At 74.3% G+C, this 57671-nt stretch carries 45 protein-coding genes and 1 pseudogene (2 of these 46 running past the window's edge); 22 read left to right on the top strand and 24 right to left on the bottom strand.

Features of this window, described 5'->3' with window-relative positions; all coding sequences use genetic code 11:
• From ACZ52J_RS21450 to ACZ52J_RS21430, 5 genes are all read left to right on the top strand, one after another.
• Positions 1-3024, top strand: the 3' portion of a protein-coding gene (locus ACZ52J_RS21450; RefSeq protein ID WP_465620803.1) for a hypothetical protein. The gene continues 2136 nt to the left of window position 1, outside the view; 3024 of the gene's 5160 nt are visible here — the last part of the coding sequence; its start codon lies off the left edge, out of view; it ends in the stop codon at positions 3022-3024.
• Complete coding sequence (locus ACZ52J_RS21445; protein WP_465620801.1) at positions 3021-4169, top strand: ATP-binding protein; 1149 nt, start codon at positions 3021-3023, stop codon at positions 4167-4169. Before ACZ52J_RS21450 ends, ACZ52J_RS21445 begins: the two co-directional genes overlap by 4 nt.
• A 4-nt stretch (positions 4170-4173) precedes the next feature.
• Positions 4174-7869, top strand: a complete 3696-nt coding sequence (locus tag ACZ52J_RS21440) for a DUF5682 family protein (RefSeq protein WP_465620799.1) — start codon at positions 4174-4176, stop codon at positions 7867-7869.
• On the top strand, positions 7866-9818 hold the full coding sequence (locus ACZ52J_RS21435) for a hypothetical protein (RefSeq protein ID WP_465620798.1): 1953 nt from the start codon (positions 7866-7868) through the stop codon (positions 9816-9818). The genes ACZ52J_RS21440 and ACZ52J_RS21435 overlap by 4 nt, the downstream gene beginning before the upstream one ends.
• A gap of 103 nt (positions 9819-9921) precedes the next feature.
• Positions 9922-10374, top strand: a complete 453-nt coding sequence (locus tag ACZ52J_RS21430) for a MarR family winged helix-turn-helix transcriptional regulator (protein ID WP_360490339.1) — start codon at positions 9922-9924, stop codon at positions 10372-10374.
• A gap of 137 nt (positions 10375-10511) precedes the next feature.
• Here ACZ52J_RS21430 and ACZ52J_RS21425 read toward each other — a convergent pair whose 3' ends face one another.
• The 5 genes from ACZ52J_RS21425 to ACZ52J_RS21405 all read right to left on the bottom strand — a co-directional run bounded on the left by ACZ52J_RS21425 (position 10512) and on the right by ACZ52J_RS21405 (position 15844).
• The gene (locus ACZ52J_RS21425; RefSeq protein WP_360490337.1) at positions 10512-11087 is read right to left on the bottom strand and encodes a GTP-binding protein; all 576 of its coding nucleotides are present in this window, start codon (positions 11085-11087) and stop codon (positions 10512-10514) included.
• A 63-nt stretch (positions 11088-11150) separates the two neighbouring features.
• The gene (locus ACZ52J_RS21420; protein WP_350629240.1) at positions 11151-11534 is read right to left on the bottom strand and encodes a DUF742 domain-containing protein; all 384 of its coding nucleotides are present in this window, start codon (positions 11532-11534) and stop codon (positions 11151-11153) included.
• Positions 11531-11962: a roadblock/LC7 domain-containing protein gene (locus ACZ52J_RS21415; RefSeq protein ID WP_360490335.1), complete on the bottom strand. Its 432-nt coding sequence runs from the start codon at positions 11960-11962 to the stop codon at positions 11531-11533. Before ACZ52J_RS21415 ends, ACZ52J_RS21420 begins: the two co-directional genes overlap by 4 nt.
• Positions 11962-14064 (bottom strand): sensor histidine kinase, encoded by a 2103-nt coding sequence (locus ACZ52J_RS21410; protein ID WP_465620795.1) that lies wholly within the window; start codon positions 14062-14064, stop codon positions 11962-11964. Before ACZ52J_RS21410 ends, ACZ52J_RS21415 begins: the two co-directional genes overlap by 1 nt.
• A gap of 511 nt (positions 14065-14575) precedes the next feature.
• Complete coding sequence (locus tag ACZ52J_RS21405) at positions 14576-15844, bottom strand: acyl-CoA dehydrogenase family protein (RefSeq protein WP_396287660.1); 1269 nt, start codon at positions 15842-15844, stop codon at positions 14576-14578.
• A 423-nt stretch (positions 15845-16267) separates the two neighbouring features.
• On the opposite strand from ACZ52J_RS21405, the gene ACZ52J_RS21400 reads away from it, so the two are divergent.
• The 3 genes from ACZ52J_RS21400 (at position 16268) to ACZ52J_RS21390 (ending at position 21943) form a co-directional block, all read left to right on the top strand.
• Positions 16268-17344, top strand: coding sequence for a GAF domain-containing protein (locus tag ACZ52J_RS21400; protein ID WP_360490331.1), 1077 nt, complete (start codon positions 16268-16270; stop codon positions 17342-17344).
• 535 nt (positions 17345-17879) lie between these two features.
• Positions 17880-19466 carry a lipase maturation factor family protein gene (locus ACZ52J_RS21395; protein ID WP_465620899.1) on the top strand — a complete coding sequence of 529 codons (1587 nt, stop codon included), beginning with the start codon at positions 17880-17882 and terminating at the stop codon, positions 19464-19466.
• Between the two features lie 206 nt (positions 19467-19672).
• Positions 19673-21943, top strand: a complete 2271-nt coding sequence (locus tag ACZ52J_RS21390) for a hypothetical protein (protein ID WP_465620792.1) — start codon at positions 19673-19675, stop codon at positions 21941-21943.
• Between the two features lie 78 nt (positions 21944-22021).
• On the opposite strand, the gene ACZ52J_RS21385 is transcribed toward ACZ52J_RS21390, so the two are convergent.
• Both ACZ52J_RS21385 and ACZ52J_RS21380 read right to left on the bottom strand, forming a co-directional pair.
• Positions 22022-23071 (bottom strand): transglycosylase SLT domain-containing protein, encoded by a 1050-nt coding sequence (locus ACZ52J_RS21385; protein WP_465620790.1) that lies wholly within the window; start codon positions 23069-23071, stop codon positions 22022-22024.
• A gap of 55 nt (positions 23072-23126) precedes the next feature.
• Positions 23127-24011 carry a helical backbone metal receptor gene (locus tag ACZ52J_RS21380; RefSeq protein WP_465620789.1) on the bottom strand — a complete coding sequence of 295 codons (885 nt, stop codon included), beginning with the start codon at positions 24009-24011 and terminating at the stop codon, positions 23127-23129.
• Between the two features lie 300 nt (positions 24012-24311).
• Here ACZ52J_RS21380 and ACZ52J_RS21375 point away from each other — a divergent pair, with 300 nt between their 5' ends.
• The 3 genes from ACZ52J_RS21375 to ACZ52J_RS21365 all read left to right on the top strand — a co-directional run bounded on the left by ACZ52J_RS21375 (position 24312) and on the right by ACZ52J_RS21365 (position 27313).
• Positions 24312-25394, top strand: coding sequence for an ABC transporter substrate-binding protein (locus ACZ52J_RS21375; RefSeq protein WP_465620787.1), 1083 nt, complete (start codon positions 24312-24314; stop codon positions 25392-25394).
• A 102-nt stretch (positions 25395-25496) separates the two neighbouring features.
• Positions 25497-26516, top strand: coding sequence for a FecCD family ABC transporter permease (locus ACZ52J_RS21370; RefSeq protein ID WP_465620897.1), 1020 nt, complete (start codon positions 25497-25499; stop codon positions 26514-26516).
• Positions 26513-27313, top strand: a complete 801-nt coding sequence (locus ACZ52J_RS21365) for an ABC transporter ATP-binding protein (protein WP_465620785.1) — start codon at positions 26513-26515, stop codon at positions 27311-27313. Before ACZ52J_RS21370 ends, ACZ52J_RS21365 begins: the two co-directional genes overlap by 4 nt.
• 8 nt (positions 27314-27321) lie before the next feature.
• Here the strand turns inward: ACZ52J_RS21365 and ACZ52J_RS21360 are convergent, their stop codons facing one another.
• From ACZ52J_RS21360 to ACZ52J_RS21345, 4 genes are all read right to left on the bottom strand, one after another.
• Entirely contained in the window at positions 27322-28386 is a 1065-nt protein-coding gene (locus ACZ52J_RS21360) for an L-tyrosine/L-tryptophan isonitrile synthase family protein (protein WP_465620783.1), read from the bottom strand.
• An 87-nt stretch (positions 28387-28473) separates the two neighbouring features.
• Complete coding sequence (locus ACZ52J_RS21355; RefSeq protein WP_465620782.1) at positions 28474-29865, bottom strand: cytochrome P450 family protein; 1392 nt, start codon at positions 29863-29865, stop codon at positions 28474-28476.
• 33 nt (positions 29866-29898) lie between these two features.
• Complete coding sequence (locus ACZ52J_RS21350; protein WP_465620780.1) at positions 29899-31275, bottom strand: MFS transporter; 1377 nt, start codon at positions 31273-31275, stop codon at positions 29899-29901.
• 245 nt (positions 31276-31520) lie between these two features.
• The gene (locus ACZ52J_RS21345; protein WP_465620779.1) at positions 31521-32084 is read right to left on the bottom strand and encodes a sigma-70 family RNA polymerase sigma factor; all 564 of its coding nucleotides are present in this window, start codon (positions 32082-32084) and stop codon (positions 31521-31523) included.
• A gap of 55 nt (positions 32085-32139) precedes the next feature.
• On the opposite strand from ACZ52J_RS21345, the gene ACZ52J_RS21340 reads away from it, so the two are divergent.
• Positions 32140-32448, top strand: a complete 309-nt coding sequence (locus ACZ52J_RS21340; RefSeq protein ID WP_465620778.1) for a zf-HC2 domain-containing protein — start codon at positions 32140-32142, stop codon at positions 32446-32448.
• 279 nt (positions 32449-32727) lie between these two features.
• On the opposite strand, the gene ACZ52J_RS21335 is transcribed toward ACZ52J_RS21340, so the two are convergent.
• A complete protein-coding gene (locus tag ACZ52J_RS21335) occupies positions 32728-33636 on the bottom strand; it encodes a hypothetical protein (protein ID WP_465620776.1) in 909 nt (302 codons plus the stop codon).
• A 455-nt stretch (positions 33637-34091) separates the two neighbouring features.
• Between ACZ52J_RS21335 and ACZ52J_RS21330 the strand changes: the two genes are divergently transcribed.
• Positions 34092-35279, top strand: a complete 1188-nt coding sequence (locus ACZ52J_RS21330; RefSeq protein WP_465620895.1) for a cytochrome P450 — start codon at positions 34092-34094, stop codon at positions 35277-35279.
• A gap of 104 nt (positions 35280-35383) precedes the next feature.
• On the opposite strand, the gene ACZ52J_RS21325 is transcribed toward ACZ52J_RS21330, so the two are convergent.
• Positions 35384-36070, bottom strand: a complete 687-nt coding sequence (locus ACZ52J_RS21325) for an N-acyl homoserine lactonase family protein (protein ID WP_360490727.1) — start codon at positions 36068-36070, stop codon at positions 35384-35386.
• Between the two features lie 161 nt (positions 36071-36231).
• On the opposite strand from ACZ52J_RS21325, the gene ACZ52J_RS21320 reads away from it, so the two are divergent.
• Together ACZ52J_RS21320 and ACZ52J_RS21315 are read left to right on the top strand one after the other, a co-directional pair.
• Positions 36232-37707, top strand: a complete 1476-nt coding sequence (locus ACZ52J_RS21320) for a CoA transferase (RefSeq protein ID WP_465620774.1) — start codon at positions 36232-36234, stop codon at positions 37705-37707.
• A gap of 79 nt (positions 37708-37786) precedes the next feature.
• The gene (locus ACZ52J_RS21315) at positions 37787-38425 is read left to right on the top strand and encodes a DUF6461 domain-containing protein (RefSeq protein ID WP_465620772.1); all 639 of its coding nucleotides are present in this window, start codon (positions 37787-37789) and stop codon (positions 38423-38425) included.
• Between the two features lie 158 nt (positions 38426-38583).
• Here ACZ52J_RS21315 and ACZ52J_RS21310 read toward each other — a convergent pair whose 3' ends face one another.
• Positions 38584-39183, bottom strand: a complete 600-nt coding sequence (locus ACZ52J_RS21310; RefSeq protein ID WP_360490301.1) for an HdeD family acid-resistance protein — start codon at positions 39181-39183, stop codon at positions 38584-38586.
• 229 nt (positions 39184-39412) lie between these two features.
• On the opposite strand from ACZ52J_RS21310, the gene ACZ52J_RS21305 reads away from it, so the two are divergent.
• On the top strand, positions 39413-41284 hold the full coding sequence (locus tag ACZ52J_RS21305; protein ID WP_465620769.1) for an NAD-binding protein: 1872 nt from the start codon (positions 39413-39415) through the stop codon (positions 41282-41284).
• A 130-nt stretch (positions 41285-41414) separates the two neighbouring features.
• Here ACZ52J_RS21305 and ACZ52J_RS21300 read toward each other — a convergent pair whose 3' ends face one another.
• The 3 genes from ACZ52J_RS21300 to ACZ52J_RS21290 form a co-directional block, all read right to left on the bottom strand.
• Positions 41415-42200, bottom strand: coding sequence for an enoyl-CoA hydratase (locus ACZ52J_RS21300; protein ID WP_360490297.1), 786 nt, complete (start codon positions 42198-42200; stop codon positions 41415-41417).
• A 133-nt stretch (positions 42201-42333) separates the two neighbouring features.
• The gene (locus ACZ52J_RS21295; protein WP_465620767.1) at positions 42334-43413 is read right to left on the bottom strand and encodes an enoyl-CoA hydratase/isomerase family protein; all 1080 of its coding nucleotides are present in this window, start codon (positions 43411-43413) and stop codon (positions 42334-42336) included.
• Between the two features lie 193 nt (positions 43414-43606).
• A complete protein-coding gene (locus tag ACZ52J_RS21290; protein ID WP_465620765.1) occupies positions 43607-44077 on the bottom strand; it encodes a TetR/AcrR family transcriptional regulator in 471 nt (156 codons plus the stop codon).
• A 30-nt stretch (positions 44078-44107) separates the two neighbouring features.
• Here ACZ52J_RS21290 and ACZ52J_RS21285 point away from each other — a divergent pair.
• Positions 44108-44434: pseudogene (locus tag ACZ52J_RS21285) on the top strand (SDR family NAD(P)-dependent oxidoreductase); the annotation flags it as partial.
• A 160-nt stretch (positions 44435-44594) separates the two neighbouring features.
• Here the strand turns inward: ACZ52J_RS21285 and fahA are convergent.
• The 5 genes from fahA to ACZ52J_RS21260 form a co-directional block, all read right to left on the bottom strand.
• Positions 44595-45815, bottom strand: coding sequence for a fumarylacetoacetase (gene fahA / locus ACZ52J_RS21280; RefSeq protein ID WP_465620763.1), 1221 nt, complete (start codon positions 45813-45815; stop codon positions 44595-44597).
• Positions 45812-46765: a hypothetical protein gene (locus ACZ52J_RS21275; protein ID WP_465620761.1), complete on the bottom strand. Its 954-nt coding sequence runs from the start codon at positions 46763-46765 to the stop codon at positions 45812-45814. The genes fahA and ACZ52J_RS21275 overlap by 4 nt, the downstream gene beginning before the upstream one ends.
• Positions 46762-47964: a homogentisate 1,2-dioxygenase gene (locus ACZ52J_RS21270; RefSeq protein WP_360490289.1), complete on the bottom strand. Its 1203-nt coding sequence runs from the start codon at positions 47962-47964 to the stop codon at positions 46762-46764. The genes ACZ52J_RS21275 and ACZ52J_RS21270 overlap by 4 nt, the downstream gene beginning before the upstream one ends.
• Before the next feature lie 42 nt (positions 47965-48006).
• On the bottom strand, positions 48007-49221 hold the full coding sequence (gene hppD / locus ACZ52J_RS21265) for a 4-hydroxyphenylpyruvate dioxygenase (protein WP_360490287.1): 1215 nt from the start codon (positions 49219-49221) through the stop codon (positions 48007-48009).
• 230 nt (positions 49222-49451) lie between these two features.
• The gene (locus ACZ52J_RS21260) at positions 49452-50918 is read right to left on the bottom strand and encodes a phosphoribosyltransferase family protein (protein ID WP_465620759.1); all 1467 of its coding nucleotides are present in this window, start codon (positions 50916-50918) and stop codon (positions 49452-49454) included.
• Between the two features lie 379 nt (positions 50919-51297).
• Here ACZ52J_RS21260 and ACZ52J_RS21255 point away from each other — a divergent pair, with 379 nt between their 5' ends.
• From ACZ52J_RS21255 to ACZ52J_RS21240, 4 genes are read left to right on the top strand one after another with little or no spacing between them, the layout of a single operon-like run.
• Positions 51298-51720, top strand: coding sequence for a hypothetical protein (locus tag ACZ52J_RS21255; RefSeq protein ID WP_465620757.1), 423 nt, complete (start codon positions 51298-51300; stop codon positions 51718-51720).
• Positions 51717-52127, top strand: a complete 411-nt coding sequence (locus tag ACZ52J_RS21250; protein ID WP_465620755.1) for a hypothetical protein — start codon at positions 51717-51719, stop codon at positions 52125-52127. The genes ACZ52J_RS21255 and ACZ52J_RS21250 overlap by 4 nt, the downstream gene beginning before the upstream one ends.
• 31 nt (positions 52128-52158) lie before the next feature.
• Positions 52159-52824: a cupin domain-containing protein gene (locus tag ACZ52J_RS21245; RefSeq protein ID WP_465620753.1), complete on the top strand. Its 666-nt coding sequence runs from the start codon at positions 52159-52161 to the stop codon at positions 52822-52824.
• Between the two features lie 3 nt (positions 52825-52827).
• Positions 52828-53097 (top strand): hypothetical protein, encoded by a 270-nt coding sequence (locus ACZ52J_RS21240; RefSeq protein ID WP_465620751.1) that lies wholly within the window; start codon positions 52828-52830, stop codon positions 53095-53097.
• A gap of 100 nt (positions 53098-53197) precedes the next feature.
• Here ACZ52J_RS21240 and ACZ52J_RS21235 read toward each other — a convergent pair whose 3' ends face one another.
• On the bottom strand, positions 53198-55294 hold the full coding sequence (locus ACZ52J_RS21235; protein WP_465620749.1) for a sensor histidine kinase: 2097 nt from the start codon (positions 55292-55294) through the stop codon (positions 53198-53200).
• Positions 55295-55577: 283 nt separating this feature from the next.
• Here ACZ52J_RS21235 and ACZ52J_RS21230 point away from each other — a divergent pair, with 283 nt between their 5' ends.
• On the top strand, positions 55578-56270 hold the full coding sequence (locus tag ACZ52J_RS21230) for a response regulator transcription factor (RefSeq protein WP_360490274.1): 693 nt from the start codon (positions 55578-55580) through the stop codon (positions 56268-56270).
• Positions 56271-56414: 144 nt separating this feature from the next.
• On the opposite strand, the gene ACZ52J_RS21225 is transcribed toward ACZ52J_RS21230, so the two are convergent.
• Positions 56415-57671: the 3' portion of an acyl-CoA dehydrogenase family protein gene (locus ACZ52J_RS21225; RefSeq protein WP_465620748.1), read on the bottom strand. The gene runs 459 nt beyond the window's last position; the window shows 1257 of its 1716 coding nt (coding positions 460-1716); its start codon lies beyond the right edge, outside the window — the gene reads right to left on this strand; it ends in the stop codon at positions 56415-56417.

Below are 57671 nucleotides of genomic sequence, written 5' to 3'. Positions count from 1 at the left end.
CGGATGCCCAACGAACACCCCGTCCTCGGCGACGGCACCGGCTACTGGACGCTGCGCCACGGCGCCGACGGCCCCGTCCTGCGCGAACTCGACCCGGCCACCGGCACCCTGGGCCGCGCCGCCGAGCCGCCCGTGATCGCCGCCACCGCCGCGGCCGGCCGGCTCGCCGAAGGCAGTACCCGGCTGCTGCCGCTGCAGCCCGGCCTGGAGCAGACCCCGCTCGGCACCGACGGCACCGTGCTCGGCAGCTGGGTCCGCAGCGAGCCCGGCCGCGTCGTCACCACCTTCACGGCCGACGGGCAGCGCATCGTCCTGCCGCTGGACGGGCGGCGTGAGCCGGACATCGTCCCGGTCGGCCGGCTCGCCCTGCCCGGCGAGGGCCGCCCGGTGGTCAGCCGCCCGGGCGGCGAACACCTCTCCCTCAACCTGCCCGACCTCGCCGACCGCGCGGACCGCACTGCCGACCTGCGCAGCTGCCGGTCGGGCGAGCTCTCCGCCGCCGGCACCGTCCTCGTCCCGCCGTACGACCACTGGCACGCCCTGCGGCCCCGCGACGAGGCCGGATCCCGCGCCCTGCGCGGCCTGACCACGGAGCAGGCCGCCCACCTGATCGACCTCGCCTGGCCCGTCGACGCCGAGCCCGTCCCGGCGGACGAACAGCGCTGGCTGACCGTCCAGGGCGTCCGGCGCCCGCTCGCCCAGCGGGGCGAGGCCCGCACCACCCTGCCGGTCGAGGCGGTCGGCGCCGCCCTGCCCGGGATCGCCCACCCGCTGCTGCTCGCCGGCGTCGCCGGATTCGCCCGCGCCGCCGCCGACCTGCTGGACGGGGTCGCCCGGTTCGTCCCGCAGCCGGAGGCCGAGCGCCCCGGCAAGGCGGAGGCCGCCGAATGGCGGCCCGAGCACGGCCGGGACGACGAACTGCGCGACGCCGTCCGCGCCGTCCTGCCCGAGATCGGCGGCTTCGGCAACGGCTGGGGCACCTCCGACCGCTGCTGGGTGCTCAACAACCTGCGCACCGTCAGCGCCGTCCTCGCCGCCCCGCCCGCCGCACCCGCCCCGCCCGCCCCGCCTGCCGCGAACGGCGCGAGTGGCGAGGGCTGGACCACCCCGGCGAGCGTCACCCTGCACGGCGGCGACGCCAACCACGGCTGGCTGCACCTGCTCGGCCGGGTCGACGCCCTGGCCCACGCCGTGGCCGCCCCACTCACCAAGCCGGCCCACCGCTCCACGCTGGTCCTGCTGCTCGGCGAACTCACCAAGGGCCCGCTCGCCGACCGCGGCGCCACCCTGCGCGAGATCGTCCTCGCCGAGCCGGCGCAGCGCACCACGAGCGACCGGCCCACCAGCCACCGCCAGGGCGAGGTGCTACGGCACGGCGACCGCACCGTCGTCATCCTCGGCCACCGGCGCCAGTTCTCCGACGGCACGGTGCACTGGCTCGCCGTCGACCACGACCCGAGCGGGGAGTTCGGCCCCGTCGCGCACTTCACCACCGTCGAGGAGCGCGGCACCGAGGAACGGGTCTCCGCCGCCTGGACCGCCACGTTCCGGCAGGTCGCCGCCCTGGGCCGCAGCGTCCCCTGGGACGCCGCCCGCGCCACCGCCTTCTCCGAACTCACCGGCATCGGCACCACCCGCGCCACCCTGCTGCTCAGCCCGCCCCCGGGCCTGCTCCACTGGGGCAACGCCGAGGTGCCCGCCGAGTACGGCTTCAAGCCCGCCGAGGTCAGGGCCGCCCAGAGCTGGCTGCGCGGACACGACCACGCCGGCATCGCCGACGTGTGGAGCGCCCTGCTGCCCGCCGACCCGAAGACGCTGTGGACCGACGGCCCCGACCTCGCCGCCGGGGCCGAGGCCTGGATCCGCCGCTTCGGACGGCTCGTCACCCTCCCCGAGGAGGCCCAGGCCACCGTCCAGGGCGTGTCCATCGGCACCATCGAGGCGGTGCTCAACCCCGCCCACACCCCGTGGCTGACCCGCACCACCGGCTTCCGGCGCAACGACAACGACCAGGGCACCTCCCAGCTGGTCCCCGAGGACCCGTCCGCCGTGCCCGGATCCGGCGCGCTGGACTCCACCATCGACGCCATCCGCTGGCTCGCCTACCACCTGCCCGCCGACAGCCCGCTGCGCGCGCTGCTGCCCCGGGCCGCCGCCGCGCTGCGCGAGCGCCTGGCCGACCCCGAGCTGCTCCTCGACCTCGACCTCGTCCGCACCCCCAAGGGCACCTCGCTGGCCGCCGTCCTGCGCACCCATTTCGGCCTGCCCGCCGAGGGCGGCGCCGACCCGGACGGTCTGGTCCGCTGCGGCCCGGCGCTGGTCCTCACCCCGTACCACGAGGAGTACGAGCGGGTCTGGCTGCGCCCGGCCGCCCTGGCCGGCCCGGACGACCCGCTGCTCGAACTGCTCGACGGCCTCTCCAGCAGCTACTGGTTCGGCACCGAGCGGGCCGCCATCGCGGCCGTGCTGCGCGGCGAACCGGAGCGCCTGGCCGCCTCCGCCGCCGCCTGCTCCGCCGCCTGTGCTGATTCCGCCGCCTCCGCCGTGACGGCCGTCGGCGACGGCCCGGCCTGGCTGCAGAACCCGCAGCTGTCCGCCCCCGAGCTGGTCGCCGAGGTGTCCCGCACCCACGGCCTCGGCGAGGACGCAGCCGCGCTCTACCTCCAACTGCTCGCCCTGCCCGACCCGACCGACCGCAACGTCGCCCGCTGGACGGGCTGGAAGCCCGCCCGGCTGAAGCGGGCCCGCGCCGAACTCGCCGCCACCCACCTGGTGCTGGAGGCCAAGCGGTCCCGGGCCGGCCGCGGCCTCTTCCTGCCCGGCGGCTGGCAGGAGGCCAAGTCCCCGGCCCTGCCGGCCGAGACCTGGAAGGCCGCCCTGTACGAACTGCCCACCCACCGGCCCGTGCTGGCGCACCTGCCCGTCCCCGAGCTGTTCGCCCGGGCCTGGCAGCGCACCCTCGACGGCGACGCCCCCGGTTACGAAGAGCTCCAGACCAGCAAGCGCAGGAAGGCCCGCCGATGAGTACCACCACCTCCGTACCCATGCCCGCGGAGCGGCAGATCGTCCCGCCCGAGGAGAAGTACGCCGCCGAACTGGAGTTCCTCGCCGCACACGACAGCGGCCCGCGCCCGCCCGGCTGGCACCTCACCCCGCGCGCCGTCGTCACCTTCGTGATGGGCAGCGACGGCGAGAAGCTCAAGGCCGGGCGCAGGAGCCTGGTCATCGAGCCCAAGTTCGTCGGCGAGCGCGCCCTGGTCGAACGCTGCGTCGTCACCCTCGCCGGGGAGCGCGGCCTGCTGCTCGTCGGCGAGCCCGGCACCGCCAAGTCGATGCTCTCCGAACTGCTCGCCGCCGCCGTCTGCGGCACCAGCGCGCTCACCGTCCAGGGCACCGCCGGCACCACCGAGGACCAGCTCAAGTACGGCTGGAACTACGCCCTGCTGCTCGCCCAGGGCCCCAGCCGCGAGGCCCTCGTCCCCTCCCCGGTGCTCACCGCGATGACCACCGGGGCGGTCGCCCGGGTCGAGGAGGTGACCCGCTGCCTGCCCGAGGTGCAGGACGCCCTGGTCTCCCTGCTCTCCGAACGGCGCGTCGCCGTACCCGAGTTGGCGGGCACCCCGGACGGGCAGCTGCACGCCGCCGCCGGCTTCACCCTGATCGCCACCGCCAACCTGCGGGACAAGGGCGTCAGCGAGATGTCCGCGGCCCTCAAACGGCGGTTCAACTTCGAGACGGTCGGCCCGATCGGCAGCCTCGCCGCCGAGGTCGACCTGGTCCGCCGCCAGTCCACCGTCGCCGTCGCCCGGGCCGGCGCCGCCTACGCGGTCGACGACGCCGTCCTGGAAGCCCTGATCACCGCCTTCCGTGACTTGCGCACCGGCCGCTCCACCGAGGGCTGGGACGTCGAACGCCCGTCCACCGTGATGAGCACCGCCGAGGCGGTCTCCGTCGCCACCGCGCTCGGCGTCACCGCCGCCTACCTGCCCGACGGCGGCGACCTGCTCGGCCGCCTCCCCGGCCAGCTCCTCGGCGTGGTCCGCAAGGACGATCCCGCCGACGCGGCCCGCCTGCTCGGCTACTGGGACGGCCCGGTCCGCCGCCGCGCCGAACAGGGTGCCGCCACCTGGCGCACCCTGTGGGACCTCCGCTCGGCGCTGGAGGCCTGAGCCGATGAGCAGCGCGGTGACCCCCGTCCCGGACGACGCGGACCGTACGGTCCGGACCGAGGCCGACCGGCTGGCCGCCTCCGGCGCCGGCCGCCCCGGGCCCTACCTGATCGGCGTGCGCCACCACGCGCCGTCCCTCAGCGCGGTCGTCCCCGCGCTGCTCGACGCCGCCCGACCGGAGGCGGTGCTGGTCGAACTGCCCGCCGAGTTCCAGCCCTGGCTCGGCCCGCTCGCGGACGAGGCGACCGAAGCCCCGGTCGCCCTCGCCGCCGCCCCGGCCGGACCCGACGAGGCGGGCGGCCCCGCCTTCTACCCGTTCGCCGACTTCTCCCCGGAGCTCGCCGCCCTGCGGTGGGCCCGGCGCAACGGCGTGGAGGCCATCGCCTGCGACCTCCCGCTCGCCCACCGCACCACCCGGGCCGGCGAAGGACGGCGCATCGGCGGGGCGCCGGACGCCCCCGGCGTCGCCGACGCGCTGCGCCACCGCCTCACCGGCCGGGACACCGACGAGGACCTGTGGGACCGGCTGGTCGAGACCGCCGCCCCCGGCTCCACCCCGGAAGCCGTCCGGCGCGCCGCCCTGCTCGTCGGCTGGGCACTGCGCCACGACGCCGAGACCGGCCCCGGCGTCGACCCGTACGACCTGCGCCGCGAGGCCTGGATGCGCGCCCGCATCCGGGCCGCCTCGGCCGGCGGGCGCCGGATCGCCGCCGTGGTCGGCGCCTTCCACGCCTCCGCCCTGCTGGACGGCCCGATCGCCACCGAGGAGCCGCCGCACCCGGACGACCCCGGCCATGTCCTCTCCCTGATCCCGTACACCTACCCGCTGCTCGACGCCCGCTCCGGCTACCCGGCGGGCATCCGCGACCCGGAGTGGCAGCACACCGTCCTCGATGCCGGCGGCGACCCCGAACGGCTCGCCGAGGCGCTCACCACCACCGCCGTCCGGATCTGCGCCGCCCTGCGCAGCCAGGACCACCCCAGCGGCCCGGCCGACGCCCGCGAGATCGTCCGCCTGGCCGGCGACCTCGCCCGGCTGCGCGGCCACGCCGTCCCCGGCCGCGGTGAACTGGTCGAAGCCGTCCAGACCGTCCTCGCCCAGGGCGAACCCCTCGGCCGCGGCCGGGCCGTCGCCCGCGCCCTCGAACAGGTCCTGATCGGCACCCGCACCGGCCGCCCCAGCCCCGCCGCCCCGCGCAGCGGACTCGCCCCGGCCGTCGAGACCCTCCTCGCCGACCTCGGCCTCCCCGGCCCCGCCGACCCCGGCCCCCGCGACCTGCGCCTCGACCCGCTGCGCAGCCCTCTCGACCGCCGCCGCGAGATCCTCCTCCACCGCCTCACCGCCTGCGACGTCCCCTACGCCGACCCCGTCCCCACCACCGGCGCCGGCGGCACCGAAACCCTCGGCACCCGCTGGCGCCTCCACTGGACACCCGCCACCGCCGCCATGCTCACGGTCGCCGGCACCCGAGGCGTCACCCCCGCCCAGGCCGCCGAGGGCGCCCTGCGCACCCGCCTCACCGCCGACCCCACCCCGCGCGAGATCATCGACGGCCTCACCGCCGCCGCCTCCTGCGCCCTCCCCGCCCTCACCGACATCCGCCTCGCCCAACTCACCACCACCCTCCCTGCCTCAGCCACCCTCCCCGACCTCCTCGACGCCCTCTCCCTTCTCGACCGCCTCGCCGCCGGCCACTTCCCGGGCTGCCCCCAGAGCGGGGAGAACACGGCGCCCAGCGAGGAGGGGGCGCCAGCCGCGCCCGGTGGTCAGGACATTGCCTCACCTGCCTCATCTGCCTCGCCTACCTCAGGCGCTCCGGCGTCCGGCTCCTCCTCCCCCTTCTCTTCTTCTCCCTCCTCCTCCGCCGGGCCGTTGGCGGCCGCCGGGGAGGTCCTGACGGTTGCCGCCGTGCGGCAGTTGGAGGGGCTGGGCGGGTCGGACGATCCGCAGGACGCCCGGGCGCTGGTGGAGTTGGCGCGGCGCGCGGATCGGCTGGGTGGGGTGCGGCCGTCATACGCGCTGGCCGAACTCGCCGAGCGGGGGAGTCCGTTGGTGCGGGGTGCGGCCGGGGCGGTGCGGGTGCTGCTCGGGCAGGAGGCGGCCGGGGTGCTGGGCGCTCGGGCGGCCTCGTGGGTGGACGGGGCGACCGGTCCGGAGGCGCGGCACGCGCTCGGGCGGGCGCTGGTCGGGTTGCTGACGGCGGCGGAGGGGCTGTTCGACTCCGCCCCGGAGGCGCTCGCGCCGGTGCTGGAGCGGGTCACCTCGCTGCCCGACGATGCCTTCCTGGACCGGCTGCCCGCGCTGCGCGGCGGCTTCGACACGCTCAGTCCGGCCGCCCGTGACCGATTGCTGGCCCTGGTCGAGGAACACCTGGGCACCCGGCTCACCGCGCTGCCCGAGGAGGCCGGCCCCGCCGTGCTCGCCGGCTGGGTGCGGGCGGACCTCGCGGCCCGCGCCGCGCTGGCCCGCCGCGGCCTGCTGCCACCGGCACCGGCACCGGCACCGGCAGCCCCCGATCCGGCCCCTGATCCGGCCCCGGCGTCACAGCTTGCCCCCGAGCACGTCGCCGCGGCGGACCCGGCCCACCACACCCTCGGGCCCGCCGAGCGCTGGCGGCTGCTCCTCGGCCGCCCCGGCAACGGCGGCCTGAGCGGCCGCGGCGCCCGACTCGCCACCGCCCTGGACGAGTTGTACGGCAGCGGGCACGGCGAGGGCTCCGGTCCCGGCGTGGGGAGCCGGGGCAGCCGGGGCGGCCGCGAGGCCCCCTACCCCGGGGTGCGGGAGTGGGCCGAGGAGCTGGAGTCGCTGTTCGGCCCGGGCCTGCGGGAGGAGGTGCTGGCCGCCGCCGTCGCGCAGGGCCGCACAGACGTCCTGGCGGCGATCGACCCGTCCGCCGTCCGCCCGTCCGTCGACCTGCTGCGCACCGTCCTGGAGCACGCGGGCGGCCTGCCCGAGGCCCGGCTGGCGCGGCTGCGCCCGCTGGTGCGGCGCCTGGTGGACGAGCTGACCCGGGAGCTGGCGACCAGGCTGCGCCCGGCGCTGACCGGGATCGCGGTGCCGCGCCCGTCCCGCCGTCCGGGTGGCGGGCTGGACCTGGACCGGACCATCCGGGCCAACCTGGCCACCGCCCGTCCCGCGCCGGGGGGCGGCACCCTGATCGTGCCCGAGCGCCCGGTGTTCCGGACCAGGGCGCGGCAGGCCAACGACTGGCGGCTGATCCTGGTCGTGGACGTCTCCGGGTCGATGGAGGCCTCCACGGTCTGGGCGGCGCTCACAGCCTCGATCCTGGCCGGGGTGCCCTCGCTGAGCACCCACTTCGTCGCGTTCTCCACCGAGGTCGTCGACCTCACGGAGCGCGTGGAGGACCCGCTGAGCCTGCTGCTGGAAGTGCGGATCGGCGGCGGCACCAGCATCGCGAGCGGCCTGCGCTACGCGCGGGAGCTGGTGACGGTGCCGTCCCGCACGCTGGTCGCGGTGGTCAGCGACTTCGAGGAGGGCGGGCCGGTCTCCGGGCTGCTGGCCCAGACCCGGGCGTTGGTGGACTCCGGCGTGCACCTGCTGGGCTGCGCGGCGCTGGACGACACCGGGACGGCCCGCTACTCGAAGGCGGTCGCGGGCCGACTGGTCGCGGCCGGTATGCCCGTGGCGGCGTTGAGCCCGCTGGAACTGGCCCGCTGGGTGGGGGAGAAGGTGCGATGAGTGTGACGGTGCGGACGAACGAGTGGCCGGGCGTGCGGCCCGAGGTGGTCGCCGAGGTGGTGGCCGGGCTGAGCGCCCGGCTGCAGAAGCGGCTGGACGGCGCGGCTGCGAAGCTGGCGGAGCGTCCGGTGGCGCGCGCGGGTGACGAGTGGCGGGTGGAGGTGGACGAGGAGACGGTGCTCGTCCTGCACGCCCCGGGTGGGACGGTCGCCGACCAGACGGGCGTCCGCTGCGGCTGCCTCCTCGCCCCGGCCTGCGTGCACCGGGCGGCGGCCGTCAGCCTCTGTCCGCTCACCGAGGCCACGGAGCCGGAGCCGCCGGAGCCGACCGGCGCGACGGAGCCGGCCGAAACGGCATCGCGGGCGGCAGCGGCCGAGGCGCCGCCGGGGACACCCCAGGCGCCGACGGGACCGGCGGCCACCACGCCCGCCACCGGTCCCACACCCCCCACCGCCCCCACCGCTCTCACCGCCCCCGAACTCGATGCCGCCCGCCACCTCCACCGGGCCGCGGCCGCCGTCCTCGCCGCCGGGGTGAGCGGCGCGGGCGCCGTCTCCCAGGCCGAACTCCTGCGCGCCGCCCACCGGGCCCGGCTCGCGGGCCTGCACCGCCCGGCCGCGGTGGCCGTCGCCGTCGTGACCCGGGTCCGGTCGGCCCGGTCCGGTGCGCCCGACCACCGGCTGGCGGACCTGGTGGCCGGCCTGCGCGAGCTGCTCGGCCTCACCACCGCCCTGGCCGCCGGCACCGGCCCGGTCGCCGAGCTGCGCGGCACCGCGCGCCAGAGCTACCGGGAGGAGGGCGGCCTGCGGCTCTACGGGCTGTTCGCCGAACCGGTGCTGACGGCGACCCACGCGGGCGCGGTCAGCTGGGCGGTGGACGCCGACGGGCGTCTCAGCACGATCGCCGAGGTCATGCCGTACGACGACGCGGCGGCCGCCGCTCCGCAGGCGGTCGGGGCGGGCAACCGGACGGTCCGGCTGGGCGACACCGCGCTCAGCCTCCGCGAGTTCAGCCGCGCCGGGCTGGCCGTCCAGGGAGCGACCCGGTCCGCCGCCGGGCGGCTGGGGGCCGGTGCCACCGTCCGGGCAGTCCGCGCGGCGGGCGCCGCGTGGACGGCGGAGCCGGCGGCCCGGCTCTGGGCCGAACCGGTGGCCGTCCAGGTGGCGCGGGCGCTCGCGGCCCAGGACCTGCCGTACGAGAGCCGACCCGCCGGGAGCGACCTGCTCTTCCTGGACGTCACACTGCTGGGCACGGCCCCCACCGGCCCGGGCGGGGCGCCGCAGCTGCTGGCGCGGTGCACGGCGGGCGGCCCGGTGATCGCCCTGCGCGCGCCGCACGAGCACCCCGACCTGCCCTTCCGGGCGAACCTCGCGCTGCTCGCCACCGTGCCCGGCCTGCGGCTGCGCATGGTCGGCCGACTGGAGCGCGCGGACCGCCCGGAGCTGCGCCTGCTCGCGATCGGCACGCCCCCGCAGGCGCCGGACTCGCAGGCCACCGGCCCGCTGGCCCCGGACCCGCTGGTTCAAGCCGACCGGGCGGGCCGGGTCAACCTCGGCCTCGAACGCCTCCAGACCGCCGACCTCACGCCCCCGGAAGCGGCGCCCGAAGAACCGGCCGAAAGCTCGGAGCTCCGCACGCCGTACGGTCCGCCGGTGCACGTGCTCGGCCGCCGGGTGGAGCAGACGGTCACCACCGGCCGGCACGCCCTCGCGCCGAGCGGGGCCACGGCGGCGGCCGACCGGGGCCTGCTGCGCGCCGCCGGGCTGGCCACCGCCGCCGGGCTGCTGGACGGCCTGCGGGCCGCCGCGACGGCCCAGCGGCGCGACGTGTTCGGCCGGATCGTGGCGGACGACCACGACGCCTTCGCCGGGGCCTGGCTGGCGGCCGCCTGGTACACCGAGGAGCTGGCCACGGCGTTCTGCTCGGCGGCCTGGACCGGGGAGGGGTGAGCCATAAGTCGAACTATTTGCAAGGACCGGTAATCCGCGCCGACTGGCATACTTGTCGTGAGGAGGCACCGAACACGCGGTGCAGCGGAAAGGACGGCGCGCCATGGGGATCCGCGACGACGCGGCCGAGGTCCGGGCCCGTGGCTGGCGCACGCTCGCCGCGCTGCACGGAATGATCGACGCCGCACTGGAGAAGGCACTCCAGGCCGAGTGCAAGCTCTCGGTGGTCGAGTACACGGTGCTGGACGCGCTCTCGCGCCAGGACGGCTGGCACATGCGGATGCAGCAGCTGGCCCGGGCGGCGGCACTGAGCAGCAGCGCGACCACCCGGCTGGTGAGCCGCCTGGAGGACCGGGGCCTGCTGAGCCGCTACCTCTGCGCGGACGACCGGCGCGGCATCTACACGGAGCTGACGCAGGACGGCCGCGACCTACTGGCGACCGCCCGGCCGGTGCACGACGCCGCCCTGGAGGCGACGCTGGCCCAGGCCACCGAGATCCCCGAGCTGGCCCCGCTGGTCGACTCGCTTGCCGAGCTCGACCCGGCGCACGCCTGACCGCGTAGCTTGGCCCGGCCGGCTCGACGGTCAGCCGCGCCTGCCGGCCGAGCTACAGCCGTCCGCACAGCCGCGACTGCCGACCGAGCTACGGCTGCCCGCCGAGCCGCGTCTGCCAGTCGAGCCGGGGCCTGCCCTCACCGCCGCCCGGTGGCCAGGGCGTTCCGGTGCACCCGGTCGAGCAGGGCGAGCAGCAGCTCCTTGCTGGACGCCCGCTCCCGGACGTCGCACAGCAGGACCGGGACCTCCGGGCCGAGGTCGAGGGCGCGGCGGACCTCCTCGGGGGTGGCCTCCCGGCGACCGTGGAAGCAGTTGACGCCGATCGCGAACGGGATGCCGCGCTGCTCGAAGAAGTCCACGGCGGCGAAGCTGGATTCGAGCCGCCGGGTGTCGGCGAGGATGATCGCCCCGAGGGCGCCGAGCGCGAGGTCGTCCCACATGAACCAGAATCGGAACTGCCCCGGCGTGCCGAAGAGGTAGAGCACCAGGTCCTCGCGGACGGTGATCCGCCCGAAGTCCATGGCCACCGTGGTGGTGGACTTGTCCTGGACGCCTTCGAGGCTGTCGACCCCGATGCTGGCGCGGGTCATCCGTTCCTCGGTCTGCAGCGGTTCGATCTCGCTGACCGAGCCGACCATGGTGGTCTTCCCGACGCCGAATCCGCCGGCGACGAGGATCTTGACCGCGCCCGGCACCAGGCTCTGGGTCGTCAATTCGGGTCTCCTGAAAGGGAACTGGGAGCACGAGGCAACCGGGGTGGCGGGGGTGCCCTCCGGTCAGAGGCGGCGGACGCCCTCGATCACGGCCTGGATCAGCGAGATGTCCGGTGCCTCGGCGAGCTGGACCGGGGCGCGGGTGAGGATCAGCCGGGCCTCGGCCAGGTCGTCCAGCAGCACCTTGACCACGCTGACCGGCAGGTCGAGAGTGGCCGCGATCTCGGCCACGGCCAGCGGACGTTCGCGGCACAGGTCGATGATCGCGGCCGGTTCGGGCGAGAGCCGGGTGGTGTCGGTGCGCGGGTCGGCGGTGACCACCAGGGTGATCAGCGCGAAGCCGTCACGGACCGGTCCGGTGCGCCCGTTGGTGATCGCGTAAGGGCGGACCAGATGGCCGGCGTCCTTGTCGTAGAACCAGCCCTCGTCGGCGTCGGCGGTGGTCACGCACCGCCACCCACGCCGACCTGGCCGGCGTCGCTGCGCGGCGCCGCGGTGAGGTACTGGCCGACCTGCTTGACCAGCATGTTGATCTCGTACGCCATCAGTCCGGCGTCCACCTGCTCGCTGGTCAGGACGGCGAGCCGGGCGCCCTGCCCGGCGGTGGTGACGAACAGGAACAGCTGGTCCATCTCGACCACGGTCTGCCGGACCCGCCCGCCGTTGAAGCGGTGCCCGGCGCCGCGGGCCAGGCTCTGCAGGCCGGAGGCGACGGCGGACAGGTGCTCGGCGTCGGCCCGGTCGAGGCCCTGGTCCATGCCGACCAGCAGGCCGTCCTCCGAGAGGACGATGGCGTGCTGGGTCTCGGGTACCCGCGCCACCAGCTGGTCCAGCAGCCAGTTGAGGTCGCGCTGGGGTTCGGTGTGCTGCGTCATCACTGCTGTTCCTTGGCTTCCTGGGCGGCGGAGGCTTCCTGGGCGGCGGAAGGTGCGGCCGGGGTGTGGGGTGCGGCGGGCGCGGGGGAGGCCGGGGCGCCCGGTTCGGTGCCGGCCGCTCGGGCGGTCCGGGTGCCGCGCTGGATGGCGGCCATGGTGGCGCGGGAGCGCTGCGGCGTCGGGTCCTCGGCTTCGGCGTCGCCATCGGCACCGCCGTACCGGGGCGCGAGCGGGGAGGCCGGGGCGGTCGGCATGGTCGGGTGGGTCGGCGCGGCGGCGCCGACAGGGCCGACGGGGCCGGAGCGGCGGACGGACGGCGGCAGCAGGGTGCTGGGCGCGTTGGCCTCGCGGAGCTGCTCGGCGAGGCTGGCGTTGCGGACCCGCTGCGGGAGGACCCGCGGGGTGCGCAGTTCGCCGTCCGGGCCGTGCGCCACGTGGTCCTCCTGCGGGCGTTCGTGGGTGGGCGCGACGCGGTCGGCGGGGACCCCGTCGAAGAGCACCGCGGCCGGCTCGGCCGGGAGGTCCGCGTCGTGGCGGCCCGTCGGCGGACTGTCCACGAGCGCGTCCGCCGGGACGTCACCCGAGAGGTCGGCCGGGACGTCACCCGGGAGGTCACCGGCGATGTCGCCCGGAAGTTCGTACCGGCGAGGCATGGCGGGCCGGGGAACGACCACGGCACCGGGCAGTCCGGGGATCTGGGCACCGACGGGCAGACCGCCGTTGGCGGGCCCCGCGGGAGCGACCTGTCCGGAAACCGGCCCCGGAGCTCCGTCGGCCGGAGCGGCCCCCGCGTTCCCGGCATCGCCCGGCCCCGCCGGGCCGTTGCCCAGCAGCCCGCTGAGCACTCCGGCGAGCGCGCCCGACAACCCCTCGTCGGCGTCCCCGAGGTCGCCGTCCGCCGAGGGCTGGGCCTCCGGCACCGGGGTGCGGGTGACCCGCGCGCCGGACGGCAGTCCGGGCACCGAGGCCGGCTGCTCCGCCTGCTCCAGCAGTGCCGAGGGCACCAGCACCACGGCCCGGGTGCCGCCGTACGGCGAGGGCCGCAGGGTGACCTGGATGTCGTGCCGGGCGGCGAGCCGCGCGACCACGAACAGGCCGAGCCGCAGGTCGTCGCCGAGCGCGGAGACGTCCAGCTCGGGCGGGTTGGCCAGGTATTCGTTGAGCCGCTCGTACTCCTCCTCGCTCATGCCGAGGCCGCGGTCCTCGACCTCGACCGCCAGGCCCTTGGGCACCTCCTGCGCGGAGACCTGCACCTGGGTGTACGGCGGGGAGAACGTGGTGCCGTTCTCGATCAGTTCGGCGATCAGGTGGATGAGGTCGGCGACGGCCTGCCCGCTGAGCGAGGCGCGCGGCACGCCCTGGACGACGACGCGGGCGTAGTTCTCGGTCTCGGAGACGGCGCTGCGCAGCACGTTGACCATGGGCACGGCGTTGCGCCACCGGCGGGCGGGCAGCGCGCCGCCGAGGATGACCAGGTTCTCGGCGTTGCGCCGCATCCGGGTGGCCAGGTGGTCGACCGCGAACAGTTCGCGCAGCAGCTCGGGTTCCTCGTGCTCGCGCTCCAGCGCGTCCAGCATGCTGATCTGGCGGTGGATCAGGATCTGGGTGCGGCGGGCGATGTTGAGGAAGACCTTCTTCGTCCCCTCGCGGCCCTGGGCCTGGTGGACGATGGCGGCGACGGCGGCCTGGCGGACGGCGGCGAGGCCGTCGGCGGTCTGCTGGACCTCGTCGCCGATCCGGCGGGAGGGCGCCCAGGCGGGCGGGGTGGGCACCGGCTCCCCGGCGCGCAGCCGCCCGACCACGTCGGGGATCTCCTGCTGGGCGAGCGAGAGGGTGTCGGCGCGCAGTCCGGACAGGCGGCCGGACAGGGCCCGGGCGGCGCGGATGCCGCGGACCAGGCTGAACAGCAGGACCACGGCGACGACGATGGTGCCGATCAGCACCGCGGTGCGGTGCTCGGCGTCGCGCAGCTGGTAGGCGGCGTACCCCCAGGCGGCGGCGAGGCCCAGGCTGGGGACCAGTACGAGGGCGAGGAGCGAGCTTCGGAGGGAGCCGGACCGGCCGGCGCGGTGGCCCGTGCGGGGGGCCGATATGCCTGGCATCTGATTCCTTGTTGCAGGGCCGAGTTGCAGGCCGGGTCGCGGGTCCGAACGGCGGGTCGGCCCGTGTGGCCCGGGCGGGCTTCAGGGCGCCGAGGCCGGGGTCGCCGGACGAGGTGACGCGGTGTCATCGTCCGGGCGGAGTACGGCCACGGCCGCCGACGGCAGGAAACCTATCAGTCCCAGGTGCCCTCATCGCAACATCAACTGACGATATGTGAAGGGCTGATGGGCTCGACCGGCCCTGTGGACGGAAGTGTTCGCTGACGTATCGCAGCAGCTCAGGGCTGTGGCTGCGGCGTGCGGACGGCTCTCCGGGAGGCGGGGTGCGCCTCCCGGATTGTCGTCAGGAACAGGTCAAACGGTCGTATGCTGAAGGGTCGCCACCGTTCGGCCCGCCCGGCCCGCCCGGTCCGTCCGGTCCGAGGTTTGCCAGGTCCGACGTCCGCCGGGTCCGTCAGGTCCGACGTCGGCCGGTCCGTTCGGGTCCCGACCGGACGTCGGGTGCCGACGATCAGCTCGCCAGCGGGATCTGTACCACCTGTCCGGCCCGCTCGTTCCGGCCCTCGGCCTCCAGCTGGTTCAGCTCGGTCCACGCCCAGCTGGCCAGGTCGGACAGCTCGGCCGACCACTGCCTGCCGTAGGTGCCCGAGGCGACCTGGCCGAGTCGTAGCCGCTGGACGTCGGAGGTGCCGGCCGGGGCGTAGATGTGGGTGGCGTCCCGCAGGTAGCGGATGATGTTGAACTCCTCCTGGGTGCCGCGGGCGGCGAGGATCTCCATCGCGCTGCGGGCCGAGTCCATCGCGTACTCGGTGTTGATGAGCTTGGCGTTCATCAGCTCGGCGTCGCAGGGCTTGCCGTGGTCGAGCAGGTGCGAGGCGTGGTAGGCGGCCAGCTTGGCGGTCATCAGCTTGGACTGCAGCTCACCGAGCTTCAGTGCGACGCTGTTCAGCTCGTTGAGCGGCTTGCCGTACAGCACACGCTCCTCGGCGTAGCGCACCACGTCCTCGACGATCGCGACGTGGATGCCGAGCGCGACGGCGCCCAGGTTGAGGCGGCCGTACAGGGTGGAGGAGGAGTAGGCGACGTCCAGCCCCTGGCCCTCCTTGCCGAGCCGGTTGCCGGCCGGTATGCGGCAGTTCTCGAAGACCAACTCGCCGAAGCTGAAGCCGTGCAGGCCGCCCTGGGTGCCGACGGCGCCGGTGCGGAAGCCGGGGCGGTCGCTCTCGACCAGGAAGGCGGAGAGGCCCCCGCTGCCCTTGCCGGTGCGGAACACCACGCCGTGCACGTCGCCGATGTGGGAGTTGCCGACGAACCACTTGCGGCCGTTCAGCACGTACTCGTTGCCCTCGCGGCGGGCGGTGCCGGCCATGCCGAGCACGTGGCCGCCGGACTCCGGCTCGGTGACCGCGATGGTCGGCAGGCACTCGCCGGAGGCGAACTTGGGCAGCCACTTGCGCCGCTGGACGTTCGAGCCGAAGTGGATGACCTTGGCGACGCCGAGCTGCGAGGCCTGAGCCATCGCGCCCATCGCGCCGCTGACCCGGGCCAGCTCCTCCACGATGATGGTCTTGGCGAGGTGCCCCAGGCCCAGGCCGCCGAACTCCTGGGGAATGGTGACGCCGATCCAGCCGCGACGGGCTATCTCACGGGCGAGGTCGAACTCGATCTCCCGGTCGCTCTCCATCCGGGCCACCTGAGGACGCACCTCCTTCTCCGCGAACTCACGGACCTCTGCCCGGAGGTTCTCGTGCCGCTCATCGGTGAAGTAGTCCATCGTCATGCTCTAGTCCTCTCGTCCCGGTGGGTGTCGTGCCTCCGTTCATGCCGTCGATGCCGCTCCGGTCGCTCCCCCGAGGGGACCGGTGGGGGTGCGGAGGGGGTGGGGGCCGATCGCTCCTTCGCAACCGGTGCATGCGGACCCTGGGGCGGGTGTCCCCGAGGAGCGGGGATTACCGTCCGTGTCTTCGGCAGGGCTCATTGTCATATGTCTGTGCGGGCTTACACAGATCTGATCTTGGATTGGCGGGATTCGGCGCGTCCTTCTTCGGACGAGTTTCGACGCGATACCGACTGGGAAATGATCTTGGCCCACGCCACAGCCTGCGGTCCGCCGCTCACGTGCGGTTTTGACTGTTCATCAGCAGCGGGTGGCGGCCGGTCCCGGTTCCACCGAAGCGCCCGGATGTCTGATTACATGTTCGCCATGACTGATGTGATGAGCACTCAAGGCCAGTTCCCGGGTGCCGCCGGGGAGTCCGAGCGAACCCGCAGACTGCGTAGCCTGGGTCTCAACGACCCTTCAGCGGACGAGGCCTTCGACCGCTTCGCCCACCTGGCAGCCAGCATCACCCGCGCTCCCATCGCGATGGTCAACTTCATCAACGACGAGCGCCAGATGTTCCGAGGGCTCTACATTCCGCCAACTTCGACCGAAATCGCGCACGAGGACGGCGCTTCCTGGGCGGACCGGGGCATCGCCTTCGACCTCCCCACCCGCCAGATGCCGCTCAGCCACGGCTTCTGCCCGCACGTGGTCGCCCAGCGCTCGCCCCTCGCGCTGGACGACATCCTCGCCTACCCCCGGTTCGCCGGTAACCCGGTCGTGGACGAACTCGGCGTCCGGGCCTACCTCGGCGCCCCGCTCGTCGACGACACCAGCACCGTCATCGGCACCGTCTGCGTCCTCGACCGGGAACCCCGGCAGTGGGGACGCGAGCGCCTGCGCGACATCCAGCACCTCGCCGAGGCGCTGCTCTCCGAGATCCGCCTGCGCGACAACCTGCTCGCCCAGCAGCACGAGATGTTCGCCGCCTTCGACGGCTCCCCGTTCCCCATCATGCTCACCGACGGCCCCGGCCAGGAGATCCGCTACGCCAACGCCCAGCACGCCGACACCTTCGGTGCCCCGGTGGCGTACGGCGCGATCGGGCAGGCCTACCCGCAACTCGGCGTGGCCGGCCTCCAGCAGGCCGTCTCCGAGGCCTACCGCACCGGCCGCACCACCGTCCTCAACGAGGTCCGGGTGCAGTCGACCCGCCCCGAGGCCCAGCGCATCCAGCAGGTCTTCAGCTTCACCTGCACCCCGCTGCGGACCGCGCGCACCGGCCAGGTCAACGGCGTCCTCACCGTCGGCATGGACGTCACCGCGCAGTCCCGCACGGAGGAGGAACTCGGCACGCTGGCCGCGCTGCTGGTCGACCGGCTGCAGCAGAGCGGCGCCGCGACCCCCACCGGCCGCCCGGGCATCGCCGGCGGGACCGGACTCGTCCTGCCGAGCTGAACCGCAGACCGGCCGCCCACCCGCGGCACCGCGGCCCGCGTCCGTACCGTCCGTTCCACCCGGCTCGCACTGCCCGAACCGCTCGCACTGCCCGCTCCACCGGTATGGCCCGTATTACCCGCATTGCTCGCCCGACTTGCACCACCTGTACGACCCGCACCACCTGTACAACCTCGCACCACCTGTATGACCCGCACCACCTGTACAACCTCGCACCATCCGTACGATCCGCACCATCCGTCCGACCGGCACCACGTGCACCACTCGCACTGCTTGTACGACCCGTACCGCCCACCGCCGTGGCGGGGCGCCTCTCACCCCCGAGGAGAGGCTCCCCGCCACGGTGCCGTCCGGGGCCCTACGGTGCTCCGGCTCGAGGTTCGGCTCGGGTTCGGCTCAGGTCCGGCTCGGGGCCCCCGGCGCGGGGCCGGCCGTGCGGCGCGGCGCAGTTCGGCCGGGCCGAGCGGGTGAACCGTCCGCCGTCCGCGTCCCGGCCGGGCCCACCCGCCGGGCGGCGGTGGTAGGCATGGGCCGCATGGACTGGTTCGCCGCCCCCGACTACTGGCTGAGCCGGCTGCTCGTCCAACGCCTGCTCGCTGCCCTGTACCTGATCGGATTCCTCAACGCCGCCGCGCAGTTCCGCGCGCTCATCGGCACGGACGGCATGCTGCCGGTGCCCCGCTTCACCGCCCGCGTCCCGTTCCGCCAGGCACCCGGCCTCTTCCACCTCCACTACAGCGACCGGTTCTTCGCCGCCGTCGCCTGGGGCGGGGCCGCCCTCGCCGCCGCCGTCACGGCCGGGCTCGGCGACGCTGTCCCGCTCTGGGTCTCGATCCTGCTCTGGGCGGTGCTCTGGGCCCTCTACCTCTCCATCGTCAACGTCGGGCAGACCTGGTACTCCTTCGGCTGGGAGTCCCTGCTCCTCGAGGCCGGCTTCCTCGGCGCGTTCCTGGGCAACGCCGACACCGCCCCGCCCACCCTGGTGCTGTGGTTGATGCGCTGGCTGGTCCTCCGGGTCGAGTTCGGCGCCGGACTGATCAAACTGCGCGGCGACAGCTGCTGGCGCGACCTGACCTGCCTCCGCTACCACCACGAGACCCAGCCGATGCCCGGGCCGCTCAGCTGGTTCTTCCACCACCTGCCCGACCCGCTGCACCGGGTCGAGGTCGCGGCCAATCATGTCGTCCAACTCGTCGTACCGGTCTGCCTGCTGCTCCCACAACCGGTCGCGAGCTACGCGGCCTGCGCCGTCGTCGCCACCCAGCTGTGGCTGATCGCCTCCGGCAACTTCGCCTGGCTCAACTGGCTCACCGTGACCCTGGCCCTCGCCGCCGTCGACCCGGCCCGCATCGGCCTGCCCGTCCACGCCCGTGCCTACCCCGGCACCCCGCTCTGGTACGAGGCGTTGGTGATCGCGCTGACCGCGGCCGTCGTCGTCCTCAGCTACTGGCCGGTGCGGAACATGGTCTCCCGCGGCCAGGTCATGAACCGCTCCTTCAACCGCCTCCACCTCGTCAACACCTACGGCGCCTTCGGCAGCGTCAACCGCCTCCGTCAGGAGGTCGTGGTCGAGGGCACCGACGAGGCGGTCCTCACCCCGCGCACCGTCTGGCGCGAGTACGGCTTCAAGGGCAAACCCGGCGACGTGCGCCGCCTGCCGCGCCAGTACGCCCCCTACCACCTGCGGCTCGACTGGCTGATGTGGTTCGCCGGCATCTCGCCCGGCTACGCCCGCCCCTGGTTCCTGCCCCTCGTCGCCCGCCTGCTGGCCGGCGACCCGCCCACCCTGCGGCTGCTGCGCCACAACCCCTTCCCGGACACCCCGCCGACCCACGTCCGGGCGACCCTCTACCTTTACCGGTTCACCGATTGGCGCGAACTGCGGGAAACCGGCGCGTGGTGGCACCGCACCGCGCTGCACGAGTACCTCGCGCCGGTCGACCTGCCCACCCTCGGTCGGGCCGGGTACCGACCACCGCTCGGCCGACCACGCCCCAGCGTCCGCGAGGTCCCGCTGGAGCGGCCGCGGCGGCCCCGCCGCACCCCCGGTCCGTCCACCGTTCGGCGGCCCGGACACCCGTCCGGACCAGGGCCGGACCACCCGGGCGGATCCCCCGAGTAGCGGCCAGGTGGGGGGTATGGCATACGACACCGGCCCGTCGGGGCGGTGGGTGCGTGCAAGGCTCGAACGGGCACCCGTATTCTGGGCCTCCACAAGCGGCAGCCCGACCGCGCGCCCCTCGCCCCGCCCCAGGGGCAGCCCCCGCGCAACCGGTCCGCCGCCCCTCGTCGCCAGCCCCGCCGCCGTCGCCCAGAACCGGACCTCACATGACAGTGCTTCACTCGCGCAACGCCGACGCAGCCGACCCGGTGGACGTCGCCGACGCCGCAGACGTCAAGGACCCCCAGGACGCCGTCGCGGAGCCCGACCTCCGCGAAGACCTCGGCCGCTACGCCGAACTCGGGGCCTTCACCCTCACCGCCGACACCCACGCCTGGTACGCGGCCGTCGACACCGTCGCCACCCCGGAGGATGCCCGCGCCGCCTCCACCGCGCTCGCCGAACTGCGCGGCCGCGACCTGCAGCAGACCTGGGAGGCCGTCACCGCCCTGGCCGCCGAGGTCAAGCTGGACGAGCCGGACACCGTCGCCAAGACCGCGCTCCTGGTCGAGATGCTCCAGCGGGTCCACCGCACCGCCGCCACCCTCACCACCGCCGCTTACGACGCCGACCTCGGCGCCCTCGCCGCCGCCACCGCCGACAGCGCCTGGCGCCGCGAGAACGGCGTCAAGCTCTCCTGGCTGCGCGGCCGCTCACTGCGCAAGCAGGCCACCGCCCTCGCCAACGACCGCCGCGTCCGCCGCGAGGACCTGCACGAGGCCCTCACCTCCGCCGAGATCGAGCGCCGCGCCTGGGCCGCCCTCGCCCCGGCCGGCACCCTCCCGGCGGCGCCCGCCGACGGCGCCCTGGTCGAGCGCACCGCCCAGGCCTTCGAGGCGATCAACGTCGGCCTGCGCGACCTCGACCGCCTGCTGCCCGACCACGACCTGGACGGACTGCCCTTCGCGGACCTCATCGACCTGGTCGAACGGCTCGCAGCCGACGAGGGCACCCTCTACCATCTCCCCACCATTCGCGGCCTGCGCGCCGCTCTGGAGGAGGCCGGCCTCGGGGACCTGCTCACCGAACTCGCCGCCGCCAAGGCCGACCGCCGCGCCGCCGAGGCCGCGTACTCGGCCCGCCAGGCGCTGGCGGGCGGGCAGCGGGACGGGCTGGCGGAGGAGGCTGCTGCCGAGGAGACGGCGGTCGAGGAGCCGGTCTCGGAGCCGGTCGCGGAGGTCGAGACCGAGGTCGAGGGCGAGGCCGAGGTGGAGGCCGAGCTGGAGGTCGACGTCGAGGTCGACGCTGAAGCGGTAGCGCGTCAGGCGCTGGCCGGTGGGCAGCGGGACGGGCTCGTGGAGGAGGTCCCGGCCCAGGCTCCTGCTGAGGAGGCCGCCGAGGCAGTTGCCGAGCTTGAGGCCGACGCCGAAGTCGAGGACGTGGTCGAGACCGAGACCGAGACCGAGACCGAGACCGTGACCGAGACCGAGGACGCGGTCGACGCCGAGGCGGTGTCGGGTTCGGACGTCGACACGGACGCCGCCGACGTCGAGCCGACCGTGGCAGAGGAGCTGACGGAGGAGGAGGCCCCGGCTGCCGTGGTCTCCCTGCCGGCGCCCTCCCCGGCCGCCGACGACCTGGTCGCCGCCGCGACCGCGGCCCTGGCCGAGGCCGCAGCGGTGGAGAAGGCTGCGGCGGAGGAGGCCGAGTCGGCCGCCGAGGTCGAGGAGCCCGCTGCTGAGACTGCGGTCGAGGCTGAAGCCGAGGTGACGGAGACCGAGGTCGTCGCGGAGGAGCCGGTAGTCGAATCGGACGAGCCTGCTGCCGAGGTGGAGACGACCGACCAGGAGACCGAGGTCGTCAACGAGGAGCCCACCGCCGAGATTGACGAGGCTGCCGACGACGTGGCGGTGGCCGAGGTTGTCGCTGAGGAGCCCGTTGCCGAGGTGACGGTGGCTGCTGAGGAAGCTGCCGATGTCGAGCCGGTGGCCGAGGTCGTGGCCGAGGAGCCCGTCGCCGAGGCCGAGGCCCCAGTGGCCGAGCCCGAGACCGAGGCTGTTGCCGTAGAGGTGGAGGAGCCGGCCGCCGAGGTGGAGGAGCCTGCTGCCGAGGTCGAGCCTGAGGCCGCCGTCGAGGAGCCCGCCGTCGAGGAGCCCGCCGTCGTGGAGCCCGCCGTCGTGGAGCCCGCCGTCGTGGAGCCCGCCGTCGTGGAGCCCGCCGAGGAGCCCGTCGCCGAGGAGGCAGCCGCCGAGGCGGATGCCCCCGTCGCCGACGAGGACGCTGCCCGTGCTGCGAAGCCGGACTTCACGCCCGGTCGCCCCGTGACCGCCTACTCGGCCGACGAGTTGCTTGCCGTCGTGCGGTGGGTGGACGGCGACGGTGTGGAGCGGAGCGACGAGGAGCTGCTGCGGGCGGCCATGAAGGAGCTGGGCTTCGGCCGGCTCGGCCCCAGGATCAAGGAGGCGCTGGGCGCCGCCGTCACCGCCGCGCGCGGCTGACGAGGGGAAACCGCCGGACGGACAGGGCCCGGGACGCGATCGTGCGTCCCGGGCCCTGCCATGTCCCGGGGGACTGCGTCAGCCCGCCTTGTTCCACGGCTGGCTGGACATCAGTGCCTTCACGCTGGCGACGTACCCGGGGTTGGGGATGACCAGGCTGCCGACGACCTCGCCCGTGGTCGGGTCGGTGACGGCGTTGTAGTGCACGTTGCCCGCGCCCGCGTTGTACGCGGAGACGACCAGGTCGAGCAGCGGTGTCTTGCCGGTGGCCGGGTCGGGGGAGAGGTCGTACGTGCCGCCGAAGGAGGAGTCACCGTAGTAGGCGGCGAGCCAGCCGAGCAGTTGGGTGCCGAGCTGGACGTTCCCGGTGAGCGTGTTGGCGTCCGAGGTGGTGCCGAACTTGCCGTTCATCCAGCTGATGGTGTTCGGCATGACCTGCATGGTGCCGATCCCGCCGTCGCAGGCGAGGATGCCGGACTGCCAGCCGCTCTCCTGCCAGGCGATCGCCTTGACCAGGTTGACGGGCAGGGGTGGGAGCTGGTCGGTGCCGCCGGTGCTCAGCTTGAGCGTCCGGGACTGGCCGGCGGCGGCGGTGAGGGCGGCCGAGACGGCTTCCTTGGGGTCGTCCGGCCGGGGCTTGCTGGGCTTGCAGCTGCTCTGCAGCGGCGGCACGTGCGGGGTCGGCGGCGCGGGTGGTGGCGGGGGCGCGACCGGGCCGGGCTTGGCGGTCGGTACCGGGGCCGCGACGACGGGCTTGGCGACCGGCGGCTGGGTGGTCACCCCGGCGGGCAGGTTGCCGCCGCCGGCCTTGGCGGCGGTGCCCGGCGGCGTGCTCGGCGCGGCCTTCCCGGCCTTGCCGGCGGGGGCGCTCGGGCTCGGGCTCGGCGAGGCACCGGCGCCCGCGCCTGCGGTCGGCGTCGCGGTCGCCGGGGCGGTCGGGCTGGGGGCCTCGCTCGCGGACGGGCTCGTGCTGGAGGGCCCGCTGGGCCCGTCGCTCGCGGTCACCACGGTGCTGCCGCCCGCCGCGTCCTGGTGCTTGTCGGCGTGCTCGGTGCCGCAGCCCGCCAGGACGGCGGTCGCCACGGCGACTGCCGACACCAGGACCAGGGTCCGCCGTGTGGTGCTCACTCTCATCTGTGGTCCCCCCACTGGTCACCGGTGGTCCCGGCGCGTGGCGGTCATCCTATGAGGTGCCGCTCCGGCCTTGTGTGAACGGGTGGCCGAGCGCCTGCCGCAGGACGGCCGGTGCCGTGACGAGGGACGGTCCGTACCAGGTCAGGTGCCGTCCGCTGACCAGTGCGACCGGTGTTCCGGGGAACGCCTCCGGGCCGTCCTCGGCGGTGAAGCGGTACGGCTCGTCCGGCAGCACCACCAACTCCGGTCGGCAGGCCAGCAGTTCGGGCAGCGGGATGGCCGGGTAGCGCTCGGGGTGGTCGGCGTGGACGAGTCGGAGGCCCAGACGGCGCAGCAGGTCCCCGGCGAAGGTGTCGCGGCCGAGGACCATCCACGGGCGGCGCCAGATCGGCACGATCGCCCTCGGGCCGTCGGGCTCCTGGACCGCTCGGCTCGGCCCGACCGGCCCGACCGGCCCGACCGGCCGGACTGACCCGACTGGTCCGACAGGCCTGACCGGTCCGACCGGCGCCCAGGCCGCTTCCGCCTCGTCCAGCCAGGCGGGGCGCGTCAGTCGGCAGGCGGTGGTCAGCAGCCGGTCCAGTGAGCGGAAGGCGTCGTCCAGGGTGCGGATGTCGGTGACCCAGACCGGGGCGCCGGCCGCCCGCAGCGCGTCCAGGTCGGGGCGCCGGTTCTCCTCGTCGTTGGCGATGACGAGGTCGGGTTCGAGCGCGAGGATGCCCGGGACGTCCGGGTTCTTGGTGCCGCCGATCCGGGTGACGGCCAGGTCGGCGGGGTGGCTGCACCAGTCGGTGGCGCCGACCAGCAGCCCGGGCGCGGTGGCGGCGACCGCCTCGGTCAGCGAGGGCACCAGCGAGACCACCCGGCGGGGCGGGCGCGGCCCGAGCCGGACGGGGAGGTCGAGGTCGTCGCGCAGCGCGGTGGGGTCGGCCATCGGGCCAGCCTAGGCCAGGCCTGCGTCACGGATCCTGCGTCCCGGATCCTGCAGGCCGGGTCCAGGCCGCATCCAGGCCGGATCCAGGCCGGATCCAGGCCGGATCCAGGCCGGATCCAGGCCGGATCCAGGCCGGATCCAGGCCGGATCCAGGCCGGGTCCTGCGGGCCGGTCGGGATGGCGTCGGCCTGTGCGAGCGGTCCGTGAATCCTGCGGGAACCCGCCGCCCGGGTCGTCCGACTACCTGGTCCGGGTCCGCAGCACGGGCCCGAGCACGGACCACCGACCAGGAGAGTTGTCATGCGCCCACGCGTTGTCTGCGGAATCGCGGCCGCCGTCGCCCTGTTCGCCACGGCCTGCGGGAGCGGTGGCGGGGGTGGACGGGGCGACTCCGTCACCGCCCAGGCCGCCCCGAGCGGCGCCTACCCGGTGAAGGTCGCCGACTGCGCGGGCAAGGAGACCACCATCGCCAAGGCACCGACGAAGATCGTCACCAGCAACGCGTCGAGCCTGGAGATGCTGCTCCGGCTCGGCGCCGGCGACCGGGTGGTCGGCACCGGCTTCCCGCCCGGCAAGGGCACCCTGCCGGCCGACCTCGCCGAACAGGGCGGCAAGGTCCCGGTGTTGGGGGACAAGGCCATTCCCAAGGAGAAGCTGCTCGGCTCCGGCGCCGACCTGTACGTCGACACCTTCAGTGCGATGCCGATGATGGGCGGCGGCGCCACCGGACCGAGCGAGGAGGAGTTCGCGGCGGCCGGCATCCAGCACGTCTACCTGCTCTCCACCGCCTGCGCCGGGACCCCGAAGGCCGCCAAGGCGCCGCGCACCGACCTCGGGGGCGTCGAGGACGACATCCGCCGGCTCGGCGCCGTCACCGGCACCGCCGCCCGCGCGGAGGAGCTGGTGGCCGGGATGGAGAAGCAGGTCGGCGAGGTGCGCACCGCGCTCGCCGCCGTGCCGGAGGGGCAGCGGCCGAGCTACTTCGTCTTCGACTTCGACGCCGGTACCAAGCAGCCGGTGGCGGTCTGCGGCCGGCAGGTCGCCAACGCGGTGATCACCCAGGCTGGGGCGCGCAACGTGTTCGCCGACTGCGACGCCGACTTCAAGCCCGGCTCCTGGGAGGATGTCGTCGCCAAGAACCCGGACTGGATCCAGCTCGCCGTCCGCAACCGGGGCAGCGAGGAGGCCACCCGCAAGGCCTTCGACGACGCCGAGGCGTTCCTGAAGAGCTTCCCGGCGACCCAGGGCCTGAAGGCCGTCCAGGAGGGGCACTTCGTCCGGCTCGGCTCCGAGGCGACCACCATCGCGGGTGTGCGCAACGCCGACGCCGTCCGGCAGATCGCGGCGACCGTCCACCCCGACCTCGTCAAGAACGGGCAGTAGAAGGTGACGTCGGCCGTTCACGCCGAGGCCGAGGCCGAGGCCGAGACCGCGAACGAGGCAGCCGGCACCGGCCGCCCGGCCCGCACGCTGCGGGCCGGGCCGCTGGCCGCCGTCCTCACCGTCGCCCTGGTGCTCGCGCTGACCGCAGCCGTCTCGCTCGGCGCGGTGGACATCCCGCCCGGCGAGGTGTGGTCGGTGGTCGCCCGCCGGCTCACCGGGCGGGCCGCCGAACCCGGCACTCGCGACCTCATCGTCTGGCAACTTCGCGTCCCGCGCGCCCTGTTGGCGGCCGTGGTGGGCGCCGGTCTCGGCCTGGTCGGCACCGCCGTCCAGGCGCTGGTCCGCAACCCGCTCGCCGACCCGTACCTCCTCGGCATCTCCTCCGGCGCCTCCCTCGGGGCGGTCGCCGCCATCGTCCTCGGCACCACCTTCGGGCTCCAGCTCTCCTTCGGCAGCGCGCTCGGCCTCACCGTCTCCCTGGCGGCGTTCGCCGGCGCGCTCGCCGCCTTCTCCCTGGTCTGGCTGATGGCCCGGCGCGGCGGCGGCTTCTCCCCGCTGCGCCTGGTCCTCGCGGGCATCGGCATCGCCCAGTTCCTCGGCGGCGTCACCAGCTACCTCGTCCTGCAGACCCGCGACGAGCAGCAGACCCGGGGCGTGCTGTTCTGGCTCATGGGCAGCCTCGGCGGCACCGTCTGGGCCCAGCTCACCGTCCCCGCCGTAGCCGTGGCGCTCGGCCTGGCCCTGCTGCAGGCCCGTGCCCGGGGGCTCAACGCGATGCTGATGGGTGACGAGACGGCCGCCGGGCTCGGCGTGGACGTCGCCCGACTGCGCCGCGAGGTCTTCGTCGTCACCAGCGTGCTCACCGGGATGCTGGTCGCCGTCTCCGGCGCGATCGGCTTCGTCGGCCTGATGGTGCCGCACGTCTGCCGCCTGCTCCTCGGCGGCGACCACCGGCGCCTGCTGCCGCTGTCCGCGCTCACCGGGGCGCTGCTGCTGGTCGTCGTCGACACCGTGGCCCGCACCGCCCTGGACGGCCAGGAACTGCCGATCGGCGTGGTCACCGCCGTCCTCGGTGCCCCCACCCTGCTCTACCTGCTGGACCGACGACTGGAGCGCAATTGAGGATCGCCGTCGAGGACTTGAGTGTCGCCCTGGCCGGGCGGACGGTGGTGGCCGGGGTCCACCTGGTCGCCGAGGAGGGGGAGATCGCCGGACTGGTCGGGCCCAACGGGAGCGGCAAGTCCAGCCTGCTGCGCACCGTCTACCGGCACCTGCGGCCGAGCACCGGGCGGGTGCTGCTGGCCGGGCGGGACCTGGCGGAGCTGCGGCCGGCCCAGTCCGCCCGGCACATCGGCGCGCTGCCCCAGGAGCGCGGCGGGGACTTCGAGTTGAGCGTCCGCGAGGTGGTCGCGATGGGCCGCACCCCGTACAAGCGGGCCTTCGCCGCCGACGACGCCGAGGACCACCGGATCACCGCCGAGGCCCTGGCCCGGGTCGGCATGGCGACCGCCGGCGACCGCCGCTTCACCCAACTGTCCGGCGGGGAACGGCAACGAGTGCTGCTGGCCCGCGCGCTCGCGCAGCAGCCGGACGTCCTGGTGCTGGACGAGCCGACCAACCACCTGGACGTCCGGCACCAGGTCGAACTCCTCGCCCTGCTGCGCGAGCAGCGCCGCACCACGCTGGTCGCCCTGCACGACCTCAACGCCGCCGCCTCGGTCTGCGACCGGCTGCACGTCCTGCACCGCGGCGCCCTGGTGGCCTCGGGGGCGCCGCGCGAGGTACTGACCCCCGAGCTGCTGGCGGAGGTCTTCGGGGTACGGGCGGCGGTGATCGAGCACCCGCTCACCGGCGACCCGCTGATCGCCTTCGACCACCGCACCCCGGCCGGTGCGGTGGCCTCCGTGATCGGGACGTAGTCCGCCTTTCAGCGGCTCGCGTCGTGGCTCTGGCCGTGGCCCGGGTCGTGGCCCCGGTCGTCGCTCTGGCCATGGCCCTCGACATGGCCTTCGACGTGGCCCTCGTAGTGGCTCGGTCGGCCGTCGCGCAGCACCAGCCGGCCGAGCCGTGCGGCCTCCTCGCTGCGTAGCAACTCCCATCCACCGTCCGCTCGGTGGAGTGCCGAGGAATGCCAGGGCGTGGTCCAGACGTCGGCCGCTGCCAGCAGCCGGATGCCGAACTTGGAGACGCCGGCCGGCTGCGGGTGGATGGAGAGCCGGACGGCCCGGGGGTGCTGCTCGGCGATCAACTCGCCCCAGGCACGGCTGCGCTGGATCACCCCGTAGGCGCGGCGGCGGCACTCCCGCTGCAGGGCCGAGCGGGTGCCGGTGAAGCCGATGGAGTCCTCGGTGAGGAAGCGGGTGATGCCGCGGTAGAGCCGAAGGGTCTCCTCCTCGGCCAGCACCTGCTCGCGCAACTCCTCGACGGTGGGGGCGTAGCGCTCGTGCACCCGGGCTCTCTTCTCGTCGTACGGGAGGTCGCCGAGGACGGCCCGCAGGTCGAAGGTGGCGAGGTGGCCGAGACCCTCGCGGGCGATCATGGCGGTCAACTCGTCGGAATAGGCGTCGATGTGGTCGTCCGGGACGTTGATCAGGTCGCCGAATATGTGCCCGTCGGAGCAGATCAGCATCCGGGCGCCGGGCTCGTGGAGGCGGCCGATCTCGGCGCAGAGCCGGTCGAGGAAGGTCAGCGACAGTCGTTCGCCCTCGTCGGGCAGGTGGCCGAGCACCTTCGCCGGGTTCGGCGACTTGCAGGGGAACCCGGGCAGGGTGAACACGATCGGTTCGCCGGCGGCGATGAAGTCCGCCAACTGCGCGAGCTGCAGCGGGAAGTGCTCCGGTCGGGCGTCGAACTCCGGGTCGGCGGCGCGGCGGTTCGGCAGCAGGAGATCGAGGATGCGGGCGGCGAGGCGCTCGGCCTCGGCCGTGGGTCCTGATCCGGTGCCGGTGCCGGTGACGGTGATCGGAGTGGTGGCGGTGCCGGCGGGCGGCATGGTGGGTCCTCCACGGATGGTGGTGTGGGGCGGGCTCGGGCAGGCGGAGCCGGGTATCGGATGCGGGGGGCCCCGGGTCAGCGGCGGTCAGCGGCGCCGGTCGTAGGCGACGGGGAGGCGGTTGACCCCGCGGGCCAGGACGGCGGGGATCCAGGTGAGGTCGGCCAGGTCGTCCCCGGGGGCATTCGCCGGGCGCAGCCCGGGCAGGCGGGTGAGCAGGGTGCCGATGGCGATCCGGAGTTCGGCCCGGGCCAGGGCGGCGCCGGGGCAGTAGTGGATGCCGTGGCCGAAGGCGAGGTGGGCGTTGGGGGAGCGGTCGAGGTCGAGGCGGTCGGCCTCGGGGAACCGGGATTCGTCGCGGTTGGCGGCGCAGAGCGAGACGATCACCGAGTCGCCGGCCGGCACGGTGGTGCCGAACAGGTCGCTGTCCTCGGCGAAGAACCGCCAGGTGGTGAGCTCGAACGCGGCGTCGTGGCGGAGCAGTTCCTCCACCGCACGGTCGAGCAGGCCGGGCTCGTCGATGCCGTCGCGCAACCGGTCGAGCTGCTCGGGGTGGCGCAGCAGGGCGATCAGCATGGTGGTGATCTGGTTGGTGACCGGCTCCTGCCCGGCGACCAGCAGTTGGAACACCATGGAGTCCCGCTCCTCGCGGCTCAACTCGCCCGCGTCGTGGGCGGCGACGAGCCGGCCGAGCAGGTCCTCGGACTCCGTCCAGCCGGGCTCCCGGCAGTCGGCGCGCTTGCGGGCGACCACGTCGGCGATGTACCGCTGCAGGCCGCGCAGCCGCGCCTCGTACGCCGGGCGGCCGGGGTCCTGCGGGCCGACGGGCTGGACCACCTTGCCCCAGTCACGGTCGAAGCGGTCCGCCAACTCGGCTGGGAGGCCGATGACTTCGGCGAGCACCCGGAAGGGGTAGTGGGCTGCGAAACCGGCCACCAGGTCGGCGCCGCCGGCCTCGGGCAGCTCGTCCACCAGGGCGTCGGCCAGCTCCTGAAGCCGGGGGCGCAGGGACTCCACCCGGCGCGGCGCGAAGGCGTCCAGGACGAGCCGGCGCATCGAGGTGTGCTTGGGCGGGTCCTGGTGGAGCAGGTGGACCTGGAGCTGCGAGTGCTGCGGCTCGGGCATGATCGACGCGAGTCGGCGCCAATCGTCGTTGCCCAGCGCGTGGTTCTTGCCGAGGCGCGGGTCGTTGAGGGCCGCGTGGGCGGCCTGGTAGCCGGTGACCAGCCAGGCGTGGATGCCGCTCGGGAACTCCACCCGGTGCACCGGCCCGGCCTCGCGCATCCGCCGGTACAGCGGGTACGGGTCGCTCTTGTACGCCGGACCGTACAGCGGGACGGGGGAGGGAAGCCGGTCGTACCCGTACGGGCAACGCGGGGTGTCGTAGGTCGCGGCCGAGCCGGGGACAGGGTCGGCGATCGGGTCGGGGGCGGGGCCGGGTATCGGGTCGGGGGCGGTGTCGGGGATCGTGTCGGTCATCTGGGGTGGTCCTTCGGTACGGTGCGCGGACTGTCAGGTCGTGGGGCGGCGGCGGTGCAGGGCGAGCAGGGCGACGGCGGTCGCCGCGACCGCGGCGGCCAGGGCGATCCCGGCGCGGGTCCCGGTGGTGTCGCGGCTCCCGGCCGACGCGGCGGCGGTGGCGAGGGCCGGTCCGACGGCGAAGCCGAGGCTGCGGGCGAGTTGGACGGCGGACCCGGCGGTGGCGAGCTTTCCGGGCGGGGAGGCGGTCATCACCAGGGCCTGGGTGGGGCCGCCGTTGAGGCCCATCCCGGCACCGGCGAGGGCGAGCCGGGCGGCGATGTCGAGGGCGGACCAGCCGGCGTCCAGCGGGACGAGCAGGGCCAGGCCGAGAGTGGTGACGGCGGCGCCGGTGAGCGCGGTCGGTCGGGCGCCCCAACGGTCGGCCAGTCGGCCGCCGACCCGCCCGGCCAGCACCATGCCGAGCGGGAACGCCAGCATGGTCAGCGCGGTGGCCGTGGCGCTCTCGCCCCGAGGGCCGCGCAGGTGCTGGGCGAGCAGGTAGTGGCAGGCCGCGAAGCCGGCGGCGAGCGCCAGCACCGAGGCGTTGACCCCGGCGGTCCCGGCGGCCCGCAGCACCTCGGCCACCGGCCGGCCGCCGGGGCGGCGCAGCCACAGCAGCACCAGCGGCGCGGCGGGCAGCGCCAGCAGGAGCCACTGCGGCGCCTCCGGGGCCAGGGTGAGCCCGAGCAGGACGGCGGCCATGGCACCACCGATCAGGGCGGCGTCGCCGAGCGAGCCCCGGTCGGGCAGGCGCAGCCCGCCGCGCCGCGGGGCGTGCCGCCGCACGATCAGCACGGCGGCCAGGCAGACCGGCAGCTTGACCAGGAAGATCGCCCGCCAGCCGAGGTGGTCCAGCAGCAGGCCGCCGACGACCGGACCGGTCACGGCGCCGAGCGGTCCGAGGGTCGCGGGCACGCTCATCGCCCGCCCGCGCAACTCGGATCGGACGGACGTCGCGGCGAGCACCGGCATCAGGACGAAGAGGACGGCCCCGAAGGCGCCCTGCAGCAGCCGGGCCGCGATCAGCCAACCCGCCCACGGGGCCGCGGCCGCCAGCACGCTGCAACCGGCGAAGCAGCCGACCGCGAGCAGCAGCGCGGACCGGGTGCCGACCTGGTCCAGCCACCGTCCGGCGGGCAGGAGGAGTGCGACGAGCGGGAGTTGGTAGCCGAGAACGGCCCACTGGGCGACCCCGGGGGAGACGTGCAGGCCGGCCGAGATGTCGGTGAGCGCGAGGTTGACCACGTTCATGTCGAGCATCGCGACGAACGAGAGCAGGCCCGCGGCCACGACCAGGCTCCAGCGGTCGACGGGTTGTGGCTGACTGCCCGTCAGTGAGTCGGCGGCCGTCGGCTGTTGCGCTGCCATGGAGTCCCTCCGTTCCCGTTCTGCCGTACCGGACACCGCCCCGGCGGCGGGGTCCGGTACAGCAGTCGGGGGCGCGACGGCTCCGGTTCCGAACACTTGGGGGAATTTTTCGGTGGCGGTGTTCAGCGAACGAGTGACAGATTTCAGCCGACAGCCGACAGCCGACAGCCGACAGCCGACAGCCGACAGCCGACAGCCGACAGATTTCGAAATCTGTCATCTGTCGGCTGTTTCGCCGTCGCCGCTCAGCAGGCGGCCACGAGCTCCACGGCCTCGGCCGCCCGCAGGCGCGCGATCAGTTCCTCCCGTGCCCGGGCAACCCGGGAGCGGACGGTGCCGACGGGGCAGCCGGCGACCTCGGCCGCCTCGGCGTAGCTCAGCCCGACGACCTGGGTCAGGACGAAGGCCTCCCGCCGCTGGGCGGGCACCCGGTCGAGCAGGTCGTCGAGTGCGATGCCGTCCTCGAATCCGGCCCCCGGCACGCCGCTCTGTCGCTCCGCCGCCTCCTGCCAGTCCGGCAGTGCCGCGAGGCGTGGCCGGGCGGCGGCCATCCGGTAGCGGTCGATCACCGTGCGCCGGGCGATCGAGAGCAGCCAGGTGCGGGCCGAGGAGCGCCCCGCGAACGCGGGCAGGCTGCGTAGTGCGCGCAAGAAGGTCTCCTGTGCGAGGTCGTCGGCGGACTGCACGTCGGTCAGGTGGGCGACGAAGCGCCAGACGTCGCGCTGGGTCGCGCGGACGAAGGCCTCGACGTCTGCCGCCCGGCCGGAGCGGGCGGTCAGTGCGAGTGCGGTGAGCTGCTCGTCATCCACGGCGGCCTCCGACCCGGCCGGTCCCGCCTCGGTGGTCGTGCGGGACGATGGGCATATGAGATGCGCGCAGTTCCGTACCGCTCTGTCCGCCCGGCTCGACGGCGAACCGAGCGGTCTGGCGCAGGCACGGCTCGACAAGCACGTTGCGCGCTGCACCGGCTGCCGGGAGTGGCTGGACCGGGCGGAGCTGCTGCGCGGCCACGTCCGGGCGGGCGCCGCCGACGGGCCGCCGCCGGAGTGGTCGGCCCGCCTGCTCGCCGGGCTGAAGGACGCCGGACTGAAGGAGATCGGGCTGACGGAGATCGGGCCGGCCGAGGGGCCGGGCGGTCGCGCTCCGGAAGGCCCACAGGCCACGGAGCGGTAGGACGGTGGCGCCGGCCGGGGCCGGTGCGCCGTCGTAGTCAGGCATGGAAAGGTCCCGAGGGGAAGGCTGGGAACGGTGCTGCTCAGGGCGGCACCGTCGGCGTCCGTGGGCGGCCGCGCGGCATGCCGTGCCTCCCGGAGAGCCGGGATGCGCGGCGGTGGACGCGGGCCCGCGCCCTGGCGGTACGGCGGTGGAAGGCACGGCCGTGCGGCAGGGCGACCTGCCCGTCGCGGGGTTCCGGGGGCCGGAGGCGGCCGGGGGACTGCGGCGGCGGGCGCGTCAGCAGGCGAGGGCGAACGCCGGCGGCCCGCGCCGGACCACGGCATGCGTGAGCAGCACCGACCGGGGCGGCCGGGCTCGGTCGTCGGCGGGCCTGGGCGGCGCCGGGGCCCGGTAGCCGAAGGGGCGCGCGAAGAGCGCCAGCAGTGGGAGCAGCAAGGCGCCCGCGACGACGGCGCCGAACGCGCCGAGCAGGTCGAAGAGCCGCACCAGTGCCGCGTCACCACGCCAGAGCAGTAGCGCGCAGGCCAGCGCGGCCAGCACGTGGGCGGCGGCCATCCCCAGCGACATGCCGTGGGACATCCCGTGGGACATGCCGCCCGCCATGTCGTGCGTCAGGCCGCCCGTCGTCGGGTCGGACATGCCTCCGGGCATCGGGTGGGACATGCCGGGCATCCCCGCCATCCCGGGCAGGCCCATGTCCATGGCCGTCCCGTCGGCGGAGGCCCCTGCCCCCGCGGCACCGTGGTGCATTCCGGCCATCGGGCGCAGGCTGCCGGCGGTCGGCGGCACGTCCGGGTCGATGCCCGCCATCCGGGCCAGCTCGACCGGCGAGAGCCCGCCGGGCGCGCGGTCCGGGTTGCAGAGCAGCAGGGCGGCCCAGTCCGTGGTGGCGAGCCGGCCGAGGCCGCCGCCCCTTCGGCCGAGCGCCCCGGCCTGTTCGAACAGCTGGTGCAGTGCGGTCTGCGCGGCGATCATCCAGACGCTGATCGCACCGAGCCCGCGCCGCTTGCCGGCGAGCAGCCAGGTCAGCCCCAGGACCGCCCCGAACGCGCCGGCCAGCACCGTCGGGGAGACCCCGGATCCGGCCATGGCGACGTGCGCGGTGGCGGCCATCGCCACGCACAGCGCGGCGAAGACCGCGGCGCGCAGCAGGCGGATCCGGTCGGTCATCACGATGGCACTCATCGTCGCACTCACCCCGCCCGGTCCGTACCGCACCCTCCGGTCATGGCCGGTTCCGGCCCGTGAGACCATGCCCGGCCGCCCGGCGGCCCGCTCCGCCGCCGTCCTCCCCGGCGCGCCGACCCGAACAGCCGCTCGTACGACCATCGGTGCGGTTTGACAAGCACTCACCGCTTGCTCACTAGATGTGCACGAGCCGGTGCGTTCCGTAGGTGTCGGAGCGACGACGTCCAGAGCAGGGAGGTCCGGCCTTGGAGACCCCGACGACCCCGACGGAAGCCCCAGCCGAAGCCCTGACGGGAGCCGCGAGGGAACCCGCGGAGTCCTTTGCCGACTTTGCCAAGCCCGCCGACTCGGGCGCGCCCACCGAGGAAGCCAGGACCCCCGACGCGAGCGGTACGCCCGACGCAGCCGGAACCGCCGACCTCGCCGACCTCGCGGACCCCCGCTTCTGGCGGCTGCCCGCCCCCGCCCGCGCCGCCGCCTTCGCCGAGCTGCGCCGCCGCCCCGGTCCGGTGTTCTTCGGCGACCGCGCCACCGGCAAGGGCTTCCACGCCCTGGTCCGCCACGCCGACGTGGTCGAGGCCAGCCGCACCCCCGCCGTCTTCCTCAGTGGCCCCGGCGTCACCACCCCCGCCCCCGCCCGCTGGGTGCGGCTGCTGTTCGGCGACTCGATGGTCAACCTGGACGACCCCCGCCACGCCCAGCTGCGCCGGATCGTCTCGCGGGCGTTCACGCCGCGGCTGCTCGGCCGGGTCGAGGAGGACGTCCGGCGCATCAGTGCCGCCCTGGTCGACCGGGTCGAGCGGGACCGGCCGGAGGACTTCGTGACCGCGGTCGCCGCCGAACTCCCGTTCCGGGTGATCTGCACCATGATGGGCATCCCCGAGCAGCCGCGCCGCGCCATCCTCGACCTGGTCAACCGCACCTCCGCGGACATCGGCGTGGCCCGTTCGCTGCGCCACCGGCTGCGGGCGCCCGGGCGCGGGCTGCGGGCGCTCGCCCGCATGCAGGGCATCGTGGCCGGGATCGGCCGGGAGCGGCGGCGCCGACCGGCCGAGGACCTGATCTCCGCGCTGGTCACCGCCGACGTGGACGGCCGCCGGCTCACCGGCCGCGAGCTCGGCGCCTTCTTCACCCTGCTGCTGGTCGCCGGGGTCGAGACCACCCGCAACGCGCTCGCCCACGGCCTGCACCTGCTGACCGTCCACCCCGAGCAGCGGGCCCTGCTCCTCTCCGACCTGGACGGGCGGCTCGGCGGCGCGGTGGACGAGATGGTCCGCCACGCCACACCGATCATCCAGTTCAACCGGACCGTCGCCGTCGACCACGAGCTCGGCGGCCCCGGCGGTCCCCTGCTGCGCGCGGGCGAGAAGGTCGCCCTGTTCTACGGTTCGGCCAACCGCGACGACGCGGTCTTCCCCGACCCGGACGCCTTCGACATCACCCGCACGCCCAACCCCCACCTCGGCTACGGCGGCGGCGGCCCGCACTACTGCCTTGGCGCGCACCTGGCCCGGCAGGAGATGACGGCACTGTTCCGGGAGCTGTTCACCCGCCTGCCCGAGGCGCGCTCGGTCGGCGAGCCGGAGCTCGTCCCGTCCAGTTTCGACCACCGGGTCCGCTCGCTGGGCTTCGCCTTCTGAACCGACTTCTGACCGTCTTCTGAACCGCCTTCTGACCGTCTTCTGATCACCTTCTGAGCGGTCCGCGGGGTTCGACATCCCGGGTGCCGAGGCATCGGGTACGGCTACTCGCCCGGCTCCCACACCGCGTGGTCGTGCGCGAACAGCACCCGGCGCGGCCCGTACTCCGCCACGCGGTCGAGCCAGGCGCGGTAGCCGGGCAGCGGCGCCGCCACGCCCTCGCGCGCCGCCCGCCGGGCGAGCAGCGCCTGACCGTACTCGGTGGCGAAGTCGTACGCCTGCCCGGCGAGCAGGACCGGGCCGCCGCCCGGGCGCTCGACCAGCAGCGACTGGTGGCCCTCGGTGTGGCCGGGGGTGGGCAGCACCCGGACGCCGGGCCAGACCTCCGCCTCGCCGTCGAGCTCGCGGTACTCGACGCCGGGGAAGTCGACCAGCGCGTCGATGGTGTAGTCGCCGCGCCGGGCGGTGGCCAGCTCACTCGCCTGGACCAGGACGGTCGTGCCGGCGAGCAGCGGGTTGCCGCCGCAGTGGTCGAAGTGCAGGTGGCAGTTGACCACCAGGTCGATGTCGGCGACGGAGACCCCGGCCGTGGCGAGCGCCTCCGGCAGCGGACGGCGGACCGGGCGGTAGTGCGCCTCGGTCTCCGGCGCGCCGCCGCCGATCCCGGTGTCGAACAGCAGCAGCCCCTCCGGGCGCCGGACCAGGTACGCGAGCACCGGCTCCACCCGTGGCTCCGGGCCGCCCACCTCGGAGGCCGGCCGGACGAAATACCCCAGTTCGAGGCGGCGGATCACATTCACTTCATCCCCCCGTGTCGTGGTGCGTCGCTCTGCCCCCGTACGGGTGGCCGCCGCGGCCCCCGGTTCGCACCCTACCCGGCCTCCGCGGCGCTGCCGGGTGCTGGTGGCGGGCGTCACGGCGGGCACCCGGGAAAGGGAGCACAATGCCGGGCATGACTGATCGTCCGCTGCCCGCAGGACCTGTCCGTTCCGTGAACGCCGTGAAGGGCGTGAAGGCCGTGAACGCCGTGAACGCCGGGGGTGAGCCCGCCGACCGTCCCACCGTCGACGCCTGGACGGCCCTCGGCGGACCGGCCGACCTGCCGGCGCGGGTGCGCTTCCACGGCCCGGACGACGTCCTGCCCTCCGGCCTGCCGGTGCGGCGCCTGGCCCGGGCCACCGTGGCCGTCTGCTCGCTCGCCGCCGCCGAGCTCGCCGCCCTCCGCAGCGGCGGTCCGGTCCCCGCCGTCCGGGTGGACCAGGGCGCGGTCGCCACCGCCTTCGTCAGCGAGCGGCACCTGACGATCGACGGCCGGACGCCCGTCAGCTTCGCCCCGCACTCCGGCTTCTGGCGCACCGCCGACGGCTGGGTGCGCACCCACGCCAACTACCCGCACCACCGCACCCGGCTGCTGGCCGCCCTCGGCCTCGCCGTGGACGCCGGGCCCGAGCAGCTCGCGGAGGTGCTCGGCAAACTGCCGGCCGAGCAGGTCCAGGAGCGCGCGTACGCGGCGGGGGCGCTCGCGGTGGCCGTCGCGCCGGTGAGTTCGGCCGTGCACCCCCTGGTGGAGTACCGGGAAGTCGGTGCCACCGCCACCGCCGGTGCCGGCGGTGCGCCCGCCCGCGCGCTCGGCGACGCCCCGGTCGACCGGCCCGCCGCCGGGGTCCGGGTCCTCGACCTCACCCGGGTGATCGCCGGACCGGTCGCCACCCGCACCCTCGCCCTGCTCGGCGCCGACGTCCTGCGCATCGACTCGCCCCGGCTGCCCGAGGCCGAGGACGCCCACGCCGACACCGGCTTCGGCAAGCGCTCGGCCCGCCTCGATCTCGCCGAGCCCACCGACCGGGCCGTCTTCGAGGAACTGCTCGCCACCGCCGACGTCGTCGTCACCGGCTACCGCCCCGGCGCCCTGGACGCCCACGGTCTTGCCCCCGACGCGCTGTTCGCCCGCCGCCCCGACCTGATCGTCGCCCAGCTCTGCGCCTGGGGCTGGACCGGCCCGTGGGCCGGGCGGCGCGGCTTCGACAGCCTGGTCCAGGCCGGCGTCGGCATCGCCGCCCACGAGGCCGCCCCCGACGGCCACCCCGGCGTCCTGCCCGCCCAAGCCCTCGACCACGGCACCGGCTACCTCGTCGCCGCCGCCGTCCTGCGCGCCCTCACCGAGCAGCGCACCCGCCGCCCCGGCGGCCGCCACCTGCGCTTCTCCCTGGCCGGCACCGCCGCCTGGCTGCTGCACGGCATCGAACGGGAGGCCGCCGTACCGGGTGGGACCGCCGAGCCGTACGACCCGTCCCGGTGGCTCGCCGAGACGGACTCCGCGTACGGGCGGCTGCGCCACGCCCTGCCGCCGATCGGCTACGAGGGTGCGCCCGCCGACTGGTCGCGCCCGCCCGGGCGTTGGGGGACGGACGCACCGGCCTGGCTCTGAGCCGGGGCGGCACTGCCCAGGGCCGGCTCTCAGCCGGGGTGGCGGGGTCGCTGTCAGAGCCGTCTGACAGCATCTGCGCATGACCGCCGCACACGCCACCGACTACACCTGGTTCGACCAGCGCTACCCCGTCCTGGGCAAGGCCTACTGCCTCACTCACGTCCAGGGGATCGCCGCCGACGAACTGCTGCGCCGCTTCGACGCCGTGCCCGGCCGCGAGGTCACCGGGCTGGACACGGTGGTCGAGGCCTGGGAGACCTTCGACGACGGCGAGGACGAGGAGGCCAAGGCCCTCCTCGGCGAGGACGACGACCGGCTGCTCGTCGCCGTCACCGAACTGGACGGCTGGGCCCTAGCGGTGGAGCCGTACGGCTACCTCGGCAGCCTGCACGAGGTCATCCCCGCCCTCACCGACGGCACCCGGCTGGTCTCGCACTACCGGGGCGCCATGGCGGAGGACCACTTCAACTGGTGGGAGCAGAGCGGCTGCCGGCTCCGGTTCGAGCCGCTCTTCGCCGACCAGCGGGACGGCTCGGACGCCGACGCCCCGGGCACCGTCGAGCTGATGGCCGCCTGCGGCTTCCAGCTCGACGGCGAGCGGTACGAGCTGCACACCGAGGCCGCGTTCGCGCTGGCCGAGCGGCTGACCGATGTCCGGCTCACCCCGGAACGGCTGGAGGCCGCCACCTTCCGGCTCGGCTACGCCCCTCGCCCGTAACGGGGGCGGGGGGACGGCTCCGGCCGGAGGCGGCGGCCTCCGGGGCCGCTTGCTGGAGAGCGGCTGGTCAGGGACCAGCTGCTCAAGGGCTTCGCCGGCCGGGGACAAGCCGGTCAGGGACCAGCTGCGCAAGGGTTCGCCGGTCGGAGCTGCGTTGCTCAGACCCCGGACGGGAGCTGCTTGGCGCGGCTGCGCACCTGGATCGCCGTCACGATCTCGACCACGCCCAGGATCACCAGCCAGCAGCCGGCCAGCACGGCCAGCGCGGTGATCGACCCGACCGGCCAGACCATCAGCAGCACGCCGGCCAGCGTGTTGGCCACGCCCGCGAAGGCCTGCCAGCTGCGGGCCGGCATCAGCGGGTCGGAGATCGCGGCGGCCAGCTGGGTGATGCCGCGGAAGAGCCAGCCGATTCCGATCCAGAGCGCGAGCAGCAGCAGCGACTGCACCGCGCTGCGGAAGCAGAGCAGTCCCAGCAGCACGCAGATCGCGCCGCTGATGAAGGCCAGCACCCGCAGCGCGGTGGTGGCGTGGGTGCCGAACGCGGCGACCAGCTGCACGACGCCGATCACCAGCAGGTAGAGACCGAACAGCACGCCCACCACCAGCAGTGTCTCCTGGGGCCAGGCGAAGACCACGATCCCGAGGGCGAGCGAGACGAGTCCGGCGGCCAGCAGGATCTGCCAGGCGGCCTTGGCGAGCATGCCGAGCGGACCCTGGACCGGGGAACCGTCGGGGGTGATGATCGGAGAGACCACGGTGGCGTACTCCTCGGGCTGAATGGTCTGCGGGCTGAGTGGGTCGGGCAGACTGGGCGGGCTTGCGGGCTTGCGGGCTTGCGGACTGGGCGGGTTGACGGGCAGAAGACGAACCCCAGCCTTTCCGCGCCGCCACCGGTCCGCGCGCCGGATACGGCCGTTCGGAGGATCCGCCCCGATCACCGGAACGACATCCTCCGGACACTCGCTGTCGATACCATCTGGCGGTATGACTTCTGAAGGGTGGGGGACCCCTCCGGTCGAGCCGATCAGCCAGCACTACATCGTCTGCGGGGGCAACGCGCTGGCACACCGACTGATCCTGGAACTCGTCGAGCACTACGAGGTCCCGGTCGTCGTCCTGGTCGCCGACCGGACCCGCGACCACGCGCCGCAGATCGAGCAACTCGACGGTGTCGCCGCGGTCGTGGAGTACGCCGGCATCACCGACGAGGCCCTGCGCGCGGTGTCCATCGGCACCGCCCGTGGACTCGCCCTGGTCGAGGGAAGCGACCAGGAGAACATCCACGCCGCGCTCAGCGCCCAGAACCACAACCCGGACATCCGCATCGTGTTCCGGATGTTCAACCAACGGCTCGGCGAGAACATCGAACGGCTGCTCAAGAACGGCACCGCGCTCTCCGGATCGGCCACCGCCGCCCCGGCCTTCGCCGCCGCCGCGCTCGGGCGGCCCAACTCGGTCGAGATCGACGGACGTTACCTGCACATCGCCTTCGACGATGCCATCACCTCCGACCGGGTCTGCGTGGTCGCCGACCAGATCGACCGGCAGGACCTCGGCAAGATCCGGCTGCTGCCCGAGCAGCAGGGCGATTCGGCCGAATTCGTCCGGCTCGCCCGCGAGTTCGGCGACGACGGGCCGATCCGCCCCGGCGGCGTACGGCGCGAACCGGCACCCGCAGCCGATCCCGGACCTGCGGCTGGTCCCGGACCCGAGGAGGAGCCGGGCGGCAGCGCCGCACTGCAGGTACTGCCGATCGAGCCCCGGGAGCCGATCGGCTGGCGGCGGCGGTTGCGCTGGCGGCTGCTCGACACCATGCGCTTCTTCACCAGCGCCCGGATGCGGCTGGTGCTGCTCACCGCCCTCGCCGCGGTGCTGATGTCCTTCGGCGTGCTCTGGTACCTCAACCGGGACTTCGGCTGGACCGTCTACATCTCGCTGCTCGACCTGGCCGGCGCCGCTCAGCCCGACCAGCTCGCCGACATCGCCGCCGGGACGGGCACCGGCGGGTTCTGGCAGCGGTCCGCGCAGGTGGTGATCACCATCTGCGGGATCACCTTCGCGCCGGTCGCCACCGCCATCGCGGTCGAGGTGCTGGGATCCGGACGGCGCGGCCAGCCACGCAACCCGGGGGCGGGCACCCGGGACCACGTGATCGTCGTCGGGCTCGGCAACGTCGGCACCCGGGTCGCGACCCAGCTGCACGACCTGGGCGTGCCGGTGGTCTGCATGGAACGGGACCCGCAGGCGCGCGGCGTCGCCGCCGTCCGGGCCCTCGGGATCCCGGTCGTGATGGGCGACGGCCCGTTCGAGGAGCAACTGCGCCGGGCCCGGCTGAAACACAGCCGGGCGCTGGTCGCGGTCAGCGGCGACGACGCCACCAACCTGGAGGCGGCCCTGGAGGCCCGGCACGGCAATCCCGAAGTCCGGGTGGTGGTGCGGCTGTTCGACGACAACTTCGCCGGGCACTTCTACAAGACGCTGGACAACGCGGCCTCGCGGTCGGTCTCCTACCTGGCCGCGCCCGCCTTCGCGGCGGCGCTGATGGGGCGCGAGGTGCGCGGGACGCTGTCCGTGTTCCGGCACGTGCTGCTGATCGCCGAGCTGACGGTGGAGGACGGCAGCGGGCTGATCGGCCTGAACCGGCACGACCTGGAGGACGAGGGCGGGGTCCGGGTGATCGCCGTCCGCTTCGCCCGCGGCTCGCAGCTGCAGTGGGGCCTACCCGACCGCACCCGGCGGCTCTCCCCGGGCGACCGGATCGTGGTCGCCGCCACCCGCAGCGGGCTCGCCCGGCTGAACACGGTGGCGCTGGAGGAGGAACTGGAGGCAGAAGCGGAGGCAGGGGCGGAGGAGTGAGCACGGCCAACAGGTGACAGCTGACAGCCGACAGATTCAGCTGACAGATTTCATCATCTGAAATCTGTCAGCTGTCAGCTGTCAGCTGCCAAACGTCGTCCGTCGTCCGCCGTCCGTCAGGCGTCGCCCGTCAGCGGTTGATGAAGGACGGCGGGCGCTTCTCGGCGAAGGCCGCCATGCCCTCCTTCTGGTCCGCCGTGGCGAAGACCGCGTGGAAGAGGCGGCGTTCGAAGCGGACGCCCTCGGCGAGGGTGGTCTCGAAGGAGCGGTTGACGCTCTCCTTGAGCATGATGGCCGCCGGGGTGGACATCGCCGCGACGGTCTCGGCGGTGGCCAGGGCCTCGGCCATCAGCTGGTCGGCGGGGACGATGCGGGAGACCAGGCCGGCTCGCTCGGCCTCCTCGGCGCCCATCATCCGGCCGGTCAGGCACAGCTCCATCGCCTTCGCCTTGCCGACCGCCCGGGTCAGCCGCTGCGAGCCGCCGATGCCGGGCAGGACGCCGAGCTTGATCTCCGGCTGCCCGAACTTCGCGGTGTCTGCCGCCAGCAGGATGTCGCACATCATCGCCAGCTCGCAGCCGCCGCCCAGCGCGAACCCGGCCACCGCCGCCACCACCGGCTTGCGCAGCGCGCCGAGCCGGTCCCACGGGCCCAGCCAGTCGTCCAGGTAGACGTCCGGGAAGGCGTTGCCCTGCATCTCCTTGATGTCGGCGCCGGCCGCGAAGGCCTTCTCCGAACCGGTGATCACCAGGCAGCCGATCTCCGGGTCCCGGTCGAAGGCGGTGGCAGCCGCGACCACCTCGTTCATCAGCTGGGTGTTCAGCGCGTTGAGCGCCTTGGGCCGGTTGAGCGTGATCAGCCCCACCCGGCCCTTGCGCTCGACCAGGATCGTCTCGTAGGTCTCGGTCTCGGTCATCGCCGTCGACTCCCATGTCCGCTGCTCGGCGCCGCGCGGGCGCGCCCTGACCACCCAACGATCTACGACGCGCCCTGTTTCGCGCCAGTCTTGACATGCGAGACGCCGGTCACGGGCGGTGCGGACGCGGAGATCAGGCCAGGCCCAGCTCGTCGCCCTCGCGCGGGGCGAGGAAGCGGGCGACGTCCACCTCCGTCACCCCGGCCAGGGTGGCGGGCTCCCAGCGGGGGTTGCGGTCCTTGTCGATCACCTGGGCGCGGATGCCTTCGACCAGGTCGTGGCCGTCCAGCGCGGCGCAGGAGGCGCGGTACTCCTGGTCGAGCACGGCTTCCAGGGACGGGAGCGTACGGGCGCTGCGCAGCGCGGCCAGGGTGGCCTTGACGGCGGTGGGGGAGTTCGCCACAACCAGCTCGGCGGCCTCCTTCGCCTGCGGCTCGCCGGAGTTCAGCAGGAGTTCGACGATCTCCTCGGCGGTGTCGGCCGCGTAGCAGGCGTCGATCCAGGCGCGCTGCCCGGCCAGGGCGGCGGGCGGCGCGGGCTCGGCGTGCGCGGCGACGACGGCGTTGACGTCGGCGGTCGTGGGGTCGGGCACGGTGGCCGGGTCGGTGCCGCGGGTGAGGGCGTCGAGCAGTTCCGGGATCCGCGCCGAGGGCACGTAGTGGTCCGCGAACCCGCACAGCAGCGCGTCGCCCGGGCCCATCGAGGCCGAGGTGAGCCCGAGGTGGATGCCCAACTCGCCCGGGGCGTGGGCGAGCAGGCGGCTGCCGCCGACGTCCGGCACGAGTCCGATCCGAGTCTCGGGCATCGCGACCGTGGAGCGCTCGGTGACGATCCGGATCGCGCCGTGGGCGGACAGGCCGACGCCACCGCCCATCGTGATGCCGTCCATCACCGCGACGAACGGCTTCGGGTACCGGGCGATGAGCGCGTTCAGCCGGTACTCGTCGCGGAAGAACGCCCGGGTGCCGGCGCCGCCCGTCTTCGCGTCGTCGTGCATGGCGCGGATGTCGGCGCCCGCGCAGAGGCCGCGTTCGCCCGCGCCGGTCAGCACGACGGTGCGCACCCGGTCGTCCGCGGCCCACTCGTCGAGCGTTGCCCGAAGGGCGGTGATCATGTCGTGGGTCAGCGAGTTGAGCGCCCGCGGCCGGTTCAGCACGATCCGTCCGACCCTGCTGTCCAGGAACGTCTGGACCTCCGCCACCGCTGTGCTCATCGGGCTCGCTCCCGTCCCTTCGGTGATGTCGACGTCCGCCGTCCCGCGACGGGTGCCGCCTTCCGCTGTTCGCTTCGCCGCCCACCGTACCGGGGGCGGTGCGGAGTTGTGATCACCGGGCCGGGCCGAGTTGGTCTGAGCCGGACTGGGCCGGACTGGGCCGGACTGGACCGGGAGTGCGGGGCCGGTCCCCTCACGGCCAGGCGCGCAGGGCGAGTTCGGCGGTGCGGGCCAGCTCGGCGGCGGTGGCGCCGTCCCGGGCCTGCTGCGACATGCCCTGGATGACGGTGGCGAGGTAGCCGGCCAGTTCCTTCGGGTCGGCCTCGGGCGGCAGTTCGCCGTCCTCCCGGGCCCGGCACAGCCGTGCCTCGAAGACCCGCGTGTTCTCGTTGGGCAGGTCGCGCAGGCGGTCCTGGATCCCGGCGTCCTGCGCGGAGACGTTGGTGGCGGCGGAGATCACCAGACAGCCTGCCGGGTGGGACGGGTCGGGGTAGATGGCGGCGGCCTCGCGCAGGATGCGGGCGAAGGCGCCGTAGGCGGTGGGTTCCTCCTCCAGTGCGACGGCCGCGAACTCGCCGACGGGGGAGTGGCCGTACTGCTGGACCACCTCCTCGAACAGCGAGCGCTTGTCGCCGAATGCGGCGTACAGGCTGCCGGGGCGCATGCCCATGGCCGTGGTCAGGTCGGCGACGGCGGCGCCGCCCGGCTGGCGATGCCGGAGATCATCGCCTACGGCGCGACCAAGGGGGCCCTGGACACCTTCACCCTCAACCTCGCCAAGCAGCTCGGCCCGCGCGGGGTCACCGTGAACTCGGTCGCGCCCGGCATCGTGGACACCGACCTCAACGCCGGCTGGCTGCGCGGCAACGCGGAGGCGGAGGCCCATGCGGCCTCGGTGGCCGCGCTCGGCAGGGTCGGGCAGCCGGAGGACATCGCGGACATCGTCGCCTTCCTCGCTTCCGACGGCGCGCGCCGGGTGACCGGCCGGGTCATCGACGCCACCGGCGGCGCGGGACTGTAGGCGGAAGCGGGCGCGAGGACGGAAGCGGGCGCGGGGACGGAAGCGGGTCCGGAAACGGATGACAGCTGACAGATGATGAAATCTGTCAGCTGTCATCCGTTGTCTGTCATCCGTTACGTGTCATCTGTCGCCCGATCCCTGCCGGGGAGGGCGCCCGCCGCTACCCCCGCACCCGCCCGGTCACCTCGCCGAACCCGACCGCGATCCCGTGCGGGCCGGGCGCGGTGGCGGTGATGGTGACCTCGTCGCCGTCCTCCAGGAACGTCCGGGTCGTGCCGTCCGGGAGCTTCAGCGGCTCCTCGCCGTTCCAGGTCAGCTCGATCAGCGCGCCCCGGGTGTCCGCCTCCGGCCCGCTGACCGTCCCTGAGGCGAACAGGTCGCCGGTGCGCAGCGAGGCGCCGTTGACGGTCATGTGGGTGAGCTGCTGCTGCGCCGTCCAGTACATGGTGGCGAACGGCGGGCGGGAGACCAGGTGCCCGTTCAGCCGGACCTCCATCGCCAGGTCCAGGCCCCACGGCTCGCCGCCCCGGTCGTCCAGGTACGCCAGCGGCTCGACGTCGCGCTCCGGCGGCGTGACCCGGGCGTGCTGCAGTGCGTCCAGCGGGACGATCCACGGCGAGATCGAGGTGGCGAAGGACTTGCCGAGGAACGGGCCGAGCGGCACGTACTCCCAGGCCTGGATGTCGCGCGCCGACCAGTCGTTGAGCAGGCAGACGCCGAACACGTGCTCGCGGAAGTCGTCCAGCACGACCGGCTTGCCGAGCTCTGACGGCGTGCCGACGACAAAGCCGACCTCGGCCTCGATGTCCAGCCGGCGCGTCGGCCCGAAGCTCGGCGCGGGGTCGGCGGGCGCCTTGCGCTGCCCGTGCGGCCGCACTACCGGCGTGCCGGAGACGACGACCGTGCCCGCCCGCCCGTGGTAACCGATCGGCAGGTGCTTCCAGTTCGGCGTGAGCGGCTCCGAACCCGGGCGGAAGATCCGGCCCAGGTTGGTGGCGTGGTGTTCGGAGGCGTAGAAGTCGACGTAGTCGGCGACCTCGAACGGCAGGTGCAGCTCGACCTCGTCGACCGGCAGCAGCGACGGCGACAGCGCCTCGCGGAAGGACTCGTCCGTGAGCCACGTGGTGAGGTCCGCCCGCACCCGGGTCCAGACCGGACGCCCGGCCGCCATCAGCGGGTTGAGCGAGTCGGCGTCCAGCAGCACGGACGGCGCACCGGCGGCGCGGGCGGCCGCCCCGGCGTCCAGCACGAAGTCCCCGACGCGCACGCCGATCCGGCGCCGGCCGGGCTGGTCGGCGGCGGTGAAGACGCCGTACGGCAGGTTGTGCAGGCCGAACGGCGAGTCCTGGGCGCCGGCGAGCCAGCTGCGGGGGGTGGTCAACGGTCCTCCTGGTGCGGTGGAATGGGCGACGACAGCAGGCCGAGCGCGGCCAGGTCGCCCAGGGGTTCGGCGATGCTGCAGGTGCCGAACGCGGTGAACGAGTTGCGGATCACCGTAACCTGACGATCCGTCAGTGCACGTACCGCCTTGGCCAGGACCTCGCCGTCGCGCTCCGCCAGCACCGCCGCGGCCGCGGCCCGGTCGGTCTCCTGCGCGGCCAGCAGGACGTTCAGAAAGCCGTGGTGCTCGAAGCCGGTCTCCGGGTCGGTGTGCCGGACGGCGTTGTGCAGCCCGGCGGTGCACTTGTACGGCAGTCCGCGCCGCGCGCAGCCGGTGAGGAAGGCGGCCAGCTCCGCCTCGTCCGGGAACGCTTCGGCGACCAGTCCGCCGGTGCGGAACTTCGCCCGGTACGGGCTGTCGACCAGCACGTCCAGGACGGCGTCCAGCTCGTCCCCGTGCAGGAGTTCGCGCGGAAGCTCGACGGCGGCCGGGACGTGCGGCGGTAGCAGCCGGTCCAACTCGGCGACCGCCTCGGCGGCGTCCCGGGTGGCCAGTTCGACGCCGGCCAGTTCGAACGGCGCGGCGGCGGCGAGCGCCTGGGCGAGCTCCGCGCTGCCCCCCGGCAGCACCAGCCCGACCCTGAGCGGCGCGCCGCCCGCCCTTGCCGAGCCGCCCGCCCTCGCCGTGTCGGAAGCCCCGGCCGAGTCGGACGCCACCGCTGCGTCTGACGCCCCCGCCGGGTCGGACGCCACCGCCTCGGCCAACTCGCCCAGCCGGCCCGCCCCGCAGAGGAGCGGGCCGACCGCCTCGGCGTACCAGGCCGCGCGGTGGGCGCGGTGCGCGGGCACCGCCTCGACGAGCGGCAGGTTCCCCGGAGGGAACACCGCCGCGTCGTCGAAGAGTCCGTGGAACAGCTCGGGGATGACGCCCCCCGAAGGCAGCGCGCTCATCGACCGGGCCCCCGACCGGACCAGGTCCAGGCGTAGTTGGGGTCCTCGCCGGCCCGGCCGCCCTCGCCGAGCTCCAGCGGGCGGAAGGTGTCCACCATGACCGCGAGCTCGTCGAAGAACTCCGCGCCGATGCTGCGCTCGTAGGCGCCCGGCTGCGGCCCGTGGGTGTGCCCGCCGGGGTGCAGCGAGATCGAGCCCTGGCCGATGCCCGAGCCCTTGCGGGCCGCGTAGTCGCCGCCGCAGTAGAACATGACCTCGTCGCTGTCCACGTTGGCGTGGTAGTAGGGCACCGGGATCGACAGCGGGTGGTAGTCCACCTTGCGCGGGACGAAGTTGCAGATCACGAAGTTGTTGCCCTCGAACACCTGGTGAGCCGGCGGCGGCTGGTGGATCCGCCCGGTGATCGGCTCGAAGTCGCTGATGTTGAAGGCGTACGGGTACAGGCAGCCGTCCCAGCCGACCACGTCGAAGGGGTGGTGCGGCACGGTGTAGCGGGTGCCCGAAATCCCGTTCGGCCCACGGTGCTTGACCAGTACGTCGACGTCCCCGGGGGCGTCCGCCAGCAGCGGGCCGACCGGCCCGCGGAAGTCCCGCTCGCAGTACGGCGCGTGCTCGAGCAGCTGCCCGTACTTGGACAGGTACCGCTTGACCGGGGTGATGTGGCTGTTCGCCTCGATGCAGTACGCGCGCAGCGGCTCGTCGCCGGCCGGCACCCAGCGGTGGGTGGTGGCGCGCGGGATGATCACGTAGTCGCCCTGGCCGACCTCGATCGAGCCGAACACCGTCTCGACCGTGCCGGAGCCGGACTCCACGTACACGCACTCGTCGCCGAGCCCGTTGCGGTACAGCTCGCTGGGGGCCCCGGCGGCGACGTACGAGATCCGCACGTCGCCGTTGCCGAGGACCAGCCGACGGCTGCCGACGACGTCCGCGGACTTCCACTCCTGGCCCGCGAACAGCTCGTGCAGCTTGAGGTGGCGGGGGAGCAGCGGGTGGTTGGGCACCGTGGACTGGTCCGGCAGCTCCCAGGGCACCGCGTTGACCACCGCCGAGGGGATGCCCCGGTGGTAGAGCAGCGAGGAGTCCGAGGAGAACCCCTCCTCGCCCATCAACTCCTCGTAGTAGAGCCCCCCTTCGGGGGTGCGGTGCTGGGTGTGCCGCTTGGGAGGGATGCTGCCAAGCTGCCGGTAGTACGCCATCTCCGTGGTCCTCCTCGACCGGTCGTCAGAGCTCTCCGACGCTCACAGGTTGCCGCGGCGGTCCTGCTCGCGCTCGATGGACTCGAAGAGCGCCTTGAAGTTGCCCTTGCCGAAGCCCAGCGAACCGTGCCGCTCGATGAACTCGTAGAAGACGGTCGGGCGGTCGCCGATCGGCTTGGTGAAGATCTGCAGCAGGTAGCCGTCCTCGTCGCGGTCGACCAGGATGCCGCGCTTCTTCAGCTCCTCGATCGGCACGCGGACCTTGCCGATCCGCTCGCGCAGCTCCGGGTCGTCGTAGTAGGCGTCCGGCGTGTTGAGGAACTCCACGCCGCGCGCCCGCAGCACGTCCACGGTGGTGAGGATGTCGTTGGTGGCGAGCGCCATGTGCTGGCAGCCGGGGCCGGTGTAGAACTCGAGGTACTCGTCGATCTGGGACTTCTTCTTGGCGATGGCCGGCTCGTTCAGCGGGAACTTCACCCGGTGGTTGCCGCTGGCGACGACCTTGGACATCAGCGCGGAGTACTCGGTGGCGATGTCGTCGCCGACGAACTCGGCCATGTTCACGAAGCCCATGACGCGGTTGTAGAACGACACCCACTCGTCCATCCGGCCCAGCTCGACGTTGCCGACGGCGTGGTCGAGGGCCTGGAAGAGGCGCTTGGGCGAGCCCTCCGGGTGCTTCACCTTGCTCTCCGCGACGACGTAGCCCGGCAGGTACGGGCCGTGGTAGCGGGAGCGGTCGATCAGGGTGTGGCGGGTCTCGCCGTAGGTGGCGATGGCCGCGCGGCGCACGGTGCCGTTCTCGTCCGAGACGTCGTTCGGCTCCTCGAGGACGGTGGCACCGGACGCGCGGGCGTGCTCGATGCACTTGTCGACGTCCGGGACCTCCAGGGCGAGGTCGACGACGCCGTCGCCGTGGCGGCGGTGGTGGTCCAGCAGCGGGCTGCCCGGCTGGACACCGCCCTTGATCACGAAGCGGCACGAGCCGGAGCGCAGTACGTACGCCTTGCGGTCGCGGCGGCCGGTCTCCGGGCCGGAGTAGGCGACCAGCTCCATGCCGAACACGACCTGGTAGAACTGGGCCGTCTGGGTGGCGTTGCCGACCACGAAGACGACCGCGTCCTGGGCCGTGACGGGGAACGGATCGGCGGCCTGGTCGTGCTCGACGAGGCCGACGAGGCGGCGCAGCTGGTCGGCGTCAAGACCGGCCTCGCGCTCCTCGGGGGTCAGCTCAAGGGCGTGGGACTGCGTGGTCATCGCTCGTTCCTCCACTTCGGGCCTCGGCTTTGAGGCTCCCGCTGGATCGCGGCCGCACCGCGGATGGGTGGGCGGTGCGGTTGCGGAGAGCTTGCTCCTGTCGGGGTGGTTGGGCAACAGGTCGGTTTTTCACTGCTCAATGTGTACAAGCTGGCCAGGATTTCCCGTCTCGCACTGCGCAAAATGTGCTGCCGATCCGGGGTGATGCGCGAAGTCTGCGCAATCGGTGTTCACGGGTTCTCGGCCCCGGCCCCGGGCTCGGCCCCGGGCTCGGACCCGCGGAGGTGGCGCAGGAACCAGTCCCGGGCCAGCTCAGCGACCTCGTCGAGGGTCCCGGGCTCCTCGAACAGGTGGGTCGCGCGCGGCACCACCGCCAGTTCACTCTCGCAGCGCAGTCGGCGTCCGGCCTGCCGGTTGAGGTCGAGCACCGTGGTGTCCAGGGAGCCGACGACGAGCAGCGTCGGGGCGCTCACCCGGCCCAGGACCTCGGCGCTGGCGAGGTCCGGGCGGCCGCCCCGGGAGACCACGGCGCGCACGACCGGGCCCAGCTCGGCGGCGGTGTGCAGCGCGGCGGCGGCGCCGGTGCTGGCGCCGAACAGGCCCAGCGGCAGGCCCCGGGTCTCGGGCACGGCTCCGCTCTCGGGTGCGGCACTGCTCTCGGACGGGGTGCGGGACCCGGATGCGGGGCCGTCCTCGGTGTGCAGCTGCCGGGCGACGGCGGTCAGGCGGGAGCCCAGCAGCCCCACGTCGAAGACGTTGTGGCGGTCCGGCTCCTCGGCCTCGGTGAGCAGGTCGAACAGCAGCGTGGCCAGCCCGGCGCGGTTCAGGAACTCGGCGACGTACCGGTTGCGCGGGCTGTGCCGGCCGCTGCCGCTGCCGTGCGCGAAGACCACGACACCGCGCGCGCCGACCGGGACGGTCAGTCGGCCCGCGAGGCGGACCCCGCCGGCGGGCAGGACCAGCTCGCGGTCCACGCCGACGGCGGGCGGGGCGTCGCGGTCCCGGTCCTGCTCCTGCTCCTGCCCCCGGTCTCGTTCTCGGCTCCGGGCCTCGGCGAGCAGTCGCAGCACCTCCTCGTCCTCGGTCTGCGAGAAGTCGGCGTAGAACTCGCCGATCGCGAAGAACGGGGACGGCGTGTCGACGCAGACCAGCTCGTCGGCGACCTCCTCGAGACGGTCCGTCCAGTCCCGGGGCGCCACCGGCACCGCGAGCACCACCCGGGCCGCGCCGCGCGCCCGGACGATCCGGCAGGCCGCCCGGGCGGTGGACCCGGTGGCGATGCCGTCGTCCACCACGACCACCGTCCGCCCCCGCACGTCCGCGGGCGGACGGTCGCCCCGGTAGCGGCGGGCCCGGCGCTCCAACTCGGTGCGCTCGCGCCGCTCCACCGCGGCCAGCTGGTCGTCGGTGACCGAGGCGAGCCGGATGACCTGCTCGTTCAGCACCCGGACGCCGTCCTCGCCGATCGCCCCCATGCCCAGCTCGGGCTGGTAGGGCACCCCGAGCTTGCGGATCACACAGATGTCCAGCGGCGCTCCGAGCGCCAGGGCCACCACGGCGGCCACCGGCACCCCGCCCCTCGGCAGCGCCACGACGACGGTCTCGGGGCCGCCGACGTGAGCGAGGCGCGCGGCCAGCCGCCGACCCGCGTCGGTGCGGTCGGCGAAGTGGGTGAAGTGGGTTCCGGTGACGTGCATGACACGGCCTCCGGTTCCACCGTACGTCGTTCCCGGCGACTCGGGTGCGGTGGCGGACGGGGGCTTCCCGGGGCGGGACGGGGAGTGCCGCAGCGAGCCGGGAGGGGCGGTGCAGGGCCGGGAGAGGCCCCTGACCAGGGCGGGTTCGGCCCGGGACGGCCCGGGACGGGTCGGGATCCAACCGGGTTCGGCCCGGGATCCAACCGGGTTCGGCCCGGGACCCGGCCGGGAGCGGGACGGGAGGGGATCGGGATCGGGCCGGGATCCGGCCGGGAGCGGGACGGGACGGAACCCCCGTGTGGGCGGGACAGCGGGCGGCGCACCGTGGATCGCAGAGGCGGACCGGAGGGCCCGCCGACGACCGGAAGGAGCGCCCGACATGCCGGGCACCGTCATCACCGACCTGCGTCGACGCGGCGCTGTCGACCCCGGCCGTCTGCTCGCGGGACCGCTGCGCGGCGTCGGCCTGCAGCGGCTCGAACCGGGTCACAGCACCGAGGTGGCCGCCGACGGCGTCGAGCACGCGCTCTACATCACGGCCGGCTCCGGCCTCGCCGAACCGCCCGAGAACGCGGTACGGCGGGACGCCCCGCCGGCCGACGCAGAGTCGTACGACGCCGAGCCGCGTGATGCCGAGCCGCGTGACTCCGGCATCCCCCTCGTCGAGGGCACCGCCGTCGTCCTCCCGCTCGGCACCCGGACCGTCCTCACCGCCGGCACCGCCGGGATGGAGTACTTCCACGCCGTCCTGACCGTCCCCGCCGGCCGCCCCACCTCCTCGACCGGAGATGAACCCGCATGATCGTCACCACCGACACCGGCGCCGCCATGGTCGTCCTCGGCCCGAACGGCGAACGCGTACGGATCCGCTCCCTGGCCAGGCGCTCGATGCTCACCAGCGCCTGCGAGGCCTTCGACCACCTGCGGCTGAGCCCGGGCGCCCACCACGAGCTGACGGGTCGGCCCGACGCCGAGACCGTGCTGCACGTACTGCGCGGCGCCACCGTGGTCGGCCAACTGTCGGACGAGCCCGACCACCTGGCCTCCGAAGGCGATCTGCTGCTGGCCCGCCGGGGCCGCACGCTGCACCTCGAAGCCGGGCCGCTCGGCGCCGAACTGCTCTGCCTCACGCTCGCCGTCCCCCGGCACAGCGCCGGCACCCGGGCCGCCCTGGCCCGGCGCCGCGCCGCCCGCCGCGACCGGCCCTGAACCCGCACCCCTCCGTCTCAGGAGACCCCTCGTGATCGTCGTACCCGCCGCCCTCCCCTGCACCGCACCCGTCTTCCGGCGGCTGATCGACCCGGAGCAGCGGCCTTCCGTCCGCGCCGGACTGACCGTCGAGACCCTCCCGCCCGGCGTCCGGACCGACCAGCTTCCCTACGAGTCGGCGGAGTCGGTCAGCGTGGTGCTCTCCGGCCGACTGGCCGCGGCCGGCCGGATCCTCTCCCCGGGCGAGGCCCTGCACCACCGGCCCGGCAGCAGCTGCCGGCTCACCGCCGTCCGGGGCGCGCCGACCACCGTGCTCACCGTCCGGCCGACCCCGTCCCGGGGCGGCATCCCGGCCCAGCGCTGCGGCCCGGAGTCCGCCCGGGCCTGGCGGCAGGTCGAGGTGAGCACCGTCGACCTCGACCCCGGCGGCCTCTGCGGACCGTACGAGGACCGGGCGGCCGACGCCTTCCTGCTGGTCCTCTCCGGGGTCGGCGTCTTCCTCGGCGACCTCGGCGAAGTGCCGGTGTACCCCGGAGACTTGGTCTACGTCAGGGCCAAGGAGCGGTACGGCCTCCGGGCCGGGTCGCGCAAGCCGGTCACCGCCGTGCTGGGCCGGATCGGTGCCCCGGGCGCCGAACCGGGACCGGAATGGGACGCCGAGCCCATGCGCTCGGGGCGTATCCGTCCGCAGAGTTGAGACGTGACCGATCGGCCTTGGTCGGTCACCTGGAAGAACCAGGAGTACCACCTCATGGCAACGAACCCGATCACCACGGCGATCTGTGCGGCAGGCGTACTGGCGGGCGTGATCGCGGCGGCCACGGCTGTGCGCCATGCCTGCTCGTCGCCGACGCCGGCGACGGGCGGAAGCAATGCGCTGTCGCCCGGGCCGACACCGACACCGGACAGCGGCGGAGGCATCGGCTGCCAGCCCGGTACCTGCGCGCAGCCGCCCATTCCCGGTGCCTGACCGACTCCCAATGGCTGATCACAGCTGACACATGACAGCGAACAGCTGACAGATTTCAGCTTTCGAAATCTGTCAGCTGTTCGCTGTCGTCCGTCCCCTGTCATCTGTGATCCGTCGCCGCCGAGCGCGGCAGCACCGCCAGGACCTGCGTGCCCCGGTCCGACGGCAGCGGCCGGATCGAGCAGTGTCCGCCGATCTCCGCCGCACGGTCCGCCATCGACCGCAGCCCCACCCCGCTGCCGTCCGCCGGCGAGTCGCCGTCCGGCCGGTACCCCACCCCGTCGTCCCGCACCGTCAACGTCAGCGCCTCGTCGTCCACCCGCACCGTCACCAGCGCCGTCCGCGCCCGGGCGTGCCGCAGCACGTTGTTGAGCGCCTCCGCCGTGATCCGGTACGCCGCGACCTCCACGGCGGCCGACAGCTCCGGCAGCGGCTCCGGCGACAGCTCCGCCGTCACGGTCAGCCCGGTCCCGCCGAAGGTGTCCGCCAACTGCCGGACCGCCCGGGTCAGCCCGAACTCGCCGAGCGGCGCCGGCCCGAGCCGGTCGGTGATCCGCCGGACCTCCTTGATCGTCATGCCCAGGCCGTCCGAGACCCCGCGCAGCGTGTCCGCGAGCCCCTCGTCCGCCGACGTGGCCGCGTTGTCCACCCGCAGCCGCAACCCGGCCAGCGCCGGTCCGAGCCCGTCGTGGATGTCCCGCCGCAGCCACCGCCGCTCCTCCTCCCGCGCGGCGACGATCTGCTCCCGGCTGGCCTGCAGGTCCTCCTGGAGCCGCAGCGAGGCGACGGCCGGGGAGGCCTGGTCGGCGAGCGAGCGCAGGATGTCGATGTCGCTGGCTTCCAGCCGCTCCTCGCCCGCCCGCAGCCCGACGGTCAACTCGCCGATCGGCAGCCCGTTGTGGACCAGCGCGAAGTCCTGGCTGCGCCCGTCCAGCCGTCCGGCCGTGGCCAGGGTGCGCAGCCCCGCCCGGGTGGTGACGGCGAGGGTGACCCCGGGCAGCCGAAGTTCCTCGGCGACCGTCGCGCACAGCGCCTCCGGCAACTGCGCCGGGTCGACCACCTGGCGCACCCGCCCAGCGAGCGTCCGCAGTACCTGGTACGGCTGCGCGCGCTCGCCGTAGTACAGCCGGTCCACCAGGGCGACGGCCCGCCGCGCCGCTCGTGGCAGGGTCGCGCCGAGCGCGTACATCAGGGCGATCAGCAGCAGGGCCGCCCCGCCGCGCCCCGGCAGCAGCCAGGTGGAGAGGACGGCGGCGGCCACCACGAACAGTCCGGTGACCCCGGTGCCCAGCAGGAGTCCGACCAGCACGCTGCGGGCCGCCCGGTCGAGCCGCCAACCGTGGTCCCGGACGACCAGGAAGGCCACCGCGACCGCCCACACCAGACCCGAGGCGGCGAACAGCGAATAGCTGATCCAGTAGTGCTCGGTGAAGGTCCGCGAGTACATGTCCTGCATCCCGGCCCAGAGCAGGTAGGCCCCGAGCATCGCCGCCACCCGCAGCCGGTGCCGTCGCAGCTCGCCCTCGTCACCCACCCGGCGGGGTGGACGCAGCAGGCGGGTCAGCAGGACGACGGTCACGATCCCGATCAGGCATTCGCTGACCAGCAGGTCGTGTCCGCCCAGCAGGTCGGTGGCGTCGCCGAAGAAGCGCGCCGGCGGGTTGCCGGCGAGCGGGTTGGGGCGCCCAAAGGCCTTCGGCTGGGCGAGCCGCTGGGACATCTCCGGGACCACGAACAGCGCCACGGCCGCGATGTACCACCACCAGCGCCGGGTCGTCAGCCGGCCTTCGGGCAGCCAGAGCGGGAGCACGTAGAAGAGCGTCACGTTGATCGATCTGCAGAGCGCGTCGAGGGCGGCCGCGGCGCCGACGATGCCCGGGTCGGTGACCTCGACCCAGACGGGCGCGGCCGCCGTGAACTGCAGGATGTCGGTCAGGGCGTAGACCAGCATCACCCAACCGAGCGGGCTGCCCGGGCGGTGGGCGTGCAGTAGCATGCCCGCGCCCGCGGTCGGTAGGGCGTAGACCAGGATGGCGAGTTCGTCGCGCGGTAGGTGCACGTTCGGATCGCCGAGGTGCACGAGCACGTAGCAGATCCACAGCGTCGCGGCGACGAGGCAGACCGCCGTGACGACTGCCGCGGCGGTGAGTTGCCGTTGGGCCGGCGTACGGCGCCGGACGGAGGTCACCGGGGTCATGCCACCACCTCGCAGACGGGCTGGGCCGGGTGGGGGTGGACTCCGGTGGTGCGGCCCCGGCGGTACGGACTCGCGGTCGGTCGCCGGCCCGGCCGGCGGCGTGAACCACGTCAGGTCCAGTTTCGACGGCCCGGTGTCCTGGGCGCCTGAGGCAGCGGTCTCTGATCCTGTCCCTGACCGCGGTCCCGGTGCCCGGCCGGATCCGTCCCGCGCGCCCGCCACGCGGACGACTTCCGAGCATGTCACGGAAAGTAGCCGGTTCGCCGCTGGTAGTGTCGGCCGTGTGGATGAAGAACAGTCGCTGGCACCCGCGGGCCCGGTCGGGGTGCAGCCCGTCCGTGTACTGATCGTCGACGATCACCCGCTCTTCAGGGAGGGGTTGAAGGCGGCGCTGGAGAGCGCGGAGGGCGTCCTCGTGGTGGCCGAGGCGGAGCGGGTCGCCGATGTGCCGGAGACGGTCGCCCGGCACCGCCCGAGCGTGGTGATCATGGACCTCTCGCTGCCCGACGGCTCCGGGCTGGAGGCCGTCCGTCAGCTCGCCACCCAGGAGGCGCCGCCGCCGGTGCTGATGCTGACCATGTCGGACGACGACGGAAACCTGCTCGCCGCGCTCCAGGCGGGCGCGCGCGGCTACCTGGTCAAGGGGGCCGGGCGGGAGGAGGTGCTGCACGCGGTGCGGACGGTCGCCGCGGGCGGCGCGGTGTTCGGCGGCGAGGTGGCGGGACGGATCACCGCCCTGCTGGCCGGGGCCCGGATGCGCGAGGCGGGGCAGCTGTTCCCGGACCTCACCGCCCGCGAGGCGGAGGTGCTGGACCTGGTCGCGCGCGGCCTGGACAACCGGCGGATCGCCCGCGAGCTGGTGGTCGCGGAGAAGACCGTCCGCAACCACGTCACGCACATCTTCGAGAAGCTGCACGTCGCCACCCGTGCCGAGGCGGTCGCCCGGGCCCGCGACATGGGCCTCGGCGACGGCTGAGGTGACGGCTGAGGTGCCGGCTGAGGCGTGCCGGACGGCCGTGCAGCCATGCAACCGTACCCGAAAGCGGGGGTGCCGGCCCGCCGACCGGCACCCCCGGGGTCCTTCAGGTACCACGTCCGGTACTGCGTCCGGTACTGCGGCCTACGGCTGCATCTCGTACGCGCCGGAGAGCGCCTCGACCCGGTCCCACACCCGCGCGGCCCGCGCCGCGTCCGACACCGGACGGCGCACGTTCGCCAGCGCCCAGGCGGCCTGCTCCTCCGTGGCGGAGGCCTTGCCGTGCAGCTCGGTGGCGTGCGCGGAGAAGTCGCGGACCAGCGCGTCGAAGACCTGGTCCAGGACGTCGCGGCCCTCGTCGGACGCGTCCAGGCCGGTCAACTCGGCCTGCTCCAGCACCAGCTGGCCGTAGACGATCAGCGCGAACAGCTGGCCGATCTCCAGCAGGAAGTCGAGGTCCGCCTGCTGTTCCTTGCTCGGCGCGTGGCTGAGCAGCAACTCGCAGAAGCTGTCGGCCTGTTCGCGGAAGCGGGCGACGTTGGGCAGCTGCGCCTGGCGGTCGTAGGCGGTGCGCCAGTCGTGGAAGCGGATCGCGCCGAGGCCGCGGGCCGGGCCCTGGCGGAACAGGAAGGCGTCGTCGGTGGCGTCCAGGCGGGTCGGCACCGGGGCGTAATCGGCCGGGGCGAACAGGTAGTTGCCCATGAACTTGAGGATCAGCGCCAGGTTGACGTGGACGGTGCCCTCCAGCTTCGGCAGGCCGCGGATGTCCTTCGCGGCCTTGTCGAAGTACGTGTCCGCCTCGAAGCCCTTGGCCGCGATGACGTCCCACATCAGGTCGATGACCTTCTCGCCCTCGGTGGTGACCTTCATCTTGGTCATCGGGTTGAACAGCAGGTACCGGCGGTCCTCGGGCGAGGCGGTGCGGAAGTAGTCCACGGCCCGCGCGCTGAACAGCTTCATCGCGACCAGGCGGACGTACGCGTCGGTCAACTCCCGCTTGACGTGCGGGAAGTCGGTGACCCGCTTGCCGTACAGCACCCGGTTCTGGGCGTGTGTGACGGCCTCGTACATCGCGTGCTCGCAGATGCCGACCGAGGCGGTGCAGAGGTTGAACTTGCCGACGTTGACGGTGTTCAGGGCGGCGTCGAAGGCGGCCTGGCCGGTGTGCAGCACGTCCTCGGCGCGCACCGGGTAGTCCTCGAGGCGGAACTCGCTGACGTACATCTGGGCGTTCACGACGTTCTTGACCAGGTGGTACGCCTCGTGGCGGCTGTCGGCGGCGAAGAAGACGTAGCCCTCGGGGCCCTCGATGTCCGAGCGGCGGCCGAACACCGAGACCAGGCCGGCCACGTTGCCGTTGCCGATGTAGTACTTGGGGCCGGTGGCGGTGAAGCCGCCCTC

The organism is Kitasatospora sp. NPDC034035, from assembly GCF_055575755.1.
This window is presented reverse-complemented; position numbering and strand designations above follow the sequence as displayed.

Bases quoted from the DNA above. Each gene is read 5' to 3' on its own strand.
- ACZ52J_RS21445 (WP_465620801.1), top strand. From the start codon at position 3,021: ATGAGTACCACCACCTCCGTACCCATGCCCGCGGAGCGGCAGATCGTC.
- ACZ52J_RS21440 (WP_465620799.1), top strand. From the start codon at position 4,174: ATGAGCAGCGCGGTGACCCCCGTCCCGGACGACGCGGACCGTACGGTC.
- ACZ52J_RS21435 (WP_465620798.1), top strand. From the start codon at position 7,866: ATGAGTGTGACGGTGCGGACGAACGAGTGGCCGGGCGTGCGGCCCGAG.
- ACZ52J_RS21430 (WP_360490339.1), top strand. From the start codon at position 9,922: ATGGGGATCCGCGACGACGCGGCCGAGGTCCGGGCCCGTGGCTGGCGC.
- ACZ52J_RS21415 (WP_360490335.1), bottom strand. From the start codon at position 11,962: ATGACGCAGCACACCGAACCCCAGCGCGACCTCAACTGGCTGCTGGAC.
- ACZ52J_RS21410 (WP_465620795.1), bottom strand. From the start codon at position 14,064: ATGCCAGGCATATCGGCCCCCCGCACGGGCCACCGCGCCGGCCGGTCC.
- ACZ52J_RS21405 (WP_396287660.1), bottom strand. From the start codon at position 15,844: ATGACGATGGACTACTTCACCGATGAGCGGCACGAGAACCTCCGGGCA.
- ACZ52J_RS21400 (WP_360490331.1), top strand. From the start codon at position 16,268: ATGACTGATGTGATGAGCACTCAAGGCCAGTTCCCGGGTGCCGCCGGG.
- ACZ52J_RS21395 (WP_465620899.1), top strand. From the start codon at position 17,880: ATGGACTGGTTCGCCGCCCCCGACTACTGGCTGAGCCGGCTGCTCGTC.
- ACZ52J_RS21390 (WP_465620792.1), top strand. From the start codon at position 19,673: ATGACAGTGCTTCACTCGCGCAACGCCGACGCAGCCGACCCGGTGGAC.
- ACZ52J_RS21380 (WP_465620789.1), bottom strand. From the start codon at position 24,011: ATGGCCGACCCCACCGCGCTGCGCGACGACCTCGACCTCCCCGTCCGG.
- ACZ52J_RS21375 (WP_465620787.1), top strand. From the start codon at position 24,312: ATGCGCCCACGCGTTGTCTGCGGAATCGCGGCCGCCGTCGCCCTGTTC.
- ACZ52J_RS21360 (WP_465620783.1), bottom strand. From the start codon at position 28,386: ATGCCGCCCGCCGGCACCGCCACCACTCCGATCACCGTCACCGGCACC.
- ACZ52J_RS21355 (WP_465620782.1), bottom strand. From the start codon at position 29,865: ATGACCGACACGATCCCCGACACCGCCCCCGACCCGATACCCGGCCCC.
- ACZ52J_RS21350 (WP_465620780.1), bottom strand. From the start codon at position 31,275: ATGGCAGCGCAACAGCCGACGGCCGCCGACTCACTGACGGGCAGTCAG.
- ACZ52J_RS21340 (WP_465620778.1), top strand. From the start codon at position 32,140: ATGAGATGCGCGCAGTTCCGTACCGCTCTGTCCGCCCGGCTCGACGGC.
- ACZ52J_RS21335 (WP_465620776.1), bottom strand. From the start codon at position 33,636: ATGAGTGCCATCGTGATGACCGACCGGATCCGCCTGCTGCGCGCCGCG.
- ACZ52J_RS21320 (WP_465620774.1), top strand. From the start codon at position 36,232: ATGACTGATCGTCCGCTGCCCGCAGGACCTGTCCGTTCCGTGAACGCC.
- ACZ52J_RS21315 (WP_465620772.1), top strand. From the start codon at position 37,787: ATGACCGCCGCACACGCCACCGACTACACCTGGTTCGACCAGCGCTAC.
- ACZ52J_RS21305 (WP_465620769.1), top strand. From the start codon at position 39,413: ATGACTTCTGAAGGGTGGGGGACCCCTCCGGTCGAGCCGATCAGCCAG.
- ACZ52J_RS21300 (WP_360490297.1), bottom strand. From the start codon at position 42,200: ATGACCGAGACCGAGACCTACGAGACGATCCTGGTCGAGCGCAAGGGC.
- ACZ52J_RS21295 (WP_465620767.1), bottom strand. From the start codon at position 43,413: ATGAGCACAGCGGTGGCGGAGGTCCAGACGTTCCTGGACAGCAGGGTC.
- ACZ52J_RS21290 (WP_465620765.1), bottom strand. From the start codon at position 44,077: ATGCGCCCCGGCAGCCTGTACGCCGCATTCGGCGACAAGCGCTCGCTG.
- ACZ52J_RS21275 (WP_465620761.1), bottom strand. From the start codon at position 46,765: ATGAGCGCGCTGCCTTCGGGGGGCGTCATCCCCGAGCTGTTCCACGGA.
- ACZ52J_RS21270 (WP_360490289.1), bottom strand. From the start codon at position 47,964: ATGGCGTACTACCGGCAGCTTGGCAGCATCCCTCCCAAGCGGCACACC.
- hppD (WP_360490287.1), bottom strand. From the start codon at position 49,221: ATGACCACGCAGTCCCACGCCCTTGAGCTGACCCCCGAGGAGCGCGAG.
- ACZ52J_RS21260 (WP_465620759.1), bottom strand. From the start codon at position 50,918: ATGCACGTCACCGGAACCCACTTCACCCACTTCGCCGACCGCACCGAC.
- ACZ52J_RS21255 (WP_465620757.1), top strand. From the start codon at position 51,298: ATGCCGGGCACCGTCATCACCGACCTGCGTCGACGCGGCGCTGTCGAC.
- ACZ52J_RS21250 (WP_465620755.1), top strand. From the start codon at position 51,717: ATGATCGTCACCACCGACACCGGCGCCGCCATGGTCGTCCTCGGCCCG.
- ACZ52J_RS21235 (WP_465620749.1), bottom strand. From the start codon at position 55,294: ATGACCCCGGTGACCTCCGTCCGGCGCCGTACGCCGGCCCAACGGCAA.